This window comes from Pseudomonas sp. GW823-FHT03E05 (genome assembly GCF_058796855.1).
Genome location: NZ_JBXAJB010000008.1, coordinates 1 through 57671, shown reverse-complemented (window position 1 = coordinate 57671; position 57671 = coordinate 1). Strand labels below are relative to the sequence as shown.

Sequence of the window (57671 nt, the reverse complement as noted above, 5' to 3'; positions counted from 1 at the left end):
CCAGCTGGACTACTGGAAACAGCAGTTGGCGGACGAAGCCCCGGTGTTGAACCTCGCCACCGACCACCCGCGTTCGGCCCAGGTCCGCCACAGCGCCGCGCGCCATGACCTGCGCCTGAGCGCGAGCCTCAGTGAAGCCGTGCGCCAGACCGCCCAGGCTCGGCAGGCCACGCCGTTCATGCTGTTGCTGGCGGCGTTCCAGACCCTGCTGCACCGCTACAGCGGGCAGAGCGATATCCGCATCGGTGTGCCCAACGCCAACCGCCCGCGCCTGGAAACCCAGGGCCTGCTGGGCTTTTTCATCAACACCCAGGTATTGCGTGGGCAGTTGGATTCGCGCCAGTCCTTCGCCGACCTGCTGCAGCAGACCCGCCGCACCACCCTGGAGGCCCAGGCCCACCAGGACCTGCCTTTCGAACAATTGCTCGAAGCCTTCCCCGAAGCCCGCGAGCAGGGCCTGTTCCAGGTCATGTTCAACCACCAGCAGCGCGACCTCGCCGCCTTGCGCCGCCTGCCGGGGCTGCTGGCCGAAGAGCTGCCGTGGCACAGCCGCGAGGCCAAGTTCGACCTGCAACTGCACAGCGAAGAGGACCGCAACGGCCGCCTGAGCCTGGCCTTCGACTACGCCGACGAGCTGTTCGACGCGGCCAGCATCGAGCGTCTGGCCGGGCATTTCATCAGCCTGCTGGAGCATGCCTGCCTGCAACCGGACTGCGCCCTGGGCGACTTGCCGTTGCTCGGCAACGCCGAAGCGGCCCGACTGCAGCAATGGAGCGTGGCCCCCTGCGCGCCGGCCGAGCAGTGGCTGCCGGAGCGCCTGCACGAACAACTGCGCCAGAGCCCGGAACGCACCGCGCTGGTCTGGGACGGCGGGCAACTGGGCTTTGCCGAACTGCACGCCCAGGCCAACCGCCTGGCCCACTACCTGCGGGACAAGGGCGTCGGGCCGGACGTGTGCGTGGCCATCGCCGCCGAACGTTCGCCGCAACTGCTGATCGGCCTTCTGGCAATCATCAAGGCCGGTGGCGCCTACGTGCCCCTGGACCCGGACTACCCTGCCGAACGCCTGGCCTACATGCTCGAAGACAGCGGCGTGGGCCTGCTGCTGACCCAGACCCATCTGCTGGGCCGGATGCCCGAAGCCCCGGGTGTCAGCGCCATCGCCATGGACAGCCTCAAGCTCGACAGCTGGCCGAGCCACGCGCCGGGCCTGCACCTGCACGGCGAACACCTGGCCTACGTGATCTACACCTCCGGTTCCACCGGCCAGCCCAAGGGCGTCGGCAACACCCATCGCGCGCTGATGGAGCGCCTGCAATGGATGCAGGACAGCTACCAGTTGCAGGCCGACGATGTGCTGATGCAAAAAGCCCCCATCAGCTTCGACGTGTCGGTGTGGGAGTGCTTCTGGCCGTTGATCACCGGCTGCCGCCTGCTGATCGCCGCCCCCGGCGAGCACCGCGATCCCCATCGCATCGCCCAGCTGGTGCAGGAGTACGGCGTCACCACGCTGCACTTCGTGCCGCCGCTGTTGCAGTTGTTTGTCGATGAGCCGCTGAGCGCCGAATGCCACAGCCTGCGTCGGGTGTTCTCCGGTGGCGAAGCCCTGCCGGCCGAGCTGCGCAATCGCCTGTTGCAGCAGTTGCCCAATGCCCAACTGCACAACCGCTACGGCCCGACCGAAACCGCGATCAACGTCACCCATTGGCAGTGTTCAGTCGATGACGGCGAGCGTTCGCCCATTGGCCGGCCCCTGGGCAACGTGGTGTGCCGGGTGCTGGACGCGGACCTCAATCCGTTGCCGGCAGGAGTTCCGGGTGAGCTGTGCATCAGCGGCCAGGGCCTGGCCCGGGGTTACCTGGGACGCCCGGCGCTGACCGCCGAACGCTTTGTGGTCGACCCCCTGAGTGAGGAGGGCGCGCGCCTGTACCGCACCGGTGACCGCGTACGCTGGTGCGCCGACGGCGTGCTGGAATACCTCGGCCGCCTCGACCAGCAGGTCAAGCTGCGGGGCTTTCGGGTCGAGCCGCAGGAAATCGAAGCGCGGCTACTGGCCCAGGACGGCGTGGCCCAGGCCGCGGTGCTGGTGCGCGATACCGTCGCCGGCCCGCAGTTGATCGGCTACTACACCGCCCAGGCCAGCGACGAAGATGAAACCGAGCAAAGCGCCCGGCTGAAAACTGCCCTGGCCGCCGAGCTGCCGGAATACATGGTGCCGGCGCAACTGCTGCGGCTGGACGCCATGCCCCTGAGCCCCAGTGGCAAGCTCGACCGCCGGGCCCTGCCGGAGCCGCAATGGCAGGTGCGCGAGCACGTCGAACCGAGCACCGAACTGGAGCAGCAGATCGCGGCTATATGGCGCGAAGTGCTGGGCCAGCCACGCATCGGCCTCAAGGACGATTTCTTCGCCCTGGGCGGGCATTCGCTGCTGGCCACTCAGATCATTTCCCGCACCCGCCAGGCCTGCGACGTCGAGCTGCCACTGCGGGCGCTGTTCGAAGCCAGCGAGCTGGGGGACTTTGCCGAGCAGGTGCTGCTGATCCAGGAGTCCGGCGCGCGCAACCAGCAGCCGCCGATTGCCCGGGTCGACCGCAGCCAGCCGGTGCCGCTGTCCTATTCCCAGCAGCGCATGTGGTTTCTCTGGCAGATGGAGCCCGACAGCCCGGCCTACAACGTCGGTGGCATGGCGCGGCTGTCTGGCGTGCTCGACGTGGGCCGCTTCGAGGCCGCGCTGCAAGCGCTGATCCTGCGTCACGAAACCCTGCGCACCACCTTCCCCAGCGTCAATGGCGTGGCCCATCAGCAGGTGCATGCCGACACCGGCCTGCGCATGGCCTGGAAGGACTTCTCGGCCCTGGCCCCGGATGCGCGTCAGCAGCGCCTGCAACAATTGGCGGACAGCGAAGCGCATCAACCCTTCGACCTGGAGACCGGCCCCTTGCTGCGCGCCTGCCTGGTCAAGGCCGGCGAGCAGGAGCACTACTTCGTCCTGACCCTGCACCACATTGTCACCGAAGGCTGGGCCATGGACATCTTCGCCCGCGAGCTGGGCGCGCTGTACGAAGCCTTCCTCGACGACCGCGAATCGCCCCTGGAACCCTTGCCGGTGCAGTACCTGGACTACAGCGTGTGGCAGCGCCAGTGGTTGGAATCCGGCGAGCGCCAGCGCCAGCTGGACTACTGGACCGGGCAACTGGGCCGCGAACACCCCTTGCTGGAACTGCCCAGCGACCGGCCACGGCCCGCGGTGCAAAGCCACCAGGGCGAGCTGTACCGCTTCGACTTGAGCGACGAGCTGGCGGCCCGGGTGCGGGCCTTCAATGCCGAGCACGGCCTGACCCTGTTCATGACCATGACCGCCGCGTTGTCGCTGCTGCTGTACCGCTACAGCGGCCAGAGCGACCTGCGCATCGGTGCGCCGGTGGCCAACCGCATCCGCCCGGAAAGCGAAGGGCTGATCGGCGCCTTCCTCAATACCCAGGTGCTGCGTTGCCAGCTCGACGGGCAGATGAGCGTCGGTCAGTTGCTGGAGCAGGTACGCCACACCGTGATCGAGGGCCAGTCCCACCAGGACCTGCCGTTCGATCATCTGGTGGAAGCCTTGCAACCGCCGCGCAGCACCGCCTACAACCCGCTGTTCCAGGTGATGTGCAACGTCCAGCGCTGGGAATTCCAGCAAAGCCGGCAACTGGCGGGCATGACCGTGGAATACCTGGTCAACGATGCCCGGGCCACCAAGTTCGACCTCAACCTGGAAGTCACCGACTTGGACCAGCGCCTGGGCTGTTGCCTGACCTACAGCACCGACCTGTTCGACGAGCCGCGCATTGCGCGTATGGCCGGCCACTGGCGCAATCTGCTGCAGGCCCTGATCGACGACCCGCAACGGCGTCTGTGCGAATTGCCACTGCTGCAGGCCGATGAACAGCAGCACCTGCTGGACAGTTTGAGCGTCGAGCCCGGCGAGCAACGTCTGGACCAGTGCATCCACCACCTGTTCAGCGAACAGGCCCTGGCCCGCAAGGACGCCCCGGCCCTGACCTTCGCCGGACAGACCCTGAGCTACAGCGAACTGGACAGCCGCGCCAACCGCCTGGCCTGGATGCTTCGTGAGCGTGGCGTGGGCCCGCAGGTGCGAGTCGGCCTGGCCCTGGAGCGTTCCCTGGAAATGGTCGTCGGCCTGCTGGCGATCCTCAAGGCCGGCGGCGCCTACGTGCCCCTGGACCCGGAATACCCCCTGGACCGCCTGCACTACATGATCGAAGACAGCGGCATCGGCCTGCTGCTCAGCGATGCGCGGATGTTCGCCGCCCTGGGCGAGCTGCCGGCCGGAGTCGGCCGCTGGTGCCTGGAAGAGGACGGTGCGCTGCTGGCCGACTACCCGGCGGGCGAATTGCCCTTCATCAGCCTGCCCCAGCATCAGGCGTACCTGATCTACACCTCCGGTTCCACCGGCCAGCCCAAGGGCGTGGTGGTGTCCCACGGGGAAATCGCCATGCACTGCCAGGCGGTGATCCGCCGCTTCGGCATACGCCCGGACGACTGCGAGCTGCACTTCTATTCCATCAACTTCGACGCCGCCACCGAGCGCTTGCTGGTGCCGCTGCTCAGCGGCGCTCAGGTGGTACTGCGGGCCCAGGGCCAGTGGGACGCCGAAGAGATCTGCCAACTGATCCGTCAGCACCGCATCAGCATCCTCGGTTTCACCCCCAGCTACGGCAGCCAGTTGGCCCAGCATCTGGCGACCCAGCAGCAGACCCTGCCGGTGCGCATGTGCATCACCGGCGGCGAGGCCCTGACCGGCGAACACCTGCAGCGCATCCGTGCGGCCTTCCAGCCGAACCTGTTCTTCAACGCCTACGGCCCCACCGAAACCGTGGTCATGCCCCTGGCCAGCCTGGCGCCGCAGCAGTTGGCCGAAGGCGTGGCCAGCGTGCCCATCGGCAGCATTGTCGGGGCGCGGGTGGCTTACATTCTCGATGCCGATCTGGCGCTGGTGCCCCAAGGCGCGACCGGTGAGCTGTATGTCGGCGGCGCCGGTCTAGCCCAGGGTTATCACCGTCGTCCGGGGATGAGTGCCGAGCGTTTTGTCGCCGATCCGTTCGCCACCGATGGCGGGCGCCTGTATCGCACCGGGGACCTGGTGCGCCAGTGCGCCGACGGCCAGGTGGAATACATCGGCCGGGTGGACCATCAGGTGAAGATCCGCGGTTTCCGCATCGAGCTGGGGGAAATCGAAACCCGCCTGCTGGATCATCCGGCCGTGCGTGAAGCGGTGGTACTGGCTCTCGACACCCCGGCCGGCAAGCAGCTGGCTGGTTACCTGGTGACCGAGGTGGCCGAGCACAACGAGGTGCAGCAGGCCAACCTGCGTGAAGCCCTCAAGCAGCAGCTGAAAACCCAGCTGCCGGACTACATGGTGCCGACCCACCTGATCCTCCTGGCCAGCATGCCGTTGACCGCCAACGGCAAGCTCGACCGCCGGGCCCTGCCATTGCCGGACCCGGAGCTCAACCGCCAGCAGTACGTGGCGCCGAGCAACGAGCTGGAACAGACCCTGGCCAGGGTCTGGGGCGAAGTGCTGAACGTGCAGCAAGTGGGCCTCAACGACAACTTCTTCGAACTGGGGGGCGACTCGATCCTGTCGATCCAGGTGGTCAGCCGCGCCCGCCAGTTGGGGATCCACTTCACCCCGCGGGACCTGTTCCAGCACCAGACGGTGCAAACCCTGGCGTGGGTCGCCAGCCACACTCAGCGTGTCAGCGCCGAGCAGGGCCAGCTCAGTGGCGAAGCGCCGCTGACGCCGATCCAGCACTGGTTCTTCGACAGCCGCATTCCCCACCCGCAGCACTGGAACCAGGCGCTGCTGCTGGAGCCGCTGGGTGTCCTTGATGCCCAGTTGCTGGAGCAAGCCCTGCTGGCGCTAGTGGAGCAGCACGACGCCCTGCGCCTGCGCTTCAACCAGGCGGGCGGGCAGTGGCGCGCCGAGTACCTGCCGCTGTCCGATGCTCCCTTGTTGTGGCAGGTGCGGGTGCCGTCCATGGCCACCTGCGAGGCACTGTTCGCCGATGCCCAGCGCAGCCTCGACCTGGAACACGGGCCGCTGCTGCGGGCGGTGCTGGTGGACGGCCCTGAAGGCGAGCAACGCCTGTTGCTGGCCCTCCACCACCTGGTGGTGGATGGCGTGTCCTGGCGCGTGCTGCTGGAAGATTTGCAAAACGCCTATCGTCAGTTGCAAGCCGGAATGGCCCTGAAGCTGCCGGCCAAGACCAGTGCCCTGCGGGACTGGTCGAGCCGCCTGCTGGCCTATGCCGGCAGCGAATCCCTGCGTGAAGAACTCGGCTGGTGGCAGCAGCAACTGGCCGGCCCGGCCGCGCAACTGCCAGGCTTGAATGCCGCTGGCAGCCAGCAGCATCAGCAGGCCCGCAGCCACAGCGTGACCCTGGATGCCGAGCGCACCCGGCAACTGCTGCAACAGGCGCCGGCGGCCTACCGTACCCAGGTCAACGACCTGCTGCTGACCGCCCTGGCCCGGGTGCTGTGCCGCTGGAGCGGGCAGCCTTCGGCCCTGGTGCAACTGGAAGGCCACGGCCGCGAGGCGCTGTTCGACGAGATCGACCTGACCCGCACCGTCGGCTGGTTCACCAGCGCCTATCCACTGCGCCTGACCCCGTTGCAGGTGGAAGAAGCGGCCGGGCAGGGGGCCTCGATCAAGGCCATCAAGGAACAACTGCGGGCCGTGCCGCACAAGGGCCTGGGTTACGGCGTGCTGCGCTACCTGGCGGATGAAAGCTGCCGCGAGGCCCTGGCGGCGTTGCCGCTGGCGCCGGTGACCTTCAACTACCTGGGGCAGTTCGACCAGAGCTTCGGCGCCGACGCACTGCTGCGTCCGCTGGATGAATCCGTCGGCCCGGCCCACGCACCGGAGGCACCGTTGCCCAACGAACTGAGCATCGACAGCCAGGTGTATGGCGGCGAGCTGGTGCTGCGCTGGACCTACAGCAGCGAACGTTTCGACGCCGAGCTGATCGGCGAGCTGGCGGACGCCTACCTGGGCGAGCTGCACAGCCTGATCGCCCATTGCCTGAAGGACGATGCCGGTGGCCTGACGCCGTCGGACTTCCCCCTGGCGCGCCTGACCCAGGCCCAGCTCGATGGCCTGCCGGTACCGGCTGTGCAGATCGAGGATGTCTACCCGCTGACCCCGATGCAGGAGGGCATGCTGTTGCACACCCTGCTGGAGCCGGGCACCGGCCTGTATTACATGCAGGACCGCTACCGCATCAACAGCGAACTGGACCCGGAGCGTTTCGCCCAGGCCTGGCAGGCGGTGGTGGCGCGCCACGAAGCCTTGCGCGCGTCTTTTTGCTGGAACGTCGGCGAAGACATGCTGCAAGTTATCCACAAGCCGGGCCGCACCCCGATCGAGTTCCTCGACTGGAGCGCGGTGCCCGAGGCCGAGCAGGAAGCCAAGCTGCAAGCCCTGCACAAACAGGAGCGCGAGGCCGGCTTCGATCTGCTCAACCAGGCGCCGTTCCACCTGCGGCTGATCCGCGTCGGCGCTGCGCGCTACTGGTTCATGATGAGCAACCACCACATCCTCATCGATGCCTGGTGCCGCTCGCTGCTGATGAACGACTTCTTCGAGATCTACACCGCCCTGGGCGAAGGTCGCGAGGCGCAACTGGCGGTGCCACCGCGTTACCGCGACTACATCGGCTGGCTGCAGCACCAGAGCCTGTCCGAGGCGCGGCAGTGGTGGCGGCAGAACCTTGAAGGTTTTGAACGCACCACGCCGATCCCCAGCGACCGGCCGTTCCTGCGCGAACACGCCGGCGACAGCGGCGGCATGATCGTCGGCGACTGCTACACCCGCCTGGATGCCCGGGATGGTGCGCAACTGCGGGAACTGGCGCAGCAGCACCAGCTCACCATCAACACCTTCGCCCAGGCGGCCTGGGCCCTGGTGCTGCGGCGCATGAGCGGCGATCGCGACGTACTGTTCGGCGTTACCGTGGCCGGGCGCCCGGTGGAAATGCCGGAGATGCAACGCACCGTCGGCCTGTTCATCAACAGCATCGCCCTGCGGGTCAAGCTGCCCCAGGACGGTGAGCGCTGCAGTGTGCGCCAGTGGCTCAGCGCCTTGCTCGACAGCAACATGCAGCTGCGTGAGTACGAGTACCTGCCGCTGGTGGCGATCCAGGAAACCAGCGAACTGCCCAAGGGCCAGCCGCTGTTCGACAGCCTGTTCGTGTTCGAGAACGCGCCGGTGGAAGTCTCGGTGCTGGACCGTGCCCAGAGCCTGAACGCCAGTTCGGATTCCGGCCGTACCCACACCAACTTCCCGATCACCGCGGTGTGCTACCCGGGGGATGACCTGGGCCTGCACCTGTCCTACGACCAGCGCTACTTCGAGCAGGCGACCATCGAGCGCATGCTCGGCGAGTTCAAGCGCCTGCTGCTGGCGCTGATGCAGGGCTTTCATGGCGACATGGCCGAACTGCCGCTGCTGGGCGAAGAAGAGCAGGACTTCCTGCTGGCCGGCTGCAACCAGAGCGAGCATGAGTACCCGCTGGAGCGCAGCTACGTGGAACTGTTCGAGGCCCAGGTGGCGGCTCATCCGCAACGCATTGCCGCCAGCTGCCTGGACCGGCGCTACAGCTATGCCGAGTTGAACCGCTGCAGCAACCGCCTGGGCCACGCCCTGGTTGCCAACGGCGTGGGCTTTGATCAGCCGGTGGCCCTGCTGGCCGAGCGCGGCCTGGAACTCTTGGGCATGATCATCGGCAGCTTCAAGGCCGGGGCCGGCTACCTGCCCCTGGACCCGGGCCTGCCAAGCCAGCGCCTGGGCCGCATCATCGAGCTCAGCCGCACGCCGATCCTGGTCTGCACCGCGGCCTGCCGCGAACAGGCCCAGGCCCTGCTGGACGAGTTCGGCTGTGCCGGGCGTCCGCGGCTGCTGGTCTGGGAGGAGCTGCAAGCCGCCGGGCATGCCGAGCACAACCCGGGCCGCTACAGCGCGCCGGACAACCTGGCCTATGTGATCTACACCTCCGGTTCCACCGGCCTGCCCAAGGGCGTGATGGTGGAGCAGCGCGGCATGCTCAACAACCAGTTGAGCAAGGTGCCGTACCTGCACTTAAGCGAAGCCGACGTGATCGCCCAGACCGCGTCCCAGAGCTTCGACATTTCGGTCTGGCAGTTCCTCGCCGCGCCGCTGTTCGGCGCTCGGGTGGACATCGTGCCCAACACCATCGCCCACGATCCCCAGGGCCTGTTGGCTCACGTCCAGGAGCAGGGCATCACGGTGCTGGAGAGCGTGCCGTCGCTGATCCAGGGCATGCTCGCCCAGGACGCCATCGCCCTCGCTGGCCTGCGCTGGATGCTGCCCACCGGCGAGGCCATGCCGCCCGAGCTGGCGCACCAGTGGCTGCTGCGTTATCCACAGATCGGCCTGGTCAACGCCTACGGCCCGGCGGAGTGCTCCGATGACGTGGCCTTCTTCCGTGTCGATATGGCCTCGACCCGTGGCGCCTACCTGCCCATCGGCACGCCCACCGACAACAACCAGTTGTACCTGATGGACGAAGCCCTGGAGCTGGTGCCCCTGGGAGCGGTGGGTGAATTGTGCGTGGCTGGCACTGGTGTTGGCCGTGGCTACGTCAGCGACCCGTTGCGTACCGCGCTGGCCTTCGTGCCCCATCCGTTCGGTGCTGCGGGCGAACGCCTGTACCGCACCGGCGACCTGGCACGCCGGCGCAGCGACGGCGTACTGGAATACGTTGGCCGGATCGACCATCAGGTGAAGATCCGTGGCTATCGCATCGAACTGGGGGAAATCGAAGCGCGCCTGCACGAACAGCCGGAATTGCGCGATGCCGCTGTGGGCGTGCAGGAAGGGGTCAACGGCAAGCATCTGGTGGGCTACCTGGTGGCCAGTGACACGAACCTGAGCCCGAGCGAATGCCTGGAGCGGATCAAGCCGCGGCTGCGCGCCGAACTGCCGGAATACATGGTGCCGCTGCACTGGTTGTGGCTTGCGCGCCTGCCGCTCAACGCCAACGGCAAGCTCGATCGCAAGGCCCTGCCGGCCCTGGAGATCGGTCAGTTGCAGAGCCAGGACTATCAAGCGCCGGGCAATGAACTGGAGCAAACCCTGGCGGACATCTGGGCCGAGGTGCTCAAGGTCGAACGGGTGGGCGTGCGCGACAACTTCTTCGAGTTGGGCGGGCATTCCCTGCTGGCGACCCAGATCGCTTCACGGGTACAGAAGACTCTGCAACGCAACGTGCCGCTGCGGGCCATGTTCGAATGCAGCACGGTGCAGGAGCTGGCCGCGTACATCGACGGTTTGGCCGGGAGTGAGATCAGCGAGGAGAAGGTCGACCGGCTGAGTGATCTGATGGCCGAGCTGGAGGGGCTGTGATCGACGGATGAGCGGTGGGGCGTTGTTCGCGCAGCAGGAGGACCGACATCTGGCGTAGGAGCCGGCTTGCCGGCGAAGAGGCCCGCAGGTCCTCTGCTATGATCGCGCCCGGCCCAGGTCCAAGCACCTGCGCCGGGCGTTTTCATTCAAGGACCGGAACCATGGCAGAACAGCTTTACTGGCGCGATATCGAAGATTCCCTGGGCAACTGGAGTGGCCTCGGTGTCGAGGTCGAACCGGGCTCCACGGACAGACCGCCGTTGTACCTGCGCACCGGCGCGAATGCCCGGATCAAGCTGATGCACCACGACATGCCGTTGTTCTGGGCCACCCTGGCCCGGGACCACGGCGGCGTCTGGCTGGTACGCAACCCGCTGGCGGACGGCGCCGCATGCCGGCTGCTGGCACCCATCGACTCACCCACCGTGGAGCAGCACGCCGCCCTGGCGCCCGAGCTGCGGATCAAGGCCTGGAGCCGCTATTTCGTCAGCCGTCTCAGTGAAAGCGCCCGGCACTTCCTCACCCCCGGTTTCTGGCTGGCCCAGGGCCTGCTGCCGGAGCCCTCCAGCACCGCGAGCGGCCTGGACCACTGGCGCTTCACCTCGGTGATCGACCCTTTGACCCATGTGCCCAACTGGCACCTGTACGGCGAGGATTTTCTCGACAACCTGCAACCCCAGCCCCTGGAGTGGATCGACTGGTGGCATGGCGGCGGCAAGCTCATCGGCCTGCACCGTGTCGACCCTGAGGCCGGGCGCCTGAAGTGGTGGCGCAAGAAGGCCCGCGAAGGCAACCTGCCGCCGATCCTGCTGTGGTACGTCGGCGGGTTGGCGTCCTACGTGGTGATCGACGGCCATTACCGTTTGCAGGCGGCCATCGCGGAAAACCTCGCGCCATCATTCATCGTCCTCAGCGCCACCCGCGAGCGCGGCTTCGCACCGAGCCTGGAGCATCAGCAACGGGTCATGGATTCACTGCGCAAGCGCGGCGACGCGGTGCCGCGCAACCCGGCCCTGAGCACCGAGAACCTCAACCGGGTGCTGATCCAGGCGTTCGATGACCGGCCGCAGTACCGCAGCGCTACCCCGGCCTGGGCCGGCAATGAGCCGGAGTCGCAGTGGTGCGACGAGGTGCGTCAGTGCCTGGGCGGGCAAGGGTTGGCAGACGAAGTAGACGCGGTCATTGGTCGCCATGGGTAAAGCGCTGGCCGCCTTCGCTGGCAAGCCAGCTCCTACAGGCGAATGCGCCCTCCAGCCCTCTGCTATAGTCGCGCCTGCCCGCCGCAGGGCCGGTCATTGATCAAGGATTAGGGACAATCGTGGAACAGATTTTCTGGCGTGATATCGAGGATTTGGCCGGCCACTGGAACGGCCTCGGCGTGGACGTCAAACGCCCGGCCAGTGGCAAGCCCAACCTGTGCCTGCTCAGTGGCAACAACAGCCGTATGCAGTTGGTGCTCGGCGACCAGACCCTGCTCTGGGGCACCATGTCCCGCTGCCTGTATGGCGTGTGGCTGGTGCGCAATCACCTGCCGGAGCAACTGCCGCAAACCCTGGTGGGCCCCATCGACTCGCCTCAGGTGGAACAACAGGCGCGCCTTGACCCGGCGCTGCGCCTCAAGGCCTGGAGCCGCTTCTTCGTCGAGCAATTGATGCAGCACCAGCCGGACTTCTTTTACCCCGGCTACTGGCTGGTGCGGGCCCTGCGCCCGGCATCGCAGAAACCGATGCGGCCGCTGCTCAGCGGCACCGAAGCCTGGTACTTCAAGGGCGGTGAAGACGCCCTGAGCCATATGCCGCAGTGGGCGATCTATGGTCGTAACATCCTCGACAACCAACAGGCCGGTACGGCGCGCTGGGTCGGGTTGGGGGAGTACGGTGGCGCAGTAGTCGGCCTGCATGCCGTGGACCCGCATTCCGGGCGCTTGAAGTGGTGGCGCAAAAAAGCCCGCGAAGGCAGCTTGCCGCCGATCCTGCTGTGGTACGTCACCGGTCTGAGCTGCTATCTGATTCTCGATGGCCATTACCGCCTGCAGGCGGCCATCGATGAAAACCTGCCGCCGGAGTTTCTGGTGCTCAGCTCGCCGCGGCTCTACCGCTATCGCCCCAACCCGCAAGAGCAGCAGAAGGTGCTGGGGGCGCTGCAAGTGCAAATCCAGCGCAAAAAACTGGACACCGGGCGCTTCAACCAGTTGCTGATCAGCACCTTCGATGACCGGCCGTATCACGGCTTCGGCAGCCAGTCCTGGGCGGGGATTGCCTCGGAGCAAGTGTGGATCGACCAGGTCAGCGGCATTCTCAAAGAACGCGGTGACCTGAGCGATCTCGAAGAAATCCTCGAACGCGAAGCGCCGGAAGAATATCGGTGACGCCCCGCCCTAAGGCGGACGCGCCCTCTGTAGGAGCTGGCTTGCCAGCGAACAGGCCCGTAAGCCATACGCCAGCCTGAAGGACGCCTTCGCCGGCAAGCCGGCTCCTACGGGTGTAGATACGTGTGATGGGTGGGGATACGTGTTGTAGGAGCTGGCTTGCCAGCGAAGAGGCCCACAAGCCATGCGCCAAACTGACGGACGCCTTCGCCGGCAAGCCGGTTGAAAGGTCGCTGGGATGGCGTTTAGTCGCTTTCTTTTGTAAGGCATTTCCGAGAAACTGCGGGCCGCTTGAATGCGTCGGGTCGGCGGGCTAGGGTTCCGGAGCCATCGCCCAATCGATGGCTCGGATGTGCAAGTCCGACTGTTACCAGACGCATAAGCGCTCAGTCATGCCTGAGCGATTTCATGTTCGCCGTGTTATGGCGGCCGTGCGCGGGAGATCTTCGGATCTGCCGGGGTTCTGGTAACTCGGTCTTGCACACCCGCGTACGGCTGCCACCTTATTCGTGTGCAAGCGAACGGTGTCGGCTCCTTGTCATTACCAGGAGTTTGACCATGAAAAAGCTCGTCCCCGATCCCCCCTCGTCCTATCGCGATCCCGCCCTCAAGGCCGCCAACGCCACCCTGCGCGTGGCCCTGGCCCGGCAACCGCTGGACCCCGCGCTGTTCCAGCTCACGACCCAAGCCAAACCCGTTTCCCCCGACTCGCTGTTCAGCGTGCGCGAAGGCGTCAGCGCCGAAGAGGCCTTGGTGCATGTGGCGCTGCTGCTCAAATGCGCCGAAGAGGTCTGCGATGAAATCACCCAACAGGGCAGCGGCCTGGAGCGCGGGCTGATCTGGTCCATGGTGCATTCGGTGGAGATGGCCCGCGCCGTGGTGGAGGCCTTGCTCGACGGTCAGCGCGGGCCTTGAATCCGGGCATCTCCTGATACGTTTTGTCGGACGGGTCCGATTGACTGAGCTTTTTTCACGGCACAGTCTGTCGGACCTTTTTCGTCATTCCCTTGCAGGAGCTAGCCCATGCCTTTCGCAACCATCGATGGACAACCGTTGCACTACCTCGACCAGGGCCAGGGGCCGGTGGTGTTCCTGGCCGGCAGTTATTTGTGGGACACCGGCATGTGGGCGCCGCAGATCGAGGCGCTGTCGGCGCAGTATCGGGTGATCGCCGTGGACCTGTGGGGCCATGGCCAGTCCGGGGCGCTGCCTGAGGGCACCGCGTCGCTGGATGATGTGGCGCGGCAGATGCTGGCCTTGCTCGACCATTTGCAGATCGAGCGAGTAACCCTGGTGGGCTTGTCGGTGGGGGGCATGTGGGGCGCGCGCCTGGCCCTGGCGGCGCCGCAGCGCATCGACGGCCTGGTGCTGATGGACACTTACCTGGGCGCCGAGCCTGCGCCGACCCGGCAGTATTACTTTTCCCTGTTCCAGCAGATCGAGGACAGCGGCCTGATCGCCGAGCCGCTGCTGGATATCGTGGTGCCGATCTTCTTCCGTCCGGGGATCGATCGGCAGTCGGCGCTGTTCCAGGATTTTCGTGCCAGCCTCGCGGCACTGCCGGCCGAGCGCCTGCGCCAGAGCGTGATTCCCATGGGGCGCATCACTTTCAGCCGGGCGGATGTGCTGGATCAGCTGCAGCACCTGGATGGGCCGAACACCTTGCTGCTGTGTGGTGATCAGGACAAGCCGCGACCACCTGCGGAAACCCTCGAGATGGCCGAACGCATTGGCTGCCCATACCAGCTGGTTCCTGACGCGGGGCATATTTCCAGCCGGGAAAACCCGGAGTTCGTGACCCGGGCCTTGTTGGCGTTTTTACAGCGCAACGGCTGAAGCCTGACTCTCTTGCCGTAGGAGCTGGCTTGCCAACGAAGAGGCCTGCAAGCCAGGTGCCCGCCTGACGGGCGCTTTCGCCCGCAAGCCGGCTCCTACGGGTGGGGATACGCGTTGTAGGAGCTGGCTTGCCAGCGAAGAGGCCCGCAAGCCAGGTGCCCGCCTGACGGGCGTTTTCGCCGGCAAGCCGGCTCCTACGGGTGGGATACGCGTTGTAGGAGCTGGCTTGCCAGCGAAGAGGCCCGCAAGCCGGGCGCCCGCCTGACGGACGCTTTCGCCGGCAAGCCGGCTCCTACGGGGAAGGGGCGGGGTTATTTGGGGCCGAGGATCTGGGTCAGTTTGCCCGGGGCCGGGGCGCCTTGCTGCTGTTGCAACTCGCCCTTGTCGTCGAGGTAGAAGATCGCCGGGGTCGCCGACAGCTCCAGCTCTTCCATCAGTTTCATGTTGGCGTCGAGCTTGGCCTGCACCGCTGCGGGAATGCTGGCCAGCGGCTTGAGGGCGCTGCCCTTGCCGGCCTTTTCGTGATCCTGCAGGGCCTGCTGCGGGTCCTTGGCGGCCAGCAGGGCGGCGGATTTGCCCGGGCTGTCTTCGCGGATGATGCCCACCATGATATGCCGCAACTGCACTTTGCCAGCCTTGACCCAGGGCCGCGCCTGTTCCCAGAACATGTTGCAGTAGGGGCAGTTGGGGTCGCTGAACAGGTAGACGATGCGTGGTGCATCGGCCTTGCCGTCTGCGATCCAGTTGCTCTTTTCCAGGTTACCCCAGACTTCCTTGGCCATGGGCGCGTAGACCAGTTTCTGCAACGGTTCGGCGCTCAGGTCCTTGCCGTCTGCATCGTAGAGGTTGCCCAGCAACACGTGCTTGCCGTCAGGGGTGAGGTACAGGGTCATGCCGCGGTTCTGGTACTGCGCGGCGTAGCCCTTGAGGCCGTCCGGGGCGTCGAAGCTGCCGATGATCTTGGCACCTTTTTCTTCGATCTTGCGGATGGGCGCAGGCAGTTCCTCGGCCTGTAGCAGTGGGGCGTTGAGCAACGCCGCGCCCAGAGACAGGCTCAGCAAGTGGCGGATGAAGGGCATGGCAGTTTCCTTGAAGGGGCGACCGAGGTCGGGTGGGCGCCGTCGAAGTTTTCCAGGGCCCGGGCCAGGCTGGCTTCCGAGAGTTCCCCCAGGTGGCTGCCCAGCAGGCGGCCATCGGCGCTATAGAACAGCGTAGTCGGCAGGGCCATGGAGCCCACGGCTTTGCCCAGGCGGCCACTGCCGTCGAACAGCACGTTGTTCAGGTTCAGGTCCTGGGTGGCCAGGAAGGTGCTGACGCTTTGCATGCTTTCGGCCTGGTTGACGAACAGGAAGGTCAGGTCCGGGCGTTGCTGCTGGGCTCTCTCCAGCACTGGCATCTCCCGCCGGCACGGTGGGCACCAGGTGGCCCAGAGGTTGATCACCAGCGGGCCACCCTGGTAGTCGGTGAGTTGCACGGTTTCGCCGGCGGCGTTGCGCAGGGCCACTTCCGGCAGGCGCGTGCCCTGGTCGTAGAGGGTCAGGGCCAGGGTCGCCAGCAGCCAGAAGGCCAGGCCGCTGGCCACCCCGGCACCCAATGGGCGGCGCAGCGCCGGGCGTTTCCAGCCCCAGGCCAGGGCCGCCAGGAGCATGACGATCACCCCCGGCCAGGCCAGGAAGCCGCCGTCGCGCAGGTCGATGATCATCCACAGGTCGTGGCGGTAGTGCTTCCAGTAGGCGATGACGAAGCTGACCCGCGCCGCCAGCATGCCCAGCAGGAACAGCGAAAACAGCACCGACTCAGGGTTGTCACCGCCGCGCTTGGCCACGCGCCAGCCCACCAGGGTGGCCAGGGCCAGGGCACTGATCAACAGCAGGTGGTTGAGGGCGATGGCAAAGGTGCCGATGGTAAAGGTCAGCATCAACGGGCTTCCCGGGTCTGGGTCCAGCGTTGCAGGAAGGCGTTGGCATCCACTTCGCCGGTGATGCGCTGGCTGCGGCGTTCACTGCCGTCCGGGCCGATCCACAGCATGCTCGGTGGCCCCGGCACCTTGTAGCGGCTCAGGAGTTCGCGGCCGTCGGCGTTGTCCAGGGTCACGTCCAGGCGCAGCAGGCGCACATCCTTCAGGGCCTCCAGCACCTGAGGCTGGCCGAACACGGTTTTCTCCATGATCTTGCAGGACACGCACCAGTCGGCGTAGTAGTCCAGCAGCACCCACTGGCCCTGGGCCCGGGCGCTGTCCAGGGCGCCTTGCAGCTCGGCGGGGGACTTTACCGTGGTGAAGGCATCATGGGCCGTGACGCTATTGGCCACAGGGCCACCGCGGTAGACCTTAAGCGGCCGCCACAGGTCGTCGCCGCCACCGGCGGCACCCACCAGCAGCATGCCGCCCCAGGCCGCGAACAGCAGCGCGCCGGCACCGAACAGGTGCAGCAAGCGGCCGGCAATCGCCCGTTGCTGCCAGGCGCAGTAGGCCACCACCAGGGCCAGGGCGCCCCACAGCCCCATCCACAGGCCGGGGTTCAGTACCGGGCGCAGCATGTAGATGGCGGTGCCCAGGAACAGGATGCCGAATACACCCTTGAGCAGGTTCATCCACGGGCCGGGCTTGGGCAGGAAGCGGTTGCCCAGGGTCACCAGCAGCAACAGCGGCAGGCCGATGCCAAGGCCCAGGGCGAACAGGGCCAGGCCGCCAAACAGCGCGTTACCGGTCTGGGCGATGTACAGCAGGCCGCCGGCCAGTGGCGCGGTCATGCACGGGCCCACCAACAGGGCCGACAGCGCGCCGAGAATGCCGCAGCCAATCAGGCTGCCGCCCTGGCGCTGGCGGCTGGCGCCTTCCAGGCGGTCGCGCAGCAGGGCCGGCATCTGCAGCTCGAAGAAGCCGAACATCGGCAGCGACAGCAGCACGAACAGCGCGGCGAAGCTGCCCAGGACCCAGGGTTGTTGCAGCCAGGCTTGCAGGTTGCTGCCCAAAAGGGCGGCGATTACCCCCATGCCGGCATACACCAGGGCCATGCACAGCACATAGCTAGAGGCCAGGGCCAGGCCCCGGCGCGGGCTGGCGCCGCTGCCCACCACCATGCCGGCCAGAATCGGCAGCATCGGCAGCGAGCAGGGGGCGAAGGCCAGCAGCAGGCCGAAACCGAAGAAGGCCAGCAGGCCCAGGCCCCAGGATTTGTGTTGCAGGTCATTGGCCAGCAACTGGTCCTGGGCCGAGCCATTGCTGGTGGTCGCGACGTTGCTGGCGGCCACTGCGGGCGCACCGCCCAGGTCCACTTCCAGGGTTTGTGGCGGGTAGCACAGGCCGGCGTCGGCGCAGCCTTGCCAGCCCAGCTTGACCTTGCCGCTGGCGGCGGCCGGCAGCTTCACTTCCAGGCCCTGGCGATACACCGTCTGCTGGCCGAAGAATTCGTCGCTGTGGTCTTCACCGGCCGGCAGGGTGGGTTGCAGCTCTGGCGCCACGCCGTCGAATTTCAGGCGCTTCTGATACAGGTAGTAGCCGTCGGCGATCTGCCAGAACAGCTGGGTTTCCCCTGAAGGCAGGCGCTCGGAGGTGAAGACGAAGGCCTTGCCCACCGGCAGGAAGTCGGGCTTGACCTCGAACGGGTTGTTGCCGGCGTGCGCCAGTGTGGTGAAGAGCATGAACAACAGGAGAAACAATCGACGCATGGCCAAGCCTTAAACCGGTGCAAGTTGCGAGCACAATGGCCGGTCCTGATTAACCGATGATTAACCATACTTGGCTTGTGGCCAGGAAACGGCGGGCATAATGTCCGCTTAATCCGCAGCCCGCTTAATCAACGCCTTTGTACAGGACCGACCATGCACGTACTTGTCTGTGAAGATGATGAGCTGATTGCCAGCGGGATAGTCGCCGGCCTCACGGCCCAGGGCCTGACGGTCGAGCATGTGGCCACCGCTTCGGCAGCGCGGGCCATGCTCGGCGTGGCCGATTTCGACGTGATGGTACTGGATCTTGGCCTTCCGGATGAAGACGGTTTGAAGCTGCTCAAGCAGCAGCGCCAGCAGGGCCTGGAGATTCCGGTGCTGATCCTCACCGCCCGCGACTCGGTGACCGACCGGGTCGATGGCTTGCAGGCCGGTGCCGACGATTACCTGCTCAAGCCCTTCGACCTGCGGGAACTGGCGGCGCGCCTGCACACCCTGCTGCGCCGGGTGGCGGGGCGCAGCGTCAACCTGATCGAGCACGGGCGCCTGACCTATGACCCGAGCACCCGGGAAACCCTGCTCGGCGGCCAACCGGTGGACCTCTCGCGGCGCGAGCAATCCCTGCTCCAGGCGCTGCTGCACAACCGTGGCCGGGTGCTGTCCAGCGAGCAACTCAAGGACAGCGTCTACGGTTTCAACGATGAGCTGGAGAGCAACGCGCTGAATGTGCACATCCACCACCTGCGGCGCAAACTCGGCAACGGCATCGTCGAAACCGTGCGCGGCCTCGGCTATCGCCTGGGCCCGGCCGACGGTGAGGAGAACCGCTAAGTGAGAAGCCTGCGCCTGCGCCTGAGCATGACCCTGGGCGCTGCCTTCATCCTGATCTGGGCCCTGGCCGCGGCCTGGATGCTCAGTGACCTGCGCAACCAGATGATGTTTTCCCTGGACCAGCGCCTGGTCGCTTCGGCGCGCATGGTCGCCGGGCTGCTGGAGCAGATGCCGGCGCTGCCGTCCCATGGCCCGAGCAACCAGATCAACAGCGCGGCCCTGACCATCCCCGGCGGCATGGCCTGCCAGGTCAGTTCCCTGCGCGGGCAGATCCTGGCCCGCAGCCATAGCACTCCGGAGCACCCGCTGGAAGCCGAGAAGCTGGGCTTTCACGACCAGATGATCGACGGCGCGCCCTGGCGCACCTTCACCCTGGTGCGCGGCGACATGCGCATCACCACCGCGGATCGCCAGGTCGAGCGCGAAGCCCTGAACATGTCGGTGCTGCTGGCGGCTTCGGTGCCGGTGGGCGTGGCCCTGCTCGGCTGCCTGTGGCTGCTGTGGCTGGGCATCGGCCAGAGCCTGGCCCCGCTGAACCGGATTCGTGACGCGCTGATGCGCCGCAGCGCCGACTCCCTGGAACCGTTGCAGATCCAGCCCATGCCCAGCGAGCTGCGGCCGCTGCTGGAAACCCAGAACCAGCTGTTCCAGCGCATTGCCAAGACCATCGAGCGTGAACGCCGCCTGACCGGTGACGCCGCCCACGAATTGCGCAGCCCGCTGACCGCGATCAAGACCCACCTGCAAGTGGCACGCATGACCGAAGGTGCGGCCCGGGATCAGTCCCTGGCCCGGGCCGAGGAGGGCGCCGACCGCATGCACCGCACCCTGGAGCAGTTGCTGTTGCTGGCCCGGGTCGAGGGCAGCCTGTCGTTCGACGACGGCGTGCACTGTACTGCCGAACAGGTGGCGCGCCTGGCGATCCAGGACGCCGCCGTGGGCGCTCGGGCCCGGGTCAAGCTGCATATGCACGGCAAGGCCGGCGAGGCTGCGGTGGAAATGCCCTCGACCCTGGCCATCGCCGCCTTGCGCAACTTGCTGGACAACGCACTGCGCCACACCCCTGAAGAATGCCCGGTGGAGCTGAACCTGGAGACAGTCGGCGCCCGGGTGCGTTTCCAGGTCCGCGACCATGGTTCGGGCATTCCCGCGCAAGACTTGCAGCACCTGACCCAGCGCTTCTGGCGCGACAGCCAGAGCAGTGGCTGTGGCCTGGGCCTGGCGATTGTCCAGGCCATCGTCCAGCGTTGTGGTTGCGAGCTGAATTTCGACAGCCGCCCCGATGGCCTGCGAGTCGAGCTGACCCTGCCTGCCCACCGCGTCTGACCCATCACCGTCCACTGTAGGAGCTGGCTTGCCAGTGAAGGGGCCCTTGAGACCGCCTTCGCCAGCAAGCTGGCTCCTACGGGGCGGCATGTGCAATTTCCTCGCCCCGGGGTGTAAATCCCCACCGCGCTGAAGCGTTTTTAGAACAGGAAAACCTGTCAGTGCGCGCCCGCGCTTGGGCTGCGCATCCGGCCGGTGGCCGTTTTGCTCAAATTGCAGCGTGAGGGTTCGAGACATGTCAGCCGTTACCAGTCTGATGGAAGATTCGCCGGTGGGCCTTGGCGCCGCCCCGCAAGAGACGCTTTACCAGTTCGACGAGTCGCCCCTGCTGGCCCGCCAGAGCCGCCAGGAATCCAATGCCCGCAGTTATCCACGGCGCATTCCCCTGGCCCTGAAGCGGGCCAGCGGCATTCACGTCGAAGACGTCGAGGGCCGGCGTTTCATCGATTGCCTGGCCGGTGCCGGGACTTTGGCCCTGGGCCACAATCACCCGGTGGTGATCGCCGCGATCCAGCAGGTGCTGGCCGATGAATTGCCGCTGTTGACCCTGGACCTGACCACCCCGGTCAAGGACCAGTTCGTCCAGGACCTGTTCGGCCTGTTGCCCGAGGCCCTGGCTGGCGAGGCCAGGATCCAGTTCTGCGGCCCCACCGGCACCGATGCCGTGGAAGCCGCGCTGAAGCTTACGCGCACCGCTACCGGGCGCAGCACCGTGCTGTCGTTCCAGGGCGGTTACCACGGCATGAGCCAGGGTGCGCTGAGCCTGATGGGCAGCCTGGGGCCCAAGCGCGCCCTGGCCGGGCTGCTGAACAACGGCGTGCAGTTCCTGCCGTTCCCCTATGACTACCGCTGCCCGTTCGGGCTGGGGGGCGCCGAAGGGGTCAAGGTCAACCTGCATTACCTGGAAAACCTGCTCACCGATCCGGAAGCCGGGGTGGCCCTGCCAGCGGCAGTGATTGTCGAGGCGGTGCAGGGCGAGGGCGGGGTGATCCCGGCCGACCTGGAATGGCTGCAAGGTGTGCGCCGCATCACCGAGAAGGCCGGGGTGGCATTGATCGTCGATGAAATCCAGAGCGGCTTCGGTCGCACCGGCAAGATGTTCGCCTTTGAGCACGCGGGGATCATTCCCGATGTGGTGGTGATGTCCAAGGCCATCGGCGGCAGCCTGCCGCTGGCGGTGATGGTCTATCGCGACTGGCTCGACACCTGGCAGCCGGGTGCCCACGCCGGCACCTTCCGCGGCAATCAGATGGCCATGGCCACCGGTTCCGCGGTGATGCGCTACCTCAAGGAACACCGGGTGCCCGAGCACGCGGCGGCCATGGGCGAGCGCTTGCGCGAGCACCTGCTGATCCTGCAGCGCGACTTCCCGCAACTGGGGGATATCCGTGGTCGTGGCCTGATGCTCGGGGTGGAACTGGTGGACCCGGCCGGCGCGCCGGATGCCCAGGGCCATCCACCCCAGCATGCGCGCCTGGCACCGCTGGTGCAGCGCGAATGCCTCAAGCGCGGGCTGATCCTGGAGCTGGGCGGGCGCCACGGCGCCGTGGTGCGTTTCCTGCCGCCGCTGGTAATCACCGCAGCGCAGATCGACCAGGTGGCCCAGATCTTCAGCAAAGCCGTAGCGGCGGCAGTGGCCAGCCTCTAATTTTTTGCCCCGCCGTTTCGTTCCTTCTACACAACCGCCGTGCGCTGAGCGCGGCGAACCTTATCAGTGATGGAGACAAGCAATGACTTCAGTATTCGACCGTGAGGACATCCTGTTCCAGGTGGTGGTCAACCATGAAGAGCAATACTCGATCTGGCCCGACTACAAGGCCGTGCCCCAGGGCTGGCGCACTGTGGGCAAGAGCGGTTTCAAGAAGGACTGCCTGGCCTACATCGAAGAAGTCTGGACCGACATGCGTCCCCTGAGCCTGCGCCAGAAGATGGACCAGCAGGCTGTCGCCGGCTGATCTGTAGCCGCTGCCGAGCCTGCGAGGCTGCGCAAAGGGCCGCAGGACCTTCAGCGATCTCAAGAGCAGCGCCTCCTACGGAGCCGTTCGCAGCCTGCGGCAGCGGCTACAAAGATCCCGGATCAAGATTGTTCTGTAGCCGCTGCTGAGCTATGGCGAAGCTGCGCAAAGGGCCGCAGGACCTTCAGCGATCTCAAGGGCAGCGCCTCCTGCGGAGCCGTTCGCAGCCTGCGGCAGCGGCTACAGAGGCGCTGCCTTCTTGAGCTTGGCGGTTTTTCATGCCGGGCGATCAGCCCCCGCGCTTGACGGCCTGCAAGGTGTAGCTCAGTGGCAGGCGCCATGGCGCTTCCTTGAGTCGCCATTCGCCGCGTTCATCCACCACCATCTGCCCGGGCAGGGCTTCCCAGGGGATGCTCTGGTGCTCCACCAGTCCCGTGATGTCCAGGCCCTGGGCCAGCAAGGCGCTGATGATCTCTCCCAGGCCGTGGTTCCATTCGTGGGTCATGGTGGCCTTGAGGGGGCTGTCGGTTTCCACGTAGGTGTTTTCGTCGTCCCAGACCAGAGGCTCGCGGGTTTCGAAGTAGGGCAGTTCCACCCGCAATGAGTCGTGGTGATCTTCGTTGATGGCCCAGAGCATCGGGTGGCCTTCGCGGATGAACAGCCGGCCACCGGGCTTGAGCAGGGCGCCGACGGTCTGCGCCCAGCGCTCGATGCTCGGCAGCCAGCACAGGGCACCGATGCCGGTGTAGACCAGATCGAAGTTGCCTTGGGGCAGTACCTCGGCGGCCAGGAACACGTCGGACTCGTGGTAGTCGATAGGCGTATTGCAGCGTCGGGCCAGGGTCCGGGCTTCAGCCAGGGACGCCGGGGAAAAATCCACGCCGCTCATCTGCGCGCCGAGGCGGGCCAGGGACAGGGTGTCGGTGCCGATATGGCATTGCAGATGCACCCCGCGCAGGCCTCGGATATCCCCCAGCAAGGGCCGGTCGAACTGCACCACGTCGGACAGATAGCCGGCTTCGTCGACAAAACGCTGCACCGCGTAGTCCGCCGAGGCGGCATGCAGGGGCGCGCGTTCGTCCCAGTTGGTCTTGTTGAGTTTTACGTAGTCGCTCATGGCGCGGGCTTCTTCTCTGGGCTTTTGGCGAAGCGCAGACTAGCACCGGGAAATGCGCGCGATCTTGAGGGAATATGTAAGCGGCCCCGGCCCCCTGACCCCGACTGTAGCCGCTGCCGAGCCATGGCGAAGCTGCGCCAAGGTCCGCAGGACCTTCAGCGATCTCAAGAGCAGCGTCTCCTGCACAGCCGTTCGCAGCCTGCGGCAGCGGCTACAGGCTCAGGGCCTGGGTGACTTTCTGCAGGTTGCCTTCCAGTTCGGCGAGCGGGTCAGCGCTGTCGGTTTCCAGCACCAGTAGCTGGCTGCCGCCGGCGCTGATGGCGGCTTTCAGTGCATCGGACGGCTGGCGGTGGTGCAGGACCAGGGCCACATCGTTGTCCTTGAGCCGGGCTTGCAGCTTTTTCAGGGCCTCGGGGGTCCATTCGTTGTCCGCCCGGGCGTCCACTTCCAGCAGTTCCAGGTTCAGGCCACTGACCAGGTACCCGAAGTGCTCGGAGAGGCTCAGCACGCTGAGGTTGTCGGCCTCGGCCAGGCGCGCTTCGCTGTCGGCGCTGAGTTTCAGCAGGCGCTGTTTGAGGCCCGCCAGGTTGCTTTCGATCTGCGGTTTGGCTTCGGGCGCCAGCCGCGCGAGGTCCGCCGCCAGCACGTCGGCCATGCGCCCCAGGTTGTTGCTGGACAGCCAGGGCTGGGCGTTGAGCCCGTCGCTCTTGCCCGGTTGCAGGGCCACCCCGGGCAGGGCGCCGTCCACCGGGCGTGCAGCGTCGATCTCGACGATGCGGATGTTGCTGCGCCGGGCGTTGGGGTACAGCGGGTCGTCCGGCCAGATCGAGCGCAGGCCGATCACTGCGTCGGCATTGAGTGCCAGCTTGGCCAGGGCCGGAGCGCCACGCCCGGTGAAATAGGCAGTCTGCCGCGAGCCCGGCAGGTTGGCCGGGGCGGCCCGTTCCAGCTTGATGTCGGTACCCTGCAGCAGGATCTGCCCCAGGCCGAAAGTCACCGGCAGGGAAGCCAGCACCGTCGGTGATTTGCTTGAGGTGGCGCTGTGCAGCGCGGTGTTGCCCATGCCGTGGTTGGCGACCACGCGCATCGGTTCGAAGTGGTCGCGCTCGGCCAGGGCCGGAGTACTGATCAGGCCGCCGAGGGCCAGGGCCAGGGTCAGGCGACGCAGTGACAGGTGAGGCAATGAACTGTGCATTTATCCGATATTCCCTTTCAGGCTGGGGACAGTGCCGCGAGCGATGGCGGCCAGGGCGAAGGCGACACCGGCCACCAGGATGATCGCGGCGCCGGAGGGCACCGGCAGGTCGAAGACGATGGGTAGCAGGATGCCGCACAGGGTGCTGACGGTGGCGATGCTCACCGAGATCCAGAAGAAGCCCTTGAGGGACTGGCTGAGCAAGCGGGCGGCAGCGGCCGGAATCACCAGCAGCGCGCCCACCAGGATGGCGCCGATGACCTTGACCGCGGCCACGGTGATCAGGGTCACCAGGATTACGAACAGGTAGTCCAGGGTCTTGACGGCGACGCCGCGCACGGCCGCCAGCTGTGGGTTGAAGCTGGCCAGCATGATGCGGTTGTACAGCGGCAGGCTCAGGCCCAGCACCAGGGCACCGACGATCAACAGCACCAAGAGGTCGTTGCCGTTGACCGTGAGCACCGAGCCGAACAGCACGTTTTCAAGAATGTGCACATTGATCTTGCCGGCCAGGATCAGCAGCAGACTGGCGCCCAGGGCCAGGGACACCGAGAGGAAGACGCCAATCAGGGTGTCCGGAGCCAGCCCGGTGCGGTTGCGCAGGTAGTTGAGGAGGATGCCGAACAGCAGGCAGTAGCCGAACAGGCTGCCGTAGGGACCGGTGTAGGGCTCGCCCAGGAGAATGCCGATGGCCACTCCGGTGAGGGCCGCGTGGCCTACCGCTTCGGAGAAGAAGGCGAAGCGCTTGACCACCACCAGCGTGCCCAGGCCGCCAAGCACCGGTCCGATCAGCAGGCCGGCCAGCAGCGCATTGACCACGAACCCGTAGGCCAGGGCTTCGGGCAGGTAGCCGGCCGAAGCCCAGCCCTGGACCATCAGGCGAAAAGCTTCATAGGTCATCAGGCAGCGCTCCCGGCGGTTCGTGGATGGGTGGAGAACAGACTGAGCAGGCGCTCCGGGGTCAGGGTCTGTTGCGCCGGGCCGTCGAACAGCACCCGGCGGTTGAGACCGGTGACCCGATCCGCCAGGCGACCCACTGCTTCCAGGTCGTGCTCGATCCACAGCAGGGTGATGCCACTCTGGCGCCAATCGTGGAGCAGGCGTTCGAAGACCTGGATGCCGGCCTCGTCCAGGGCCGACATCGGTTCGTCCAATACCAGCAGTTGCGGGGCCGGGATCAGGCCCTGGGCCAGCAGTACCCGCTGGCGTTCACCGCCGGACAGGGCGCCCATGCGCCGCTTGCGCTTGTCCTGCATGCCGACTCGTTCCAGGGCCTCGCCAATGGCCTGGGCGTAGTGCCGGCTGAGGCCGAGAAAGGCCGGGCGGCGCTGGCACATGGCGGCCATGAAGTCGTCCACGGTCATGGGCAGGCCGCGGTCGAACTCCAGGGCCTGGGGCACATAGCCGATGGTGCCGGGGGCATCCGGCCACTGCAGGCGCAACTGGCCCTGGTGCGGCATCTGCCCCAGCAGGGTCTTGATCAGCGAACTCTTGCCGCCGCCGTTGGGGCCCACCAGGGCGTGCACGCTGCCGGGCTGCACCTGGAAGGCGACGCGATCGAGGATGGTGGTGCGGCCCAGGGTCAGGCTGACCTGGTCGAACTCGATGGCCGGGCCCCGCAGCAGGGTCTCGATGGCGGTCATGCCCCGGCCTCCTGGATGGCCCGGACCACGGTGTCGAGGTTGCCCTTCATTTCCTTCTCGTACTTGTCGGCGCTGTAGTCGCCGTAGGAAATGTGCGACAGCGGGTAGAGCTTGACCCCGGATTCACGCTGGATGGTGTCGACGTAGGTGGAGGGGAAGTCCATCTCCGAGAAGATCACCTTGACGTCCAGCTCGCGCAGTTGGTCGATGGTCTTCTTCAACTGGCTGGGGCTGGGTTCGATGCCGTGGGCCGGCTCCACCACCGCGGTGACTTGCAGGCCGAACTCGCGCAGCAGGTAGTCGTAGGCAGCATGCACCGTGGCCACCCGCAGGTCGGCATTGGGCGCCTGGGTCAGCTTGGCCAGGGCGTCGGCGCGCATCTGCCGCAGGCGCTTGCCGTAGGCGCGGGCGTTCTGGGTGTAGGTCTTGGCGTTGGCCGGGTCCATCTTGCCCAGCTCCCGGGCGATGTTGTTGACCTGGGCGATGGAGGCGCTGATGGAGAGGAAGGTGTGCGGGTTGACCACTTTGCCGGCGCCTCGCGCGGCCACCCCGGTGGCGGCCAGCAGCGGCACGTTTTCGTTGGCTTCGATCACCGGGATGTCCGGGCGCTCGCTGGCGGCGATCATGCGGTCGGCGAAGTCATCGTGGCCCACGCCGTTGAGCACTATCACGTCCAGGGTGCCGATGCGCTTGATGTCCTCGGCCCGGGGTTCGTAGGCGTGGGGGTTGAAGCCGGCGGGAATCAGCGGCACCACCTCGGCCTTGTCACCGACGATATTGGCCACGTAGCTGTAGTAGGGGTGCAGGGTGATGCCGATGCGCAGGCGCTTGGCCGGGTCGGCGCTGGCCAGGGGGCTGAGCATCAGGGCCAGCAGACTGACCAGCAGCACCTGCAGAAAGGGGCGGCGTTGAGATGAAATAGGCATGGGCAAGCGGTCTTCTCTCGGGTGAATGCGAATGATCAGTGGCGATGCTGGCGGGTCACTCCGGCATCGAATTGAGCCACCACCTGTTGCCAGCCGGCGGCGGCCAGTGGTTCGTCGCCCAGGTCAGCGGGCAGGGCGGCGGAAGGGGCGCGGTTGAGCCAGATATCCACCTGGGTGTCATCTTCGGCGTCGATGCGCATCAGAAAGGAGCCGGCCACTTGCGGGTTCTGGCTCAGACCCAGGTAGGCCTGGTTCTGCACTGTCCAGATATGGCCACCGCGGCTCACCGAGCTGGCGTCCTGGGCGAAGGGCGCGAAGCCTTCGCCGGCCAGTTCCTCGGGGGTCGGCAGGTCCTGGCTTTCGGCTCGCAGCAGGTGGATTTCGTCGAGGGTCACCCGCAGGTCGGCATAGATGCCCTGCTCGCCGGCGCTGAGGTCGCGGCGCGCGTCCAGCTGGTGGCTGGCGACACTGCCGGTCGCGGTTTCTTCGCCGCGCCACAGCACCACGGTGGCAGCCACACTCAGAATCAGTGCACACAGCAACAGCACATAGAGGGTTTCATGGCCGGCGCCGGCGGGGCGCACGACCTGGGTGGTGGCAGGAGTCATGGGGCCTCGATATCCGCTTGGTCGATCTCGACCACGTGGCCGGGGCCCGCATCGAAGAGTACGTAGAACTCGCTGGAAGGTTTCTTGAAGGTCAGGGTCGAGTCGGCCCCCAGCTTGCCCGGCACCAGGATGGTTTCGTCGTAGCCGATCACGTCCAGGGTCACCCCCGGGGCGCCGCTGCCATCGGAAAAACCACCGGTGCAGCGGATCTGCTCGGCGTCTATGGCCTTGCACTCGCACATCGGGTTGTGGGCCAGGGCGCTGTGGCTGAAGGCGCCGCCCAGCAACAACAGGGCCAGGGCGCCAAGGCGCCGTGGGAATACTGCGCAACTCATCGTTTGCCTCCTTGTTTTTCGAGCCAGGCCACGGTGGCGGGTGACGCCTGGCTCAGGGGAATGGATGCCTGGTGCATGCTGCCGTCCCAGCCTTCCATGGTGATCCACAGCTCGGAATCGGCCTTGGTCTTTTCCGGGATGGGCAGGCTGGCGCCCATGCGGTACGGGCTGCCGAAGAAAATCACCCCGGCGGCCCGCAGGCTGCGGGGCTTGCCGATGCGCAGGTAGGTGGCTTTGACCGGCTCGATGCAGGCCTGGCACAGGGCGGCGTTGAAGCTTTTCAGGTAACCGGCGGGGCCATCGCTGCGTGGCGCTTCGTTGCGCATTTCCGCCAGGCGCAGGCTCCAGGGGCCGACCTGGATTTCGCCGATCTCCCGTTCACCCAGGCCGCTTTCGCCGCGAAACAGGGCAACGTCGGCGAAGTATTTGGGCATGAAGCCCAGGGGAATCAGCAACAGCAGGATGTTCAGGTGAAAGCGCCACTTGTGCCAGAGCCGGCTCAGGTTCGAAGGCGCGGCGGCGGTGCTGGTCTGGCTCACAGGGTGCTCTCCGAGGTTTCGGCGCGCATGGCCGGGGCGGGTGCCTGGGCGGGTTTGCTGGCGGGGCGCGCACGGGCGGCCTTCTCTTCGCGCTTGAGGGCGTTGGCGGTGGCCAGGGCGGTGCGCTTGGTCCAGATCAGCAGGCCGCTGAGGACCATCATGCTCAGCACCAGGCCGAAGAAGAACCAGATCAGCTTGATCCAGAGGCCGCCGAAATCACCGGTGTGCAACGGGCGCATGGATTCGGTGACGAACTCCAGGGTGTTGCGGTCCGCCAGCAGGTGCGAGGTGTCCAGGGAGCCGGTATAGGGGTTGATGTTGGCAGTCTGGTACATCAGCGGATACCAGCCGCGGCCGCCGACATACAGGTGGCTGTAGGCGTTGCTCGGCAGGCTGACGAAGCTGATGTCGAAGCCGGGGATTTTCTGTGTGGCAATGCCGATGGCCTGGTCCAGGCCGATCATCGGCGCCGGGCTGCCATCGCCCGTGGTCGGCACTTGCTCGCGGGCGATCACCGGGACCACGGGTTCGCTGGAGATACTGATGTGGTTGTCCGAAAGAATCGCTTCGATCATGAACCAGGTGCCGGTGATGGAGATCACCGCGATGAACCAGATTGACCAGATGCCGCTCAGGCGATGGAAATCACCCCAGAAGATCCGTGCGCCATGGCGCAGGCGCAGGGTTGGCTTGAGAAAGCCTTTCCAGAACTTCTTGTAGACCACCAGCCCGGTGATCAGCGACACCAGCATGGGCAGGCCCAGCAAGGACACCAGGTACCAGCCCCAGCTGTAGCCGTTGGTGAAGGGCACCAGCCACCAGCCGTGCAGGGCGCGGGTGAAGCCCTGGAAATCGAACTGCGGGCTGGTGCCCTGGATCACCCCGGTGTAGGGGTTGACGTAGAGCGTCGGCGAGCGGCCGTCCGGGTAGCTGACACTGACACTCAGGGCGAAGTGGCTTTCATCCGGGGTGACGATGGTGTCCACCCGGGTCTGGGGTTCGGCACGCTTGATGGCCTGGACGATCTGGTCGTAATTCAGCGGTTGTGCATCATCGCTGGGCTTGCTGGCGCGCACGTCGGGGTTGGCCAGCCACACGATCTCCTGGCTGACCACCGCCAGGGTGCCGGTGACGCAGACAATCAGCACAAAGAACCAGATGGGCAGGGCCAGCCAGCTGTGCACCAGAAACCAGATTTTTGAACGGGACTTCTTCGACATTGAATGGGCGTCTTGATTCGAGGAATGGAGCGGCACTGGAACCCGGGACAAAAAGCGCCGGGCATAGCCTGGGCCAACGCGGCCTGCTGCATCTAATTAAGACGAATGAGAATCGTAAATCCCGAAAGGCGATATGAAAGTAAATGTTACGAAGCTGCGAAACCCTCGTGAAAGCCGCTGCTTGACTGGTTTGGTCAATGCCCATGGCCCCGTAGGAGCGGGCTTGCCCGCGAACGGGTCCGCGAGACGCCTTCGCCGGCAAGCCGGCTCCTACAGGGGCAGGCTCAGCCGGCCTGTTGCTGGAACATTTCCCGGGCCCTTCGGCCGATTTCCTCGGCGCTCAATTCCTCCTTGCGGCTGGCGAGGAACCACACATGCCCGAAAGGGTCGCGCAGGCTGCCGCTGCGATCGCCGTAGAACTGGTCCTTGACCGCCGACACTTCGGTGCCGCCCGCGGCGATCGCCTGGGCAAAGCGGCTGTCGACATCTTCCACATACAGGTGCAGCCCGACCGACGTCTTGTGGGCTTCCGGGCTGCCCATCGGGGTTTGTTCGCAAGGGCTGCCGAGCATGATGGCCGAACCGCCGATGCGCAGTTCGGCATGGCCGACCCTGCCGTCGGGCATGTCCAGGCGCATGATCTGCACCGCGTCGAAGGCCTTCTTGTAGAACTCGATGGCCTCGGCGGCGCGCTGGATGCCCAGGTAGGGGGTGACGCCGCTGAAACCTTCGGGAATGGGATTGACGCTCATCAGGGTTTCTCCTTGATCTTGTTGTTGGGGGCGACGCTGACGCCGCGTGGAGCAGGCTTCACTCTATACCCGGGCCCTTGCCTGCCTGGCACGGGCCGACGAGGTGTCGTCCAGGCAACACTGGCCTACTGTTGGCCCATCAACAGCGTTCCAGCAATCTGCCCGGCAGAGGGCCTGATGCCGGGGCGAAATACCCACCCAAGTCCTTGAATTCATGGGGGCAGGCTTTAGGCACAGAAGCTGCAATGAGCGGCAGTCACCTTCATTCGCCCGAGAGCGCCGTATGCCTGCATTGCCTGAATCTGCCGTTTATCCCCTGCACACTCCCGCTGCCCATGTGATCCGCGATGGCGCCGAAGCCCTGGCCGTGGCCCGGCAAGTGGCCGCGATCCTGCTGGAGCAGGACGCCGAGCGCGACCGTACCCGGGAAGTACCGGCGCAGGTGGTCGACCTGTACTCCAACAGTGGCTTGTGGGGCATCAGCGTGCCTCGCGAATTCGGCGGCGCCCAGGTGTCCTATGCGGTGCTGGCCGAGGTCATCGCGATCATTTCCGCTGCCGACCCGTCCCTGGGGCAGATCCCGCAGAACCACTACTGCCTGCTGGAAGACATCCGCCTGCAGGGCACGCCGGAGCAACAGGCGCACTTTTTCGCCCTGGCCCTGCAAGGCCATCGCTTTGCCAATGCGTTGTCGGAAACCGGCGGCAAGAACGTCCAGGACATCCAGGCCACTGTCCGCCGCTCGGGTGACGGTTATGTGATCAATGGCCGCAAGGGCTACTGCACCGGTTCGCTGTATGCCCATTGGCTGGCAGTGCTGGCCCTGGACGAGCAGGGCAGGGGCCAGCTGGCCTTCGTGCCCCGGGGCAGCGAGGGGCTGGCGGTGATCGACGACTGGGACAGCATCGGCCAGCGCACCACCTCCAGTGGCACCGTACTGGCCCAGGACCTCAAGGTGCCGGCCTTCAACCTGTTTCCCACCTACCGTTCCTACGAAAGCCCGACCCTGGCCGGGCCCTTCGCCCAGCTGACCACGGCCGCCATCGACGCCGGGATTGCCCGGGCGGCGCTGCGCGACACCATCGCCTTCGTGCGTGAGCATGCCCGGCCGTGGATCGATGCCGGGGTGGAGAAGGCCAGTGAAGACCCGCTGACCATCATCCAGGTGGGGGCCCTGGACATTCGCCTGGAAGCCGCCGAGGCCCTGCTGGAACGGGCCGGCCTGGCCCTGGACGCGGCCCGCCCGGCACCCGATGAAGACAATGTGGCCCGGGCCTCCCTGGCGGTGGCCAAGGCCAAGGTGCTGACCACCGAAATCGCCATCGAGGCCAGCAATAAACTGTTCGAACTGGGGGGCACCCGTTCCACCCTCAAGCGCCACAACTTCGACCGCCACTGGCGTAACGCCCGGGTGCATACCCTGCACGACCCGGTGCGCTGGAAATACCACGTGGTGGGCAACTGGCTGCTCAACGACATCAAGCCACCGCGCCATGACTGGTCCTGAACCATGGCCGAACTGTTCAAGAACATTTACTGGGCCGATATCGCCCAGGCCTGCGTCGATACCCTGAGCATGCTCGGCGCGGCCCTGGGTTTTACCGTGCTGCTGGGGCTGCCCCTGGGCGTGCTGCTGTTTCTCACCGGCAAGCGCCAGTTGCATGAAGCGGTGGGCCTGTATCGGGTGCTGTCGGTGCTGGTCAACATGCTGCGCTCCTTGCCCTTCATCATCTTGCTGATCGTGCTGATTCCCCTGACCACCTTGCTGGTGGGCACCTCGCTTGGCGTGCCGGGCACTATCCCGCCGCTGGTGGTGGGCTGCACGCCGTTCTTTGCCCGGCTGGTGGAAACCGCCCTGCGGGAAGTGGACCGCGGGGTGGTGGAAGCGACCCAGGCCATGGGCGGCAGCACCTGGCAGATCATTCGCCACACCTTGCTGCCCGAAGCCCGGGGCGGTCTGCTGGCGGCGGTCACGGTGACCGCCATCGTGCTGGTGGACTACACCGCCATGGCCGGGGTGATCGGTGGCGGCGGCCTGGGCGACCTGGCCATCCGCTACGGCTACCAGCGTTTCCAGACCGATGTGATGGTGGTCACCGTGGTCTTGCTGCTGGTGCTGGTGCAGGCCCTGCAGATGACCGGTGACCGCCTGGTGGCGCACTACAGCCGCCGTTGAAGCGATTTCTTCGAACCCAACCCGAAACACGGCCCCACGTGCGCCCCACGACGGCTGCCTGCCTCTGCCTTAGGAGCAACCCATGAAGAAGACCCTGGCCGTATTGGCCGCCGTACTGTCCCTGAGCGTCAACGCCAACGAAAAGCTGCTGGTGGGCGCGACCCCGGTGCCCCACGCCGAGATCCTCGAATTCGTCAAACCGCAACTGGCCAAGGAAGGCGTGGACCTGCAGATCAAGGTGTTCACCGACTTCATCCAGCCCAACCAGCAGCTGGCGCTGAAGAACCTCGACGCCAACTACTACCAGTACCGGCCGTTCCTCGATGACTTCAACAAGACCCGGCACACCGACCTGGTGCCCGTGGTGGGGGTGCACATCGAACCGTTCGGCGCCTATTCCACCAGGATCAAGAGCATCGCCGAGCTCAAGGACGGGGCCAGCGTTTCGATTCCCAACGACCCGGTGAACACCGGCCGGGCCCTGGTGCTGTTGGATGAAGCGGGGCTGATCAAGCTCAAGGACCCGAGCAACACCCTGGCCACCCAGCGCGATATTGTCGAGAACCCCAAGCACCTGAAGATCCGTGAACTGGAAGGCGCCTTGCTGGCCCGCTCGGTAAGCCAGGTGGACCTGGCGTTTGTCTTCGCCAACTACGCCCTGGAAGCCGGGATCGATACCAACAGCGCCTTGATCGTGGAGAAGGGCAAGGACCTGTACATCGAATTTCTGGTGGCGCGCCCGGACAACATCAACGACCCGCGGATCCAGAAACTGGCCAAGGCGCTGAACTCCGACGCTGTGCGCCAATTCATCCTGACCCGCTACAAAGGCCAGATCGCCCCCGGCTTCTGAGCATCTGCCCCATCCCCGGCCGTAGGAGCTGGCTTGCCAGCGAAGGGACCCGCGAGATCGCTTTCGCCGGCAAGCCGGCTCCTACGGGGAGGCGGGTCAGGTGCGCTGTTGCGCCTGCTCCCGGTATTGCTGCTGGGTGTCGTCCAGCAGCACCTCCCTGAGCGGCACCGCCCCTACGGCCAGGGCTTTCTCGATGCTCAGGTCGTCACCACGGGCCGCCAGCAGGGCTTGCAGTCGCTGGAACTCACCGCACCAGATGGTCTCGATGTCTTTGTCGCGCTGGGTATCGCGCTGGGCGCTGAGGGCTACCGCGCGTACCTGCAACCGGCCGTTATCGGCATTGCCGCCCACCTCCACGCCATAACCCGGAGTGGCGCCCTTGCGCAGCACCACCCTGCCGTCCTGGGCCCACGCGGTGGCCATGCCCTCGCGAACTTCGTAGCCCAGGCTGGCCAGCCCTTCGAGTACCGCCTGGCGGCGGGCCAGGGCGGCGCGTTGTTGCAGCTCGGCTTCGATCAGCGCACTGAAACGGGCAATCAGCCCGTCCACTGGCGCCATATGGGCCAGGCTGCATTGGCCGGCCTGGGCCAGCTCGTTCTCGGCGGTTGCGGGGCACAAGGTCGCCACTTCGCTGGCCAGTTCCTCAAGGCGCGCCAGGCGCGCGCGGCGCTCCTGGCTGTCGCGGGTGGCCTGGGCCAGCTCCAGCACCAGGCTGTCCAGCAGCAGGTTGCGCTGCTGCACGCGGGTTTCTGCATCTATCTGGCGCAACTTGGCCAGGTAGGGTTCGGCGCTGGCCTGATCATCAAGGGTCAGCAACTGGGCAATGTGCTGCTCGATGCGTTCCAGTCTGGGTTCCGCTTGCTCATGGGCGGCGCGCCACTGCGCCAGGGTCTGGGTTGGGGTTTCGCTTTGCAGGCGCCGGGCCAGTTGCTGCTGGGCCTCGCTCAGGCCCTGTTCTTCGACTGCCGCCCCCAGGCTGGCGAAACCCTGGGCCAGGATCGACTCCACAGCCGGCACCGGCTGCCCATCGGCAATCGCCCGCAACGGCTCCAGCAATTGGGCTGCGAGCGGCTTGCCTTGCAGGGCGCCCAGCAGGGTGGCGGCGTTTTCCCGCTGACGGCGGGCCAGTTGGCGCTGTTGCGTGGCTTGCTGCACCGCGCGGTTTTCCCGTTGTTGCAGATCGTCCTTGAGGAACTCGATCTCGATCGGTACCTGCTTTTGCAGGTCCTGCAGGCGATCGGCCTCGATCAATTGGCGCAACTGTTTGAACCGCTCGTGGGTGGCGGCCCGTTCCTGTTCGGTCAGTTGCCCCAGGCGCTGGGCTTGTGTTTCCCAGCGGGCAATCGCCTGTTCCAGGCGCCGCAGGTGGCCGGCGCAGATCTCCAGGATTTCTTCACGGGTGACGATACGCACCACTTTCGGGCCGCTCATGGGGTTTGCTCCGTGTCTGCCAGGGCTTGGGGCTGCGTCACCGAATCGGCGCCGGCCAGCGGCTGCAGGGCCTGCTCGATGGCGGCCTGCAGGCGAGCGCGCTCGCTTTGCGGGTCGTGGTACCAGGCCTGCGACGAGACCCGGTGCAGGTGGGGAATGGCCCGGCGCAGCACCGAAGGGCGCCAGATTTCCCGGGAGCGAGCGCGGGCCAGGAGGCCGTGGCGCGGGGTATCGCATTCGATGCCCAGGGCATAGAGCCCGGTATCGGGATGCTCGATGGCAAAGTCCAGGCCGAAGGCATCCCCTTCGTTGGCGCTGACCGGGCTCCAGCCCAGGGTGCGGATGAACGCCGCCACCGCCTGGGTGAAGCCGTCGCTGTGGGCGTTGTGCTGGACCTTTGCATCCTGGCGCTCGGTGACCAGGCGCCCCAGCAGGTTGTGGCCGCTGGCGAACTCACCGGCCGACAGGGCACGGGCGTACTCCAGGTAGCCTTGCAGGTAGTCCCGCGGGCTGGCGGGTGGGCGCTGGGTGGTGAGCATGTCGGAGATATCGGCAATCGGCATCGAGGTGATCATCACCACTTTGCGCCGGGCCCGGGTCACCGCCACATTGAGCCGGCGTTCACCGCCGGTTTGTCCCAGGACCCCGAAGTTGCGGCGGAAGCTGCCCTGGCTGTTACGCCCGAAGGTCGAGGAGAACACGATGATGTCGCGTTCATCGCCCTGGACGTTTTCGACGTTCTTGACGAACACCGACATGTCCTCGCCGTCCTCGCTGCGTTCGCGCTCCTGGCTGTAGGCCGCACGAAACGCCGGGTCCTGCTCGGCGCGCAGCTCCAGGCGCTCTTCGATCAGGTCGGCCTGCTTGCGGTTGAAGGTCACCACCCCCACCGAGGGGCGTTCGGCATAGGGCGCCTGCCAGAGCTCGGCCAGGTAGTCGACCACCCGTTCGGCCTCGTCGGGGTTGACCTGCTGCTGGTAGACGCCGTCCACGCGGATCAGCTCCAGCGGCTTGATGGCGAGGATATTGGCCTGGGGATGGCGTACCGGGATGCTCAGGCGGTTGCCGTAGAACGAGGCGTTGGAGAAACCGATCAGCTCGCGGTAGGCCGAGCGGTAGTGGATCTGCAGGGTGGTGGAGGGTAGCGAGCTGCGAGCCAGTTGCAGCAGGTCCGGGCAGTCCTTGATTTCGCGGCGGTTCCAGGTGTCTTCGAAGGCCTCCCGTTGTTCCTCGTCGGCATCGGCGTCCGGCTGGTCGCCATCGAACAGTTCGGCCTCGTCGCTTTCCACCCGGCTGGAGAAGAAGGCGGTGGGCGGCATCTGCTTCTCGTCGCCGCTGACCACTGTGACTCGGCCCCGGTACAGGGTCGGCAGGGCGAACTCCACCGGCATCTGCGAGGCTTCGTCGTAGATCACCGTATCGAACAGCCCGGGCTTGAGCGGCAGCACCCGGCTGGCTACGTCCGGGTTCATCAGCCACACCGGTCGCAGGCTCATCAGCCCCAGGCCGGCGCCCATTTCCATGAACTCGCGCAAGCGTCGCGAACGCCGTCCGGTGAGGCGGGTGACGTCCTCCCACTGTTTGCGGGTGCCCAGGCGCGACAGCTCGATGCCTTCACTGAGCAACTGACGGTTGAGGTTGCGCATCTGGGTGTCGGCTTCGCCCAGGCTGGCGATCTTCGCCGCGGTTTCGCTGTGCTCGAGCATCAGCTCGGGTTGGCGTTGTTCGATCTGGCGCTTCCAGCCCAGCCGCGCTTCGCGGTTGAGCATGCGCCGCACCACGGCTTCCAGTTGCTCGGCGGGAATGGCGTCGAGCGCGTCCTGGTAATCGCGCAGGACTACCAGCAACTCCAGGTCCGCCGGCGACAACTGGCCGGCCCGGGCCCGGAAAGCCTGGTAGGCGCTCAGGGTCGGCAAGGCGTCGCGCAGGCGGTTGAGGGCCGACTGATTGCCCTGGTTGTGCTCCACGCGCTGGCGCAGTTGGCCCAGCAGCTCGGGTTGCAGCCACTGATCCAGGCGCTGCAGGGCATTCAGGCTGTCCTGGCGCACGCTGTGGCGGATAAACGCGGCGTCGTAGCCGGCCAGCAGGCTGTCCAGGGAGCGCCGCTCGCCGGTCAGTACCACCGCATCCAACTGCTCCACCCGGGGGGCTTGCGCCAGGGTCATGGCCAGGGCGCGCATTTCTTGCAGTTGCCCGAGGTCCTGGCGTACCTGCGGCAGCAGGCCCGGGCCGCAATCGCTGGCGATTTGTGCAAGGCTCAGTTGCTGATGCAGGTGTTGCAACTGCGCGCGCAAGGGCCGCCACTGGCTTTCCAGCAGGGCCGCCGCCAGCAGTTCCGGCAGGCGCTGCGGCTGGGCCGGGGCGCCCTGTTCGGCGAGGAAGGCCAGCAACTGGCGCTGGCGGATCAGGCGCAGCGGGTTGAGCCGCGCCAGCCAGGAGCGACCCTGGATAACGGCGCGGGCGCGTTGCTGCAGGGTGCGCAGTTGGGCCGCGGGCAGGGCGCTGAGGCCCGGCGCCAGGTCGGCCTGGTAAGCGGCGGCGTCGCACTGTTCCAGTTGTTGAGCCAGTGCCTGCAGGGCCTGGATCAGCCCGTCGCCTTCTGCGGCCTGGCCGTTGCTGCCACGAAACAGCGGGAGCCAGCGTGCCAGCCGTTGGCGACGCTCATCGTCCAGGCCCAGCAGGCTGTGCAGGTGCTGGTCGAGCCAGGCGCGGTAGGGCGCCGGGTCGTCGACTTCGAAGTCGGCCGGGTGTGCCTGCAGGGTTTCCAGGCGCTGCTCCTCGCAGCTCAGCAGGCGCTCGAAGCCCTGGTTGAACGCTTGCACCGTGGCGGCGTCGGTGGGGAAGGGCTGGAGCTGGGCCAGGGCGCTGTGTTCATAGCGGGCCGGCAGCCACAGGCGGATCAGCGGCGCGCAGGCCTCTTCCAGGCGGGTCAGGCTGGCGATGTCCAGGGCCGCCAGGTGCTGGCGCAATACCGGGACATCCAGGGCCGCGGGCCCCTGTTCCAGGCCGATCAGCTCGCCGATCAACTGGCGGTAGCTCAAGCCACAGTGTTCATCAATGCGGTGCAGGCTCTGGTGGAAGCGATCCAGTTCGCCCTCCAGGGCTTCGATGCGTGCCGCCAGGCGTTCACGCTGGTGCAGCCAGGGTTGCTGGACGGCATCGTCCTTGAACAGGGCCTCAAGCTGTTCGCGGACACTGCGGATCACCGGTTCGCGGTCACGGTTGATGTCGTTGAGCATCACCACCCGGTTGCCCAGGCCTTCGGCCACCAGGCGCTTGTGCACCACTTCCAGGGCGGCGTGCTTCTGGCAGACGATCAGCAGGCTGCGCTGGCGGCCGATGGCGTCGGCCACCATGTTGACGATGGTCTGGCTCTTGCCGGTGCCGGGCGGACCTTCCACCAGCAGTCCGGGGGCCTGTCGGGCCTGGAGCACCGCGGCTTCCTGGGAGGGGTCGCTGGCCACGGTAAAGAAGCGCTGCAGTTCAGGCGCGAGCGCGGTGGCAGCGCTGTCGCCGCTGTCGGGCTCCACGGGGTTCAGGCGCAGGGCGGTTTCCAGGCCGGTGCCGCCGGGGGGCAGGGCCTTGAGCTGGCGCAGGTCCTCGCCGATGGCCTGGCCCATGAAGGCCACATGGAACAGCACGGCGGCACAGGCCAGTTGATCCTGGTAGGGCTGCACTTCGGTGCTCGGCGGCGGCAGGCTGCCGAGCACTCGGGAGCTGGCCGTGGCCAGCATGCCGAAGGCGTCCATGACATCGGCGGCCTTGAGCGCCGAGCGCCCCAGCAGTTCATCGGCGGCCTTGCGCCAGAGCTTGGCGGCATCGATGCCCAGCAAGGTGTCGAGCCCCGGATTGAGGCGCACCTCTTCACGCTCGCTGTCGAAGACCAGGGCCACCTTGCCGCGGCTGCCGACTTCCAGCAGCAGCTTGACCGGCCACAGCAGCAACGGCGCGATGCGAGTGCGAGTGGTGCCACGCGCGTCCCGGGTCAGGAGGAAAGGGAAGCCCAGGTACAGGCCATCGATCCCGGTGTCGCGCTTGTACAGCGAACTCTGGCGGTACAGGCTGTTGAGCCGTGCATCCAACTGCAGGTTTTCGGCGAAGCACGCCGGGTCGAGGCTGATGGGCTGGGCGTTGCGCGCCACCAGGTGATCCAGCAGCGCCGGGGCCGGGCTGCGCTCACTGTGCAATTCGTTGAGGTCGACCCGGGCGGTGGTCTTGCCGATGCTCATGCGCACCAGCGGGCCGCGCAGCACCACGCTGGCGACCTTCTTCTCGAAGAAGTCGAGGATCTGCGACACGTAGTGCTGCTTTTGCGGCTCCAGCCACTGCTCTGCGCCGATGGCCAGCAGCACCAGGGCCCTGGCCAGGGGCATGCGGCGTTCCAGGCGGAACTGCTCGGCCCATTCATCGACGCTCGGCACGCCACAACGGGCAAAGCCGCTGATGCGCTCGTCGACTTCACGGTACAAGGCCGGGCGCGGCAGCCCCAGCAGGGCACGCGCACTGGCCGCATCGAAGCTCAGGACCACGGCTTCGCGGGCCAGGGTGGCGGCTTCTTCGAGGATTGCGTCCACCGAGCGGAACTGCCCGATGGCGGCGCTGAGCAGCACGATCAGGTCTTCTTCGCTGATGGAGCGGCGGTCCGCCAGGGACAGGATGCCGTTGTGCTCGCTGTCCGGCAGCAGGCGCTGGCGTTCTTCCCACTGTGCGGCCAGACGGGCGCGGGAGCTGGAGAGCAGGTAGATGCGCAGTTGCTCCTCGTCCAGTTCGATGGCCTGGTGCTGGGCGCGCTGGCGTACCTGTTCGGCCCGCAGCTTGAGCCGCGACAGCCAGTGCTCGGTCTCCAGGCGTTCCAGCAGGTCCGGGGTCGGGCCGCTGATCAAGCGGTAACCGTCCAGGGGATGCTCCAGCAACCAGCCGGGGGTGACGATCTCGCCGCGCTGGATCAGGGGCATTTCCGGGTTCAGCAGTTTCAAGGCGAGCATCAGCCGGGTGTCATCGTCCAGCCCTTCGTGCTGGGCCACCTGGCGCAGGCCCGCCAGCTGCCGTGCGGGCAAACCGGCCTGTTCGGCCCAGGTGACGATCACCCCGCGCAGCAGATGATCCAGGGCCTGGGGCCAGTGTTCGACTTCGGCGGCAGCCAGGGCGAACGGCCCTGGCCGGCGAAAGCGCCGGCTGCCCAGGGCGATGCTGGCGCCTTCCTCGGCGTCCTCTTCACTGGCGACCGAGGCCGGGACGCTGGGGCTTTCGCCCTGGAGCCAGGCCTGCACCTGGGGCCATTGCCAGCGCTGGTGGCGGTCCCGGGCCAGCAGGCCGCGCAGCAGCAGTTCCAGGCGCGGGTCGAGGTCGTCCGGCAGCAGTACGCCATTGGCCAGAATGTGGATCAGGTAGGCGTTGGCATTGATGCCGGCGAAGCATTCTCCCTGGGTCAGTTGTTCCAGCAGGATCATCCCCAGGCTCCACCAGTCGGAGGCTGCGGCTACGCCCCCGGCAATGGCTTCGGGGGCCATGTAGCGGCTGGTTTCCAGGGGCGAGACGATGTCCAGGTCGAACTCCGACAGCCGCGCCGAACCGAAGCCGCTGATCACCAGGTCCAGGGGCTCGCGGCTGCGCACCAGCAAGGTGGCCGGGCGCAGGTCGCGGTGGCGCAGGCCGGCTTCGCTGAAGGCATGCAGGGCCTGGCCCAGTTCACGGACGATGTGCTGCACCGCGGCCCTGTCGCTGACCACGATCCCCAGGTCGGCTAGGGTGCCGCCGGTGAGTTCCTCGGCCACTTCGAAGGCGCGCTCGTCCCAGCGGCCGGTGAGGATGATTTCCGGCACGTGTTCCCGGGGCAGGCGCTTGAGGGCTTCGTACACCGACGGGTCGGGTTCGGCGCCGGCCTGGTACAGGGTCAGCACCGCCTGGTGCGCGGTTTCCCGGTGCTCGGCGATAAAGCGCTCGCGCACGCCGCCGCTGCTGATCTGGCGCAGCAGGCGCCAGCCTTCGATCACGGTTTCACTGTCGGCGGCTGGGGGCGCTGCGGGTGGCTGTTGCTCCGGGGCGAGCGGGTCGGCGCCGCAGACCAGGCACATCAAGTCGCCGTCCGCCATGGCATGACCGTTGCCGCAGAGCAGGGGGGAGCCGCTGTCCGCCGCGACCGGTGGCTGCGGCTCAAGCGCTTCGAGGGTGATGACCGGTTGTGGGCGCCAGCCTTCGGGATGAATCGCTTCGGCGGAAAGTTCCCAGCCGCAGGCCCGGTTGTCTACCTGGCCTTCACAGAAAATTTCGGCCAGTGGGCGTTCAGTCTGGCAATTGGGGCAAAAACGTATCATCGATAGCGGTTCCGGTTAACGGCGGCGTGAGGTGTGGGCGCTGATCTGGAGTTGGTGGCCCTGGTCGTGCAGCAGGTCGCGCAGACGCAGCACGTCGTCACGCCGGGGAATTCCAGCCATCCAGACACTGCCGTCGTCGTCGAACATCACATCCAGCGCGCGGTCTTCGTGGTGCAGCGGGCGCTGGTAGGTGGACAGACGCCGGCGGCCCAGCTCGGTCAAGAAGATCAGGCGCTGGTTGTCGCTGCCCCGTAGGACCAGCGTTTGCGCCTGTTGTTGCTCGAAGGGGTCGCAGATCAATGCATCCAGCAGGCCTTCGGCTTGTTGCAATAGCGGTTGCAGGGTTTCCAGGGAGTGGCCGCTGTAGACCAGGATGTCGACCCCGGTGCGCTCGCGCAGGCCTCGAAGCAGGGCCAGCAGCGCCTCGGGCTGGTCGAAGGGCTCGCCGCCGGACAGGGTGATGCCTTCGGCCCGGGCCAACCAGGGTTGCAGGTCGTCCAGCACCTGGGCCAACGGCAAGGGGTGCTTGCCCGGCCCCCAGGTGTCCGCGGAAATGCAGCCTGCACAGCGGATGCTGCACCCCTGGAACCACAGGCCCAGGCGCTGCCCCGGCCCCAGGGTGGTGACCGGGAAGTGCACCCGCGACAGGCTGATGTTCACGAGGCGCGGGCAAGCAGTTGCAGGCCGCCGGCCTGCAGTTGGCGGATTTCGAAGGATTGGCCGGGCTGCGCATCCTGGTCGAACAGGGCCCGGGCCAGGGGGTTGAGCAGGTGCGCCTCCAACTGGTTGCGAATGCCCCGGCCACCGTTGGACAGGTCCTGCAGGCACAGCTGGCGCAGGTTGTGCAGCGAGTCGTCATCGAGCTGCACATGCAGGGCCTGGGCCGCCAGGTCGGCGAGGATATTGCCGACCATCTGCTGGAAGATCTGCTCGGCGATGTCCGGGCGGATGAAGTCGAAGACGATGATGTTCTCGCCGATCCGGTTGAGGATTTCCGGGCGGTTGAGCACCAGTTTGAAATAGCGCTCGATCTCGCCCTGGACCTTGCCTTGCACCGCTTCGAAGGCTTCGCCGGGCTGGACGTTGGCGACTCGCTCGCCGTTGTCGCCCTGGCGGTAGATGCCCAGGTTGGAGGTGAAGACGATCAGCGCCTCGGAGAAGTACACCCGGTCGCCCCGGCCTGAGGTAAGCACACCGTCATCAAGGATCTGCAGGAACTTGTCGAGGATCCGCGGGTGAGCCTTTTCTATCTCGTCGAACAGCACCACGCTGAAGGGTTTTTCGCGGATCGCGTTGGTCAGTTCGCCGCCCACGTCGTAGCCGACATAGCCGGGTGGCGCGCCTACCAGGCGCTGGTCCGCGTGTTCGGCGCTGAATTCCGACATATCGAAGCGGATGTACGCGCTTTCATCGCCAAACAGCAGGCTGGTGATGGTCTTGGCCAGTTCGGTCTTGCCGACCCCGGTGGGCCCGGCAAGAAAGGCCACGCCCCGGGGCCGGTTGCCCTTGCGGCTGGCGCCGACCCCGGTCATGGCGCGCTTGACGATATCCAGCATGTGGGTCACGGCGTGGCCCTGGCCCTTGACCCGCTGGCGGATGAAACCGTCGGCCTGGCGGATGCGCTGGCGGTCGATCTTCAGCCAGGGGTCTTCGGTGACCCCGACTTTATAGCGGCGTACGGCATCGCCGATGCGTTCCATGGCCAGGCCTTCGACCCGGGCCAGCTGGACGATCGCGTTGAGGTCGAGCAGCAGCAGGCCCTCGGTGTTTTCGACGAAGGCCCGCACCGCGCTGTCGCGGCTTTCTTCGCTGGCCTCCTGGGCGCCGGGCAGGCCGCGCAACAGTGCCGGAGCCAGGGCCTGGCGGGCCTGCTGGTCGGGTTTGGACACGGGAATGGGCCGCAGGCGTGGGTTGTCGATCAGCATCCAGTCGGGCAGGTCGCCTTCCTTTTCCACCACCCAGAGAATGCTGTTGAAGAACGGCGTGCGCAGCTCCCCAGCCGGGCGGCTGCGGGCCTGGTGGGACAGCACCAGGGCCTGGGTGAACAGCTGGTGTTCTGCGGCGCTCAGGGCGTCGTTGCGGATCACCAGGCGTGAAGCGAAATCGACAATCAGGGCCAGGGGCGCGCCTTGGCGCTCCACCAGGCGCGGCAAGGTCGCCGCCAGCAGATCGAGGCCTGCCGGCGCCGCTCCTTCCACCGGCGTCAGGCCCAGCTCGCGCAGCAGGTTGTCGGCCTGGGCCGGCTCGCTGCCGGGGGGCAGCAAAACCCTGAGGCCGCCAAGGGGATCCCAGCTCAGCACCTGGGCATAGCCGGCTGCCAGCAGTTCATCGCGCAGGTTGAGGTTGAAAGGCTGGGGGGTAATGACCCCGGGGGCCACCTCACTGGCTTGCAGGTCGCGGACGTTGCCGGACAGGACGAATTGGCTTTTCAGGGGTAGAAAGCGCAGCAGATCGCGCAGCCAGCGTGGCTTTTCGAAGGAGGCAGTCCTTGGCATGGAAGCGGAGCTCGTCGTAGGAAGCAGGACGCGACATTAGCATAGGGACGTTTTTACTTACGATGCTGCACAGGTTTTCTTACCTGTCAGCGTTGAATGGGAATCTGGCTTGCGAGGGAAGATGCCCGTGAGATCGCCTTCGCCGGCAAGCCGGCTCCTACGGGTATGAAGGCGATGTGGCTGTAGGAGCTGGCTTGCCAGCGAAGAGGCCCGAGAGTCAGCCTTCGCCGGCAAGCCGGCCCCTACGAGGGAAGCCGGCTACGGGGTGTCGGTGGCGGCGTCGGGCTCCAGCAGGCGGGCGCCCGGGCCGGCGTCTCCCAGGGCATCTCCATAGTTGCGCAGCGGGCACCCTTCCATGGACAGGCAGCCACAGCCAATGCACTGGTTCAGCCGCTCGCGCAGCAGGCTCAGTTGGCGGATGCGTTCGTCCAGTTCGCGGCTCCACTGTTCCGACAGGCGCTGCCAGTCCGCGGCAGTGGGCGCGCGGTCGGCGGGCAGGGTCGCCAGGGCCTGGCCGATCTCTGCCAGGGGAATGCCCAGGCGCTGGGCCACCTTGATCAGCGACACCCGGCGCAGCTCCGAACGTGGGTAGCGGCGCTGGTTGCCCGCGTTGCGATGGCTGTGGATCAGGCCCTTGGTTTCGTAGAAATGCAGCGCGGTGACGGCTACGCCACTGCGGGCCGACAGTTGGCCGACGCTCAGCTCTTTATGACGGGAGTCGGGTTCGATCATCAGTGGACCTCGGGAGGAAAAATACGCTTGACCTTGACTTAACTAGAGGTTTTACCCTGCGGCGCATTCAACAGCAATATTCTGTTTGCCCCCAGTGGAGAGTGATCCATGAGCGCCTTTGAAAAGACCCGCAGCTTTACCCAATTGATCGAGTTCGAGATCGAGCCCCATCAGCAACAGGCCCTGGTATCGGCCCTGGCCGAGCAGACCGAGCGCCTGGCCCAGGGCTATGGCGGTTTTCTGAGTGCCAGCGTGCAGGCCAGCGACGATGGCCGGCGGGTGCTCAATTACCTGCAATGGCAATCCCGGGAAGCCGGCGAAGCGGCGTTCCGGCGCTTCGAGAACGGCGAGCAGGATTTCTGGCAGTTGATCCTCGCCCACCAGGCCAAGACCGTGACCTTCGGTTCATTCCAGGTGCGCAGCAGCATCGCCCGTAGCCACGACAATGCCTTGCACTGCGACCTGCCGGGCTAGATCGACAGTTGCAGGGTGCGCTCGTTGGGCGCATCGATGGGGCGCCGCTTGTTCACCGCCAGTTCGCCGATCTTGATCAGCCGGGTCCGGGTGACGTTGCGGCTCAGGCCCAGCAGGTTGGCGGTGTGCACCTGGTTGTAGTGGCTGAAGCGGTAGGCCGCGCGCAGCAAGGCATCCTCGACCTTTTCGTGCAGGGCCCCGGCCTGTTCGGCGAAGAGTTTTTCAAAGGCCCGTTCCAGCAGGGCCTCGGCAGAGTCGTCGTGGCTCGGGTGGCTGTCGTCGGCGCGTTCGATGCGCATGTTGGACAGGCGCAGGTCGTCGCGCTGGATCACCCCGTTGCGGCAGATCAGCAGGGTGTGGTGGATGACGTTTTCCAACTCGCGGATGTTGCCCGGCCAACTGTAGCTCTTGAGCTTGTGCTCGGCCTCGGGGCTGATGCTGATGCTGCCGTAGCCCAGGCGCTGGCTGTAGGCCTCGATGAAGTGCCGGGTCAGCGGCAGGATGTCGCCGGGGCGCTCGCGCAGCGGGCTCAGTTCCAGGCTGACCACGTCCAGGCGGTAATACAGGTCTTCGCGAAAATGCCCGGCGTTGATGGCCTTTTCCAGTTGCACGTTGGTGGCGGCCAGTACGCGCACATCGATGGGAATGCTCTTGCGCGAACCCAGGCGCACCACTTCGCGCTCCTGCAGCACCCGCAGCAGCTTGACCTGGATGGCCATGGGCAGGTCGCCGATCTCGTCGAGGAACAGGGTGCCGCCGTCGGCCTCTTCGAACCACCCGGCCTTGGCGCTGAGGGCGCCGGTAAAGGCGCCTTTCTCATGGCCGAACAGTTCCGCCTCCACCAGGGATTCGGAGAAGGCACCGCAGTTCACCGCCACGAACGGTCGGTTGCGCCGGGCACTGAGGTTGTGGATATGGCGCGCCACCAGCTCCTTGCCGGTCCCGGTTTCGCCAATGATCAGCACGCTGGCTTCGCTCGGTGCCACCTGTTGCAGGTGCGCCAGCAGGGCCTGGGATTTCGGGTCCTCGAACACCTGGGCGGTGGCGCGGATCGAGGTCGCCAGGGCGGGCGAAGGGGGTAGGGTCAGAAGCTGCATCGGCACTCTCCGTCGAACAGAAGGCTAGGAGTAGAAAGTCGGGGTTGGCAGGGACTGGTTCAGCGCCCAGTCGCCCAGCTCATGAAGCTTGTAGTCCAGCGGGTCGTGCAGGGTCTGGGTGCGCAGGTTGCGCCAGTGCCGGTCCAGGCCCAGGGAGGCGTGGGTCGAGCGCGCGCCGGTGACTTCGAACAGGCGGCTGCACAGCTCCAGGCCCTGGCGGCTGGCGGCGACCTTGGCGGTGGCGATGGCCGTGGCCAGGTGCCCGCGCTCTTCGGCGCTGAGGGCCGGGCCCTTGGCCCAGGCCTGGTCCAGCAGCGCGGCGGCCCGCTCCACCAGCAGGCGGATGCCTTCCAGGGCGACCCAGAATTCGCCGTAGTGGCTGAGTATGTAGGGGTCCTGGCGCACGTCCTGGGCGCTGGACTTATGCCAGACCCGGGTTTCGCCGAGGGTGTACTGCCGGGCTTCTTCGAAGGCGCCTTCGGCGATGCCGAGGAACATGTGGGTGAAGGTCAGTTGGGCGATCAGCGGGCGCAGGCAGGCGAATGGCGTGCTCAGCGGGCCGGGGTCCAGCAGCAGTTCCGACTCCTCCACCCGTACCCGTTCGAAGGTGGCGCTGCCGCTATCGGTCTGGCGCTGGCCGATGTTGTTCCAGTCATGGTGCAGGGTGATGCCGCTGCGGCCACTGGGGATCGCGGCGATCAGCAACTTGCCGCCATTGCTTTCGTCCACTGCCGAGGCAATGAGCATTTCCGAGTCGCTGGCACCGGAGCAGAAGCTCTTCTTGCCGGAAAACTCGCGCCAGCCCCCCAGGTTCCGGACCACGGTGCGGGTGTCCAGTGGGTTCAGGGCGTTGCCCCAGAACCAGTTCTTGCGTGCGGTCTGTTCGAACCAGGGTTGCCACTGTTCGGGTTTGGCGAACAGGCGCACGGTGGCCAGCATCAGGTGGTGGAAGCCGAAGACATGGGCGATGGAGCTGTCGACCCGGGCGAATTCGCGGACGATGTTCAGCGTCTCGCTCCAGGGCGCGCCGAGCCCGCCGAACTGGCTGGGAATGCTCAGGGCCAGCAGGCCGCTTTGGCGCAGCGCGTCGCGCTCGGCCTTGGGGGTGCCGCCGCGCTCGTCGCGTTCGACGGCGGTCAGGGCAAACTCGGCGGCCAGTTGGCGGGCGGTCTGCAGGGGGGACAACAGGGCGCTTTGCGGTTTGGCAGTCACGCGGTGTTCCTCGTTCGTGGCCGTTGTGGCGGCCGGGAAAAGGTGCTGCGAGCTGCAGGAGCTGGCTTGCCAGCGAAGCGGGCCGGAAGATCGCCTTCGCCGGCAAGCCGGCTCCTGCAACAGCATTGGGGATTTCAGCGGCTGTTGGGCAACACGTCGTTGGCGATCATTTCGCCGAACGGCCCGGTGAGGTTGGTGACACCGCGGCCGGCCAGGCTGGCATAGGGCTCCGGCAGCAGCGGGAACACCAGCTCGGCGAAGCGATAGGCTTCTTCCAGGTGCGGGTAGCCGGAGAAAATGAAGCTCTCGATTCCCAGGTCCGCGTACTCCTTGATGCGCTCGGCCACTTGCTGCGGGTTGCCCACCAGGGCGGTACCGGCGCCACCGCGCACCAGGCCGACCCCGGCCCAGAGGTTGGGGGCGATCTGCAACTGGTCGCGGCGCCCGCCGTGCAGCGCTGCCATGCGCCGCTGGCCTTCGGAGTCGAAGCGGGAAAAGGACTGCTGGGCGGCGGCGATGGTGTCGTCGCTGATGTGCTCGATCAGCTTGTCCGCGGCTTTCCAGGCTTCGTCCTCGGTCTCACGCACGATCACATGCAGGCGGATGCCGAACTTCACCGTGCGGCCCTTGCGCGCTGCACGTTCGCGTACGTCGGCCAGTTTCTGCGCCACCGCCGCCGGTGGCTCGCCCCAGGTCAGGTAGACATCCACCTGGTCCGCCGCCAGTTCATGAGCGGCCTCGGAGGAACCGCCGAAGTACAGCGGCGGGTAGGGCTTCTGCACGGGCGGGTAGAGCGCCTTGGCGTTCTGCACATGCAGGTGCTTGCCTTCGAAGTCCACGGCTTCGCCTTGCAGCACCCGACGCCAGATCTGCAGGAATTCGTCAGTGACTTCATAGCGTTCGCTGTGGCTGAGGAAGCTGCCGTCGCCGCGGTTTTCGTCCGGGTCGCCGCCGGTGACCACGTTGATCAGCAGGCGGCCGTTGGACAGCCGATCCAGGGTCGCGGCCATGCGCGCGGAAACCGTGGGGGAGATGATCCCCGGGCGGATCGCCACCAGGTAGCGCAGGCGTTCGGTCAGGGGCACCAGGGCCGAGGCGATCACCCAGGAGTCTTCGCAGGAGCGCCCGGTGGGAATCAGCACACCGTGATAGCCCAGGCTGTCCGCGGCCTGGGCCACTTGCTTGAGGTAGTTGAGGGTGACCGGGCGCGCGCCCTGGGCAGTGCCGAGGAAATGGCCGTCGCCGTGGGTCGGAAGAAACCAGAACACATCCATGACAGCTCCTCAGGCGATTTTCAGCAGGTGGGTCGGGTGGGCGCGAAACAGCGGCGCGGCCCGTTCGGCGGCGAGCTGGATGCGCGCTTTGAGCAGGTCGCTGGTGATCTGGTAATTGCTGAAGTCGGCCTCGGTGGCGTACACGCCGATCGGCAGGGTCAGGGCCTGGAAGAAACTGAACAGTGGGCGTAGCTGGTGATCCAGAACCAGGGCATGGCGTTCGCTGCCACCCGTCGCGGCCAGCAGCACCGGGGTATCGATCAGGGCATTGAGATCGATCAGGTCGAACAGGTGCTTGAGCAGGCCGGGATAGGAACCGCGATACACCGGGGCGGCGACGATCAGCAGGTCGGCGTTCTCGATGGCCTGAAGTTCGGCTTCAACCTCGGCCGGCAGTTCCTGGCGCGACAGGGCGGCACCCACCGGGCGGGCGATATCCCCCAGTTCGATCAGGTGGGCGTTGAAGGACAGGTGCCCGGACAGTTCAGCCAGCAGGGCCTGGGTCAGCACCAGGGTGCGCGATGGGCGCCAGGTTCCACCGGAAAGGGCTACGACGTTCAAGGGGCGGGACATGATCAGTTCCTTTTTAAACAGTGGCTCAACGAGCAGTGGCAGGTCCCGGGCTCTGGAGCAAGAGCTGTACCAAAGACTTGCAGCCCTTGTACGGCGCGGTTTTGCGCTGATCTGCAGTTGCCGGGTGCTGTTGCCCAACCGCTGTTTTGTTGATCGGCTGTTGCCTGGCCAACAGTTGCTCTGGCAACAGTTGGCGGGCGAGATGGGACTGTTATAAAGGCTTGTTGTTATTCCTTAAAAGAGCTTGTTTTCATATTTATAGAGCTTTATGGAATATAAGGGTGAGCAGCGCCCTGGCCTTGGAACGATCGATAGCCACTATCGAGCAGGGTGATTTTTGCCGCTGATGGCGCGCGAGTAGCCTGTGTCCATTGTTCGCAACCCGCCCCAGGTGCTCGCCATGAAGGCTTTCTCTGCTGTCTTGCTGTTGTTGGTTTCCAGTGTGCTGGCCGGTTGTGCCAGCCCCGGTGCACCGGAGTTGCGGCCCTATACCGCGCAGGAAACCCGGGAGCTGGCTATGGAGGCGTTGAACCGGCGCGGTTTGTCCTTCGATGAATACCAGCAGAAAAAGGCCGAGTTGCTGGGCCGCCCGGCGAGCTTCGACAGCCAGGGTGAAATGAGTGCGCAGCGCAATATCAGTCGCCATCAACCTGCCAGTTGAGAAGAACTGTACTGGTCCAAGTTTTCAGCAACTGTCCGTGGGTTTCAGCCTGAGGCTGGGTTAGGGTCGAGGCCTGATCGACCTGCCCCGGACCTTGCCCCCATGAGCCTTTCCCCTGACCTGCTGTTGGCCTTCGCCCTGTTTGCCCTGGTCACTTCCATCACGCCCGGTCCCAACAACACTATGTTGCTGGCCTCGGGGGTGAACTTCGGCTTCAACCGTTCCATTCCCCACATCCTCGGCATCAGCTGCGGCTTCTTTGTCCTGGTGCTGGCGGTCGGCCTGGGCCTGGGCGCGGTGTTCGAGGCCTACCCGCTGCTGTACAGCGTGCTGCGCTACGTTGGCGCAGCGTACCTTTTGTACCTGGCGTGGAAGATTGCCCGTTCCGGGCCGCTGTCCGATGAACAGCAGCACCATGGCCGGCCGCTGGGCTATTGGGGCGCCGCGGCGTTCCAGTGGGTCAATCCCAAGGCCTGGGTCATGGCAGTGGGGGCCATCAGTACCTACACCCCGTTGCAGGGCTACTTCACCAATGTGCTGGTGATTGCCGCGGTGTTCGCGCTGATCAATGCGCCCACGGTGAGCCTCTGGGCTGCGTGCGGCAGCCTGCTGCGCAATGTGTTGCGCAACCCGCGCTGGTTGCGCCTGTTCAATCTGTTGATGGCTGCCTTGCTGGTGCTTTCCCTGGCACCGCTGTTGTTCGAAAAGATGAGTTGAACGGCGCTTCATGGCGCTGCCTCGAGCCTGTAAGCTGCGATGCAGGAGCGTTCCTACGCACTTTTAAACGAAGATGTTCTTCTTTAACTGCATCCGATCGGGTATTGCTCAAGGCCAGCATTTGCCGCGCCGCCTATACACGGCGCGTGGCTGCCTCGCCTTTTTGCCAGCATATGCCGACCCTGGAACAAGCTCTGCGGGTTTTCAGTCATGAACAAGCGTCCTCTTTATTTCGACTACGCCGCCACCACGCCGGTGGATGAGCGAGTCATTCAGGTCATGCTGGAGTGCCTGGGTTTCAACGCCCATTTCGGCAATCCGGCGTCCAGTTCACACGCCTTTGGCCGGGAAGCGCGGGGTTACGTCGAGCGCGCCCGGCAACAAGTGGCACAACTGGTCGGCGCGCAGCCCGAGCAGATTGTCTGGACCTCCGGCGCTACCGAATCCAACAACCTGGCCCTCAAGGGGGTGATGCAGGCCCGGGGCGTGAGCGGCGGCCATGTCATCACCAGCCAGATCGAACACAAGGCGGTGCTCGACACCGCCCGGCAACTGCAGGAGGCCGGGGTCGCAGTGACCTACCTGGTGCCGGATGCCGATGGCCTGATCACCGCGCAAGCGGTCAGCGAAGCCCTGCGCGACGACACCTTCCTGGTGTCGCTGATGCTGGTGAACAACGAACTGGGCACCCTCAACGACATTCCGGCCATTGGCCAGGTGGTGCGTGAGCGTGGCGCCCTGTTGCATGTGGATGCCGCCCAGGGTGCGGGCAAGGTGGCCATCGATCTGGCCCGGTGGCCGGTGGACCTGATGTCGTTCTCGGCCCATAAGCTATATGGCCCCAAGGGCATCGGCGCGCTGTATGTCGGGCCGCGGGCGCAGCAACACGTGCAGGCGCAGATTCATGGCGGCGGCCATGAGGGCGGCTTGCGCTCCGGAACCCTGGCCACCCACCAGATCGCGGCCATGGGCGCCGCCTTCGCCCTGGCCGGCGAACTGTTCGAGGAAGAAACCGCCGCCATCGTGCGTCTGCGCGGGCGCCTGCTGGAGCAACTGGCGGGTATCGCCGGCCTGCGCTTGAATGGCAGTGTCACCCAGCGCATTCCCCACACCCTGAGCCTGACCTTCACCGAGGGAGGTTTTGATGGGGCGGCGTTGGGCGCGGCCCTGGCCTTTTCCGCGACTTCGGCCTGCAACTCGGCAAGCAATGCGCCTTCCCATGTATTGCTGGCGCTGGGGCATGATGCCGGGCAGGCCGCACGGACCATCCGCTTGAGCCTCGGGCGTTTCACCTGCGAACAGGATGTGGATCGCGCCGCTCAACTGATCCAGGCGGCGACCGCCTCAGCCCCTGCGTTCTGGGCCACAACACAACCTTGAGGGTCGAGTGACTTCGATCTTCCATAACAATGATTAAGCCGGTTAAGGAGACACAATGAGTACCCAGCCTTCGACCAATGGAGTGGTCCCCCAGCGCTTGGCGCATGTCCGTCAGCTGATGAGCCGCGAAGGCATTCACGCCTTGCTGGTGCCCTCGGCCGACCCGCACCTGTCGGAATACCTGCCGGGCTACTGGCAAGGGCGCCAGTGGCTGTCGGGGTTTCATGGGTCGGTCGGGACCTTGATCGTGACCGCTGACTTTGCCGGCGTATGGGCCGACAGCCGTTACTGGGAGCAGGCCACCAAGGAACTCAAGGGCAGCGGCATCGAACTGGTGAAGTTGCAACCGGGCCAGCCCGGGCCCCTGGACTGGCTGGCCGAACAGACCCCGCAAGGTGCGGTGGTGGCGGTGGACGGCGCGGTCATGGCCCTGGCTTCGGCCCGTACCCTGGGCAGCAAGCTGCAGGAACGCGGGGCCAGCTTGCGTACCGATATCGACCTGCTACAAGAAGCTTGGGACGACCGCCCGTCATTGCCCGATCAGCCGGTCTATCAGCATCTGCCGCCCCAGGCCACCCAGAGCCGGGTCGAGAAGCTTGCGGCGTTGCGCGCAACTCTCAAGGAGCGTGGCGCCGACTGGCATTTCATCGCTACCCTCGATGACATTGCCTGGCTGTTCAACCTGCGCGGCGCCGATGTGTCCTTCAACCCGGTGTTTGTCTCCTTTGCCCTGATCAGCCAGCAGCAGGCGACCTTGTTCGTGGCCTTGAGCAAGGTCGATGAGGCATTGCGCGCGCAACTGGAGGTGGATGGCGTCAGCCTGCGCGACTATTCAGAGGTGTCCGCGGCCTTGCAGGCAGTGCCGGAAGGCGTAGCGTTGCAGATCGACCCGGCGCGCGTCACCGCGGGCTTGCTGGAGCACCTGAACCCCGGGGTGAAGCTGCTGGAGGGGCTCAACCCCACCACCCTGGCCAAGTCGCGCAAGAGCCTGGCGGACGCCGAGCACATTCGCCAGGCCATGGAGCAGGATGGCGCGGCACTCTGCGAATTCTTCGCCTGGCTGGACAGCGCCCTGGGGCGTGAACGCATTACCGAGCTGACCATTGATGAGCGCCTGACGGCCGCCCGTGAACGGCGCCCGGGTTATGTCTCGCTAAGCTTCAATACCATTGCTGCGTTCAACGCCAACGGCGCCATGCCCCATTACCACGCCACGCCTGAAGAGCATGCGGTGATCGAGGGTGATGGCCTGTTGCTGATCGATTCCGGCGGCCAGTACCTGGGGGGCACCACCGATATCACGCGCATGGTGCCGGTGGGGACGCCGAGTGCCGAGCAGAAGCGCGATTGCACCCGGGTGCTCAAGGGCGTTATCGCGCTGTCCCGGGCGCAGTTTCCGCGGGGCATTCTGTCGCCGTTGCTGGATGCCATCGCCCGGGCGCCGATCTGGGCCGAAGGTGTGGACTACGGGCACGGCACCGGGCATGGCGTTGGTTATTTTCTCAACGTTCACGAAGGCCCGCAGGTGATTGCCTATCAGGCCGCAGCGACGCCGCAGACCGCGATGCAACCGGGGATGATCACTTCGATCGAACCCGGGACCTACCGCCCTGGCCGCTGGGGCGTACGAATCGAGAACCTGGCGCTCAACCGTGAGGCGGGCAAGACCGAGTTCGGTGAGTTTCTGAACTTCGAAACCCTCACCCTGTGCCCGATCGATACCCGTTGCCTGGAGCCATCGCTGCTCACCGAGGATGAGCGCGAATGGTTCAACGGCTATCACGCTGAAGTCCGCCGGCGCCTCAGCCCGCTGCTGGAGGGCCCGGCCCTGGAGTGGTTGCAGGTTCGTACTGCGGCTATCTGAGGAAAGATGTCACCCGCGCAAGGCGGGTGACGTCACGCGATGGGTTCCTGGCAATGGCGCGGCCGCTGCCAGGGACAGGGCAGGTTACGGCGCGTTCAAGGCTTCGCGGACGAAATCCAGGCGGTCCTGGCCAAAGAACAGTTCGTCTCCCACGAACATGCTGGGCGCGCCGAACACCCCTTTTTGCAACGCCTGTTCGGTCTTGTCCTTGAGGGCGGCCTTGACCTCTTCGTCATTGCTCAGGTCGAGGATCTGCTGCGGGTCGAAGCCACCTTGTTCCAGGACCTGGGTGATGGTGGCCGGGTCGTTGAGGTTGCGTTTGTCCACCCAGAGCGCACGGAACAGGCAGTCGAGGAATTCACCGAAACGTTCCGGCAGGCGCAGTTGAACCCCGGTGGTGGCGCGCATCAGCAGCAGGGTATTGATGGGAAAGTGCGGATTGAAGTTGAGCTCCACCCCATAGCGCCGGGCAAAGCGCGCCAGGTCGTGCAGCATATACCGGCCCTTGGCGGGAACACTGATGGGGGAGGCGTTGCCGGTGGTCTTGAAGACCCCGCCCAGCAGCATGGGCTGATACACCAGCTGGCTATCGGTTTCGGCGCAGATTTTTGGCAGTTGGGTATAGGCCAGGTATGAGGTAGGGCTGCCCAGGTCGAAGAAGAACTCCACCTTTTTGCTCATGTTTCAGACTCCTTGATTGTTGTTATTGGAGAAGGCCTTACCAGCGTTCGTTCCACGGGCGCAGGTCCAGCTCGAAGGTCCAGGCGTCCCGGGGCTGGCTGTGCAGGTACCAGTAGTTTTCGGCGATATGCTCGGGGTTGAGGATGCCGTCCTGGTCCTTGAGGGCGTATTTTTCGGGAAAGCTGGTACGGATGAAATCGGTGTCGATGGCACCGTCGACGATGACATGGCCGACATGGATGTTCAGGGGGCCCAGTTCCCGCGCCATGCTCTGGGCCAGGGCGCGAATGCCGTGCTTGGCCCCGGCGAAGGCGGCAAAGCCGGCGGCACCGCGTACGCCTGCGGTGGCGCCGGTGAACAGAATAGTGCCGCGTTGGCGCTTGGCCATGCGCTTGGCCACTTCCCGGGCATTGAGAAAGCCCGAAAAGCAGGCCATTTCCCAGATCTTGAAATACTTGCGTGCGGTTTCTTCAAGAATGCTGCAGGGCACATTGGCGCCAATATTGAAGACAAAGGCCTCGATAGGGCCGATCTGGGTTTCGATCTGCTCGATCAGTGCGATCACGTCCTCCTCTTTGCGTGCATCACAGCCAAAACCATGGGCCTGGCCGCCGGACTGCTGGATGGCGTCCACCAGGGGTTGCAGTTTGTCCGCGCTGCGGCGGGTCATGCAGGCAACAAAGCCTTCGGCGGCGAAACGCTTGGCAATGGCACCGCCGGTCGCGTCGCCGGCACCCACTACCAGTACGACTTTGTTCTTGTTCAAGGTTGCAGTCATGGGAGGTTCGCTCTTTGGTAAACGATCGTTAACTAAACGAACGTTATGCTATGATTTTTCCGTCGTCAAGAAAACTTGGGAGCCCGTCAGGGAATGCGTTATTCAGCCAGTCACAAGCAGGAAACCCGCGAGCGTCTGCTGCAAAGCAGCGCGGCGCAGGCCAAGAACGAAGGATTTTCCACTGTGGGGGTGGATGCCTTGATGAAAGCCATTGGCCTGAGTGGCGGGGCTTTCTATAGCCACTTCACCTCCAAGGACGAATTGTTCAGCTCGATTGTCGAGCGCGAGTTGAGCCAGAGCCTGGCGCGCCTGGGCGGGGAGGGGCAGCAGAATCAGGAGAAGTTGCGTCGCTGTCTGAAGCAGTACTTGAGCGTGGCGCATCTGCAACAGCCGGGTGCTGGCTGCGCACTGCCGGCATTGGGGGCGGAGATTGCCCGGGGGAGCCTAGAGGTGCGGCAGGAGGCGCAGGACTGGATATGCCGCTTGCACCAGGCTTGGGCGCAGACTCTGGGCAGCGAAAGCCTGGCCTGGTCGATCCTGTCCCAGTGCGTTGGCGCGTTGGTGGTAGCGCGAATGCTGGTGAACCCCGCCATTCAGCATCAGGTACTGGCGTCCAGCCATGAGCAGATCATCGGGCAGCTGGAGCGGCTGCCCGCAAGTTGACCGGCAAGGCTATTTGCAGATGACGATCATGCTGCGGCTGGTGTAGCCGGCAGGGTTCAGGCCGAAGGGGTAGTCGCCTGGGTCTTCCACGGCATCACCGGACTTGGCGATGAGCTTGTAGCCTTTGGGGCCGCAGGACTCAGTCGCCTTGGTGTAGCACTTTTCCCAGGAAGAAGATAAACCCGAGCAGTTGATGTGGAGTCCTTTCTTGCCCCGTTTGACTTCGGTTTTCGCGGTAGCCGCGCAGCCTGCAATTGCAAGTACGGCCAACAGTATCAAAAATCGTTTCATCCCCGTCCTTATCGCTAGCCCCGGATCTGGCGTCCGAGTGTGACTGCATTACCTGTCGTCTTTTGCGTGTGCGATATCCCTGTCCGGCAACTCCCTGGGCGACGTTGAGTAGCCGGCTAAACATGGCCTAAATGAGCACCAATTACCAGAGTTGAATCTCAATCAACTGCAACTATTGGTTTGGCCTCGCGGCGCATGGTCATGGTGGCGCCTACGGAAGCCAGGATGATGCAGGCGATTGCCGTCCACTGGGACAGGGACAGGTACTCGTGGAGGAACAACAGGCCGGAAAGCGCGCCGAAAGCGGGCTCGATACTCATCAGGGTGCCGAAGGTACGGGCTGGCATGCGAGTCAGGGCAACCATCTCCAGGCTATAGGGGAGGGCTGTGGACAAGATGGCGACTCCCAGGGCAACCGGGATCATGGAGGGGGTCAGTAGTGCGGCGCCGGCATGGACTATGCCTATGGGTGCAACAAAGAGAGCAGCAATCATGACGCCCAGGGCGGCGGTCTGAATGCCGTTCTCGGCTCCGGCCTTCTGTCCGAAGAGTATGTACAGCGCCCAGCAGACCCCGGCCCCCAGTGCATAGCCTGCACCGACCAGGTCGATGGCTGTTTCTGTGGCTCCGGTGGGAATAAGCAGTAGCAGCCCGACGATCGCCAGAGCGATCCACAGGAAGTCTATGGCCTTGCGTGACGCATAGATGGCGACTGCCAGGGGGCCTGTGAACTCGAGGGCGACGGCGATGCCCAGAGGGACACTCCTGAGGGACATATAGAAGAGGAAGTTCATGCCGCCCAGGGCCATGCCGTAGATGATCACGGTGCGCAGGGTGTTGGTGGTGAACTTGGCGCGCCAGGGTCTTAATAGAAGCAGCATGATGATGCTGGCGAAAATCAGCCGCAGGGTTGTGGTTCCTTGTGCGCCAACGATTGGGAACATGCTCTTGGCCAGTGAGGCTCCTGACTGAATCGAGGCCATGGCAATAAGCAGCAGCCCCACCGGAAACAGGGTCGAGGCAAGGCTGCGCGGTTGGTCATTCATGCAAGGGGTCATCCAGAGTGTTGGGGGAGGTGCACCTGGAACATGATGCTCAACTAATCACGGATGAGCAATATAGTGCGCATGGTCTTTTTTACGCCTCTATATAGAAGCTGCGAATGGGCTGTTTTGCGGCTGATCATAGAAAATGCAAATTAACCCTTGACGGCAGATTCTACAGGTCTATAATTCGCCCCACTTCCGGCGCAGTCGAAA

43 protein-coding genes and 1 pseudogene (1 of these 44 running past the window's edge) are annotated in these 57671 nt (G+C 65.7%); 18 read left to right on the top strand and 26 right to left on the bottom strand.

Going from position 1 to position 57671, the window contains the following annotated elements; translation table 11 throughout:
• The 5 genes from AC1RCO_RS27105 to AC1RCO_RS27085 all read left to right on the top strand — a co-directional run.
• On the top strand, positions 1–10426 hold the 3' portion of the coding sequence (locus AC1RCO_RS27105) for a non-ribosomal peptide synthetase (protein ID WP_492618223.1). The gene continues 2591 nt to the left of window position 1, outside the view; only the last 10426 of its 13017 coding nucleotides appear in the window; its start codon lies beyond the left edge, outside the window; its stop codon occupies positions 10424–10426.
• A gap of 161 nt (positions 10427–10587) precedes the next feature.
• Positions 10588–11625 (top strand): hypothetical protein, encoded by a 1038-nt coding sequence (locus tag AC1RCO_RS27100; protein WP_492618222.1) that lies wholly within the window; start codon positions 10588–10590, stop codon positions 11623–11625.
• Positions 11626–11744: 119 nt separating this feature from the next.
• On the top strand, positions 11745–12794 hold the full coding sequence (locus AC1RCO_RS27095; protein WP_011062462.1) for a hypothetical protein: 1050 nt from the start codon (positions 11745–11747) through the stop codon (positions 12792–12794).
• 558 nt (positions 12795–13352) lie between these two features.
• Positions 13353–13709, top strand: coding sequence for a DUF6124 family protein (locus AC1RCO_RS27090; RefSeq protein WP_019095088.1), 357 nt, complete (start codon positions 13353–13355; stop codon positions 13707–13709).
• 108 nt (positions 13710–13817) lie between these two features.
• Positions 13818–14630 carry an alpha/beta fold hydrolase gene (locus AC1RCO_RS27085; protein ID WP_011062460.1) on the top strand — a complete coding sequence of 271 codons (813 nt, stop codon included), beginning with the start codon at positions 13818–13820 and terminating at the stop codon, positions 14628–14630.
• 311 nt (positions 14631–14941) lie between these two features.
• Here AC1RCO_RS27085 and dsbG read toward each other — a convergent pair whose 3' ends face one another.
• From dsbG to dsbD, 3 genes are read right to left on the bottom strand one after another with little or no spacing between them, the layout of a single operon-like run.
• Entirely contained in the window at positions 14942–15709 is a 768-nt protein-coding gene (gene dsbG, locus AC1RCO_RS27080; RefSeq protein ID WP_011062459.1) for a thiol:disulfide interchange protein DsbG, read from the bottom strand.
• Positions 15685–16548, bottom strand: a complete 864-nt coding sequence (locus AC1RCO_RS27075; RefSeq protein WP_103291464.1) for a TlpA disulfide reductase family protein — start codon at positions 16546–16548, stop codon at positions 15685–15687. Before AC1RCO_RS27075 ends, dsbG begins: the two co-directional genes overlap by 25 nt.
• Positions 16548–18299: a protein-disulfide reductase DsbD gene (dsbD, locus tag AC1RCO_RS27070; protein ID WP_011062457.1), complete on the bottom strand. Its 1752-nt coding sequence runs from the start codon at positions 18297–18299 to the stop codon at positions 16548–16550. Before dsbD ends, AC1RCO_RS27075 begins: the two co-directional genes overlap by 1 nt.
• Before the next feature lie 153 nt (positions 18300–18452).
• Here dsbD and AC1RCO_RS27065 point away from each other — a divergent pair, with 153 nt between their 5' ends.
• The 4 genes from AC1RCO_RS27065 to AC1RCO_RS27050 all read left to right on the top strand — a co-directional run bounded on the left by AC1RCO_RS27065 (position 18453) and on the right by AC1RCO_RS27050 (position 22411).
• The gene (locus AC1RCO_RS27065) at positions 18453–19130 is read left to right on the top strand and encodes a response regulator (protein ID WP_011062456.1); all 678 of its coding nucleotides are present in this window, start codon (positions 18453–18455) and stop codon (positions 19128–19130) included.
• A complete protein-coding gene (locus tag AC1RCO_RS27060) occupies positions 19131–20456 on the top strand; it encodes an ATP-binding protein (RefSeq protein WP_123397299.1) in 1326 nt (441 codons plus the stop codon).
• 235 nt (positions 20457–20691) lie between these two features.
• Entirely contained in the window at positions 20692–22104 is a 1413-nt protein-coding gene (locus tag AC1RCO_RS27055; RefSeq protein WP_019092941.1) for an aspartate aminotransferase family protein, read from the top strand.
• A gap of 82 nt (positions 22105–22186) precedes the next feature.
• Positions 22187–22411, top strand: coding sequence for an MbtH family protein (locus AC1RCO_RS27050; protein ID WP_011062453.1), 225 nt, complete (start codon positions 22187–22189; stop codon positions 22409–22411).
• Between the two features lie 289 nt (positions 22412–22700).
• Here the strand turns inward: AC1RCO_RS27050 and AC1RCO_RS27045 are convergent, their stop codons facing one another.
• From AC1RCO_RS27045 to AC1RCO_RS27000, 10 genes and pseudogenes are all read right to left on the bottom strand, one after another.
• The gene (locus AC1RCO_RS27045; RefSeq protein WP_077934569.1) at positions 22701–23528 is read right to left on the bottom strand and encodes a class I SAM-dependent methyltransferase; all 828 of its coding nucleotides are present in this window, start codon (positions 23526–23528) and stop codon (positions 22701–22703) included.
• Positions 23529–23739: 211 nt separating this feature from the next.
• Positions 23740–24723 (bottom strand): metal ABC transporter solute-binding protein, Zn/Mn family, encoded by a 984-nt coding sequence (locus AC1RCO_RS27040; RefSeq protein ID WP_011062451.1) that lies wholly within the window; start codon positions 24721–24723, stop codon positions 23740–23742.
• Positions 24724–25623, bottom strand: a complete 900-nt coding sequence (locus AC1RCO_RS27035; RefSeq protein ID WP_011062450.1) for a metal ABC transporter permease — start codon at positions 25621–25623, stop codon at positions 24724–24726.
• Positions 25623–26366, bottom strand: coding sequence for a metal ABC transporter ATP-binding protein (locus tag AC1RCO_RS27030; protein WP_053159637.1), 744 nt, complete (start codon positions 26364–26366; stop codon positions 25623–25625). Before AC1RCO_RS27030 ends, AC1RCO_RS27035 begins: the two co-directional genes overlap by 1 nt.
• Entirely contained in the window at positions 26363–27292 is a 930-nt protein-coding gene (locus AC1RCO_RS27025) for a metal ABC transporter substrate-binding protein (RefSeq protein WP_011062448.1), read from the bottom strand. The genes AC1RCO_RS27030 and AC1RCO_RS27025 overlap by 4 nt, the downstream gene beginning before the upstream one ends.
• Positions 27293–27327: 35 nt before the next feature.
• A complete protein-coding gene (locus AC1RCO_RS27020) occupies positions 27328–27900 on the bottom strand; it encodes a DUF6162 family protein (RefSeq protein ID WP_015636479.1) in 573 nt (190 codons plus the stop codon).
• Positions 27897–28230: pseudogene (locus tag AC1RCO_RS27015) on the bottom strand (hypothetical protein). The gene AC1RCO_RS27020 and the pseudogene AC1RCO_RS27015 overlap by 4 nt, the downstream one beginning before the upstream one ends.
• Before the next feature lies 1 nt (position 28231).
• Positions 28232–28774 (bottom strand): PA2404 family protein, encoded by a 543-nt coding sequence (locus AC1RCO_RS27010; RefSeq protein WP_011062445.1) that lies wholly within the window; start codon positions 28772–28774, stop codon positions 28232–28234.
• Positions 28771–29994, bottom strand: a complete 1224-nt coding sequence (locus AC1RCO_RS27005) for a PepSY-associated TM helix domain-containing protein (RefSeq protein WP_011062444.1) — start codon at positions 29992–29994, stop codon at positions 28771–28773. Before AC1RCO_RS27005 ends, AC1RCO_RS27010 begins: the two co-directional genes overlap by 4 nt.
• A 284-nt stretch (positions 29995–30278) precedes the next feature.
• Positions 30279–30746: a VOC family protein gene (locus AC1RCO_RS27000; protein ID WP_011062443.1), complete on the bottom strand. Its 468-nt coding sequence runs from the start codon at positions 30744–30746 to the stop codon at positions 30279–30281.
• Between the two features lie 283 nt (positions 30747–31029).
• Here AC1RCO_RS27000 and AC1RCO_RS26995 point away from each other — a divergent pair, with 283 nt between their 5' ends.
• The 3 genes from AC1RCO_RS26995 (at position 31030) to AC1RCO_RS26985 (ending at position 33775) form a co-directional block, all read left to right on the top strand.
• Positions 31030–32253, top strand: coding sequence for an SfnB family sulfur acquisition oxidoreductase (locus tag AC1RCO_RS26995; RefSeq protein ID WP_047337435.1), 1224 nt, complete (start codon positions 31030–31032; stop codon positions 32251–32253).
• Positions 32254–32256: 3 nt separating this feature from the next.
• On the top strand, positions 32257–32922 hold the full coding sequence (locus AC1RCO_RS26990; protein WP_011062441.1) for a methionine ABC transporter permease: 666 nt from the start codon (positions 32257–32259) through the stop codon (positions 32920–32922).
• 82 nt (positions 32923–33004) lie between these two features.
• Positions 33005–33775: a MetQ/NlpA family ABC transporter substrate-binding protein gene (locus AC1RCO_RS26985; protein ID WP_011062440.1), complete on the top strand. Its 771-nt coding sequence runs from the start codon at positions 33005–33007 to the stop codon at positions 33773–33775.
• Positions 33776–33871: 96 nt separating this feature from the next.
• On the opposite strand, the gene AC1RCO_RS26980 is transcribed toward AC1RCO_RS26985, so the two are convergent.
• From AC1RCO_RS26980 to soxR, 5 genes are all read right to left on the bottom strand, one after another.
• Positions 33872–35206, bottom strand: coding sequence for a hypothetical protein (locus AC1RCO_RS26980; protein ID WP_492618221.1), 1335 nt, complete (start codon positions 35204–35206; stop codon positions 33872–33874).
• Positions 35203–41520 carry an AAA domain-containing protein gene (locus tag AC1RCO_RS26975; RefSeq protein WP_492618220.1) on the bottom strand — a complete coding sequence of 2106 codons (6318 nt, stop codon included), beginning with the start codon at positions 41518–41520 and terminating at the stop codon, positions 35203–35205. The genes AC1RCO_RS26980 and AC1RCO_RS26975 overlap by 4 nt, the downstream gene beginning before the upstream one ends.
• Before the next feature lie 15 nt (positions 41521–41535).
• A complete protein-coding gene (locus tag AC1RCO_RS26970) occupies positions 41536–42180 on the bottom strand; it encodes a 4Fe-4S cluster-binding domain-containing protein (protein ID WP_019092947.1) in 645 nt (214 codons plus the stop codon).
• Entirely contained in the window at positions 42177–44015 is a 1839-nt protein-coding gene (locus tag AC1RCO_RS26965; RefSeq protein ID WP_194237998.1) for an AAA family ATPase, read from the bottom strand. The genes AC1RCO_RS26970 and AC1RCO_RS26965 overlap by 4 nt, the downstream gene beginning before the upstream one ends.
• A 258-nt stretch (positions 44016–44273) precedes the next feature.
• Entirely contained in the window at positions 44274–44747 is a 474-nt protein-coding gene (gene soxR, locus AC1RCO_RS26960) for a redox-sensitive transcriptional activator SoxR (protein ID WP_065365507.1), read from the bottom strand.
• A gap of 108 nt (positions 44748–44855) precedes the next feature.
• Here soxR and AC1RCO_RS26955 point away from each other — a divergent pair, with 108 nt between their 5' ends.
• Positions 44856–45221, top strand: a complete 366-nt coding sequence (locus tag AC1RCO_RS26955) for an antibiotic biosynthesis monooxygenase (RefSeq protein WP_011062435.1) — start codon at positions 44856–44858, stop codon at positions 45219–45221.
• On the opposite strand, the gene AC1RCO_RS26950 is transcribed toward AC1RCO_RS26955, so the two are convergent.
• From AC1RCO_RS26950 to msuE, 4 genes are all read right to left on the bottom strand, one after another.
• Positions 45218–46318, bottom strand: a complete 1101-nt coding sequence (locus tag AC1RCO_RS26950) for a sigma-54 interaction domain-containing protein (RefSeq protein ID WP_011062434.1) — start codon at positions 46316–46318, stop codon at positions 45218–45220. The two genes, AC1RCO_RS26955 and AC1RCO_RS26950, sit on opposite strands and share 4 nt — an antisense overlap.
• A gap of 24 nt (positions 46319–46342) precedes the next feature.
• Positions 46343–47530: an acyl-CoA dehydrogenase family protein gene (locus AC1RCO_RS26945; RefSeq protein ID WP_011062433.1), complete on the bottom strand. Its 1188-nt coding sequence runs from the start codon at positions 47528–47530 to the stop codon at positions 46343–46345.
• Between the two features lie 134 nt (positions 47531–47664).
• Positions 47665–48804 (bottom strand): FMNH2-dependent alkanesulfonate monooxygenase, encoded by a 1140-nt coding sequence (gene ssuD / locus AC1RCO_RS26940; RefSeq protein ID WP_011062432.1) that lies wholly within the window; start codon positions 48802–48804, stop codon positions 47665–47667.
• Between the two features lie 9 nt (positions 48805–48813).
• Positions 48814–49377 (bottom strand): FMN reductase, encoded by a 564-nt coding sequence (gene msuE, locus AC1RCO_RS26935; protein ID WP_015636469.1) that lies wholly within the window; start codon positions 49375–49377, stop codon positions 48814–48816.
• Positions 49378–49777: 400 nt separating this feature from the next.
• On the opposite strand from msuE, the gene AC1RCO_RS26930 reads away from it, so the two are divergent.
• The 4 genes from AC1RCO_RS26930 to AC1RCO_RS26915 all read left to right on the top strand — a co-directional run bounded on the left by AC1RCO_RS26930 (position 49778) and on the right by AC1RCO_RS26915 (position 53999).
• Complete coding sequence (locus tag AC1RCO_RS26930) at positions 49778–50038, top strand: hypothetical protein (RefSeq protein ID WP_019092950.1); 261 nt, start codon at positions 49778–49780, stop codon at positions 50036–50038.
• 102 nt (positions 50039–50140) lie between these two features.
• A complete protein-coding gene (locus AC1RCO_RS26925; protein ID WP_015636467.1) occupies positions 50141–50755 on the top strand; it encodes a LysE family translocator in 615 nt (204 codons plus the stop codon).
• Positions 50756–50965: 210 nt separating this feature from the next.
• A complete protein-coding gene (locus AC1RCO_RS26920; RefSeq protein WP_053159622.1) occupies positions 50966–52135 on the top strand; it encodes a cysteine desulfurase family protein in 1170 nt (389 codons plus the stop codon).
• Between the two features lie 55 nt (positions 52136–52190).
• The gene (locus AC1RCO_RS26915) at positions 52191–53999 is read left to right on the top strand and encodes an aminopeptidase P family protein (protein ID WP_015636465.1); all 1809 of its coding nucleotides are present in this window, start codon (positions 52191–52193) and stop codon (positions 53997–53999) included.
• 84 nt (positions 54000–54083) lie between these two features.
• Here AC1RCO_RS26915 and AC1RCO_RS26910 read toward each other — a convergent pair whose 3' ends face one another.
• Together AC1RCO_RS26910 and AC1RCO_RS26905 are read right to left on the bottom strand one after the other, a co-directional pair.
• Positions 54084–54680, bottom strand: coding sequence for a 2-hydroxychromene-2-carboxylate isomerase (locus AC1RCO_RS26910; protein ID WP_011062426.1), 597 nt, complete (start codon positions 54678–54680; stop codon positions 54084–54086).
• Between the two features lie 37 nt (positions 54681–54717).
• The gene (locus AC1RCO_RS26905) at positions 54718–55458 is read right to left on the bottom strand and encodes an SDR family oxidoreductase (protein ID WP_183001558.1); all 741 of its coding nucleotides are present in this window, start codon (positions 55456–55458) and stop codon (positions 54718–54720) included.
• Between the two features lie 93 nt (positions 55459–55551).
• On the opposite strand from AC1RCO_RS26905, the gene AC1RCO_RS26900 reads away from it, so the two are divergent.
• Positions 55552–56121 carry a TetR/AcrR family transcriptional regulator gene (locus tag AC1RCO_RS26900; RefSeq protein ID WP_011062424.1) on the top strand — a complete coding sequence of 190 codons (570 nt, stop codon included), beginning with the start codon at positions 55552–55554 and terminating at the stop codon, positions 56119–56121.
• Positions 56122–56130: 9 nt separating this feature from the next.
• Here AC1RCO_RS26900 and AC1RCO_RS26895 read toward each other — a convergent pair whose 3' ends face one another.
• On the bottom strand, positions 56131–56412 hold the full coding sequence (locus AC1RCO_RS26895; RefSeq protein WP_457820017.1) for a hypothetical protein: 282 nt from the start codon (positions 56410–56412) through the stop codon (positions 56131–56133).
• Between the two features lie 158 nt (positions 56413–56570).
• Positions 56571–57458 carry a threonine/homoserine exporter RhtA gene (gene rhtA / locus AC1RCO_RS26890; protein ID WP_492618219.1) on the bottom strand — a complete coding sequence of 296 codons (888 nt, stop codon included), beginning with the start codon at positions 57456–57458 and terminating at the stop codon, positions 56571–56573.
• Positions 57459–57671: the final 213 nt, after the last annotated feature.

Excerpts from the sequence above, each read along its gene's own strand:
- AC1RCO_RS27100 (WP_492618222.1), top strand. The coding sequence starts at position 10,588 with ATGGCAGAACAGCTTTACTGGCGCGATATCGAAGATTCCCTGGGCAAC.
- AC1RCO_RS27090 (WP_019095088.1), top strand. The coding sequence starts at position 13,353 with ATGAAAAAGCTCGTCCCCGATCCCCCCTCGTCCTATCGCGATCCCGCC.
- AC1RCO_RS27085 (WP_011062460.1), top strand. The coding sequence starts at position 13,818 with ATGCCTTTCGCAACCATCGATGGACAACCGTTGCACTACCTCGACCAG.
- dsbG (WP_011062459.1), bottom strand. The coding sequence starts at position 15,709 with ATGCCCTTCATCCGCCACTTGCTGAGCCTGTCTCTGGGCGCGGCGTTG.
- AC1RCO_RS27075 (WP_103291464.1), bottom strand. The coding sequence starts at position 16,548 with ATGCTGACCTTTACCATCGGCACCTTTGCCATCGCCCTCAACCACCTG.
- dsbD (WP_011062457.1), bottom strand. The coding sequence starts at position 18,299 with ATGCGTCGATTGTTTCTCCTGTTGTTCATGCTCTTCACCACACTGGCG.
- AC1RCO_RS27065 (WP_011062456.1), top strand. The coding sequence starts at position 18,453 with ATGCACGTACTTGTCTGTGAAGATGATGAGCTGATTGCCAGCGGGATA.
- AC1RCO_RS27055 (WP_019092941.1), top strand. The coding sequence starts at position 20,692 with ATGTCAGCCGTTACCAGTCTGATGGAAGATTCGCCGGTGGGCCTTGGC.
- AC1RCO_RS27050 (WP_011062453.1), top strand. The coding sequence starts at position 22,187 with ATGACTTCAGTATTCGACCGTGAGGACATCCTGTTCCAGGTGGTGGTC.
- AC1RCO_RS27045 (WP_077934569.1), bottom strand. The coding sequence starts at position 23,528 with ATGAGCGACTACGTAAAACTCAACAAGACCAACTGGGACGAACGCGCG.
- AC1RCO_RS27040 (WP_011062451.1), bottom strand. The coding sequence starts at position 24,723 with ATGCACAGTTCATTGCCTCACCTGTCACTGCGTCGCCTGACCCTGGCC.
- AC1RCO_RS27035 (WP_011062450.1), bottom strand. The coding sequence starts at position 25,623 with ATGACCTATGAAGCTTTTCGCCTGATGGTCCAGGGCTGGGCTTCGGCC.
- AC1RCO_RS27030 (WP_053159637.1), bottom strand. The coding sequence starts at position 26,366 with ATGACCGCCATCGAGACCCTGCTGCGGGGCCCGGCCATCGAGTTCGAC.
- AC1RCO_RS27025 (WP_011062448.1), bottom strand. The coding sequence starts at position 27,292 with ATGCCTATTTCATCTCAACGCCGCCCCTTTCTGCAGGTGCTGCTGGTC.
- AC1RCO_RS27020 (WP_015636479.1), bottom strand. The coding sequence starts at position 27,900 with ATGACTCCTGCCACCACCCAGGTCGTGCGCCCCGCCGGCGCCGGCCAT.
- AC1RCO_RS27005 (WP_011062444.1), bottom strand. The coding sequence starts at position 29,994 with ATGTCGAAGAAGTCCCGTTCAAAAATCTGGTTTCTGGTGCACAGCTGG.
- AC1RCO_RS27000 (WP_011062443.1), bottom strand. The coding sequence starts at position 30,746 with ATGAGCGTCAATCCCATTCCCGAAGGTTTCAGCGGCGTCACCCCCTAC.
- AC1RCO_RS26995 (WP_047337435.1), top strand. The coding sequence starts at position 31,030 with ATGCCTGCATTGCCTGAATCTGCCGTTTATCCCCTGCACACTCCCGCT.
- AC1RCO_RS26990 (WP_011062441.1), top strand. The coding sequence starts at position 32,257 with ATGGCCGAACTGTTCAAGAACATTTACTGGGCCGATATCGCCCAGGCC.
- AC1RCO_RS26985 (WP_011062440.1), top strand. The coding sequence starts at position 33,005 with ATGAAGAAGACCCTGGCCGTATTGGCCGCCGTACTGTCCCTGAGCGTC.
- AC1RCO_RS26980 (WP_492618221.1), bottom strand. The coding sequence starts at position 35,206 with ATGAGCGGCCCGAAAGTGGTGCGTATCGTCACCCGTGAAGAAATCCTG.
- AC1RCO_RS26975 (WP_492618220.1), bottom strand. The coding sequence starts at position 41,520 with ATGATACGTTTTTGCCCCAATTGCCAGACTGAACGCCCACTGGCCGAA.
- AC1RCO_RS26965 (WP_194237998.1), bottom strand. The coding sequence starts at position 44,015 with ATGCCAAGGACTGCCTCCTTCGAAAAGCCACGCTGGCTGCGCGATCTG.
- soxR (WP_065365507.1), bottom strand. The coding sequence starts at position 44,747 with ATGATCGAACCCGACTCCCGTCATAAAGAGCTGAGCGTCGGCCAACTG.
- AC1RCO_RS26955 (WP_011062435.1), top strand. The coding sequence starts at position 44,856 with ATGAGCGCCTTTGAAAAGACCCGCAGCTTTACCCAATTGATCGAGTTC.
- AC1RCO_RS26950 (WP_011062434.1), bottom strand. The coding sequence starts at position 46,318 with ATGCAGCTTCTGACCCTACCCCCTTCGCCCGCCCTGGCGACCTCGATC.
- ssuD (WP_011062432.1), bottom strand. The coding sequence starts at position 48,804 with ATGGATGTGTTCTGGTTTCTTCCGACCCACGGCGACGGCCATTTCCTC.
- msuE (WP_015636469.1), bottom strand. The coding sequence starts at position 49,377 with ATGTCCCGCCCCTTGAACGTCGTAGCCCTTTCCGGTGGAACCTGGCGC.
- AC1RCO_RS26930 (WP_019092950.1), top strand. The coding sequence starts at position 49,778 with ATGAAGGCTTTCTCTGCTGTCTTGCTGTTGTTGGTTTCCAGTGTGCTG.
- AC1RCO_RS26925 (WP_015636467.1), top strand. The coding sequence starts at position 50,141 with ATGAGCCTTTCCCCTGACCTGCTGTTGGCCTTCGCCCTGTTTGCCCTG.
- AC1RCO_RS26920 (WP_053159622.1), top strand. The coding sequence starts at position 50,966 with ATGAACAAGCGTCCTCTTTATTTCGACTACGCCGCCACCACGCCGGTG.
- AC1RCO_RS26915 (WP_015636465.1), top strand. The coding sequence starts at position 52,191 with ATGAGTACCCAGCCTTCGACCAATGGAGTGGTCCCCCAGCGCTTGGCG.
- AC1RCO_RS26910 (WP_011062426.1), bottom strand. The coding sequence starts at position 54,680 with ATGAGCAAAAAGGTGGAGTTCTTCTTCGACCTGGGCAGCCCTACCTCA.
- AC1RCO_RS26905 (WP_183001558.1), bottom strand. The coding sequence starts at position 55,458 with ATGACTGCAACCTTGAACAAGAACAAAGTCGTACTGGTAGTGGGTGCC.
- AC1RCO_RS26900 (WP_011062424.1), top strand. The coding sequence starts at position 55,552 with ATGCGTTATTCAGCCAGTCACAAGCAGGAAACCCGCGAGCGTCTGCTG.
- AC1RCO_RS26895 (WP_457820017.1), bottom strand. The coding sequence starts at position 56,412 with ATGAAACGATTTTTGATACTGTTGGCCGTACTTGCAATTGCAGGCTGC.
- rhtA (WP_492618219.1), bottom strand. The coding sequence starts at position 57,458 with ATGAATGACCAACCGCGCAGCCTTGCCTCGACCCTGTTTCCGGTGGGG.